This window comes from Clostridium aciditolerans, assembly GCF_016316925.1.
Classification (GTDB): Bacteria; Bacillota; Clostridia; order Clostridiales; family Clostridiaceae; genus Clostridium_AM; species Clostridium_AM aciditolerans.
This window is the reverse complement of the sequence record NZ_JAEEGB010000049.1, coordinates 1-57,671: the sequence shown is the minus strand read 5'-3', so window position 1 is coordinate 57,671 and position 57,671 is coordinate 1. Positions and strand designations below refer to the sequence as shown.

Here is a 57,671-nt window from a genome sequence, read left to right as displayed (position 1 = left end):
GGAAAGTGCAAGTTAAATGGAATTAGGTATAAGTTGAACCTTAAGTATGAGGTAAAAGATGAAATCAGAAGTTGGCAAAAAGTTGATGTCCTGTATGTAGAAGAAGGGGAACGATTAAATAGAAATAAAGTAATTGTAGATAACGAAGATTTGCCAGTATTTTTAACCTCGTAGTTATGTGATTAATTATGTGTGCAGTAGTTGCTGCACACATAATTAAATTTAAAACATTTATGTATAATGTGGCAATAAGAAAGTTATAGTTTTAAAGCATATTTACTTAGGAATTGTAGAATTTTTATAATTTAGGGGAGCGATTTAGATGGAAGACATTAATTCAATAATATATGCCAAATCTAAGCCAGAAGAAACCTTAAAACAACATACAAACAGCTTAATAGGTAGCTATAATCAGCTTAGAGAGGTATATGAGAGTAAAATAAACAAAATAATTGGCAAAGATAAAGAAAGTTTTTGGAAATTGTTGGATGTAGCTATTAAGTATCATGATTTTGGAAAAGTATTCACTCCTTTTCAAAATGTTATAAGAAACAAGCTAGAGAAAGAAGAATTAGAAACATCATTTCAAAACGACATACCACATAATTATTTATCTCCAACTTTTATTCCTTATAAAAAACTAGATATATATGATAATGAAGAATTGATGAATATACTTATTCAGACTATTGGATATCATCATGAGAGAGATAAACAAGTAGATAAGTATTTAATAGAGTATATAGAAAAAGTTATTGAAGAAGATTTAGAAGATAAAATAGAAATACTTAAGGAGCATATGGGCTTTGAAGTTCGCAAAAGCTGTGATTATAGATATTTAGATTACCTAAAAAGCGGTCAAAGAATAAAAGAAGGAGATAAAAACTATAATTTTTATATAATGTCAAAAGGGCTGTTACATAGAATAGATCATTCAGCTTCAGCTCATGTGGATATTGAAGATAAAGCAGAAGTAAATTTAGCAGAAAAAACAAAAGAATACATAAAAACTGAATTTAATTCTGAACCAAGAAACGCCCAAAAATTCGCCTATGATAATCGTGACAAAAATGTGATTTTGGTGGCATCAACTGGTAGAGGAAAAACTGAAGCAGCATTATTTTGGATAAATGACGATAAAGGTTTTATAACTTTGCCTCTTAGAGTTAGTATAAATGCTCTTTATTCAAGAGTAAGTAGTGAAATAGGTTTTGAAGAATATACTGGTCTTATTCATTCAAGCAGCTTGGATTATTTAGAAGAACAAGGTATAGAAAATGCGTCTCAGGTATATGAACAATCAAAACTTCTATCTAAAAAATTAAGTTTTTCAACTATAGATCAATTATTTAAGTTTCCTTTCAAACATAAGGGGTATGAAAAAATATATGCAACTCTTGCTTATTCAAAGGTAGTGATAGATGAAATACAGGCATACACACCAGAGATTGCTGCAGCTATATTAAAGGGCATAGTAATGCTTTATAATATTGGTGGCAAATTTATGATAATGACAGCTACCCTTCCACGAATATACAAAGATTATCTTCAAGAAAATGGTATTAATGATTTTGAGTATTGTGAGGATTTATCAGAGGATAAAAGGCACAGAGTAAGTATAATAGATGAGAATATAGATGAAGCCATAGATGAGATTATTGAAAAAGGCTCTAAAAGCAAAGTGTTAGTTATAGTTAATACGGTAAAAAAGGCATTGAAATTCTATGAAGAGTTAAAGAATAGAGAGGTTAAAAACTGTAATCTTCTTCATTCTATGTTCATTCAACAAGATAGAGCTTTGCTAGAAGAAAGAATTAAAGATTTTGCAGGTTCTAACAAAGAAAATAAAGAACCAGGTATTTGGGTAACCACTCAAATTGTGGAGGCTTCATTAGATGTAGACTTTGATTATCTATATACGGAAATTTCAACTTTAGATAGTTCATTTCAGCGTTTTGGGAGATGTAATAGGAAGGGGAAAAAAGAGGTTAAAGATCCTAATGTCTATATATTTACGAAGGATGCTACAGGAGTAGGAAGTATTTATGATAAGGAAATAGTAGAAAAGGGTATAAGCTTTCTAGAAAAATTTGTTAATGAATCAAGTGACGGATTTATGACTGAAAAAGATAAAGTGAAGATGGTAGATAAGCTGTATTCTAAGGAAGAGTTAAAAGGTACTCGGTTCTACGAGGAGTTTAAGAAAGCTATTAATTGCTTGAATAATACTATTGATTATGAAGTAGAACAGAAGAAAGCACAAAAACTTTTAAGAGATATAGATTCAATAACTGTAATTCCTAAAGAGATTTATGACAAAAATATTTATTTATTTGAATGCTATGAAGATGCTGAAGTTGAAGATAAAGGAGAATTGCTGAGGAAAATAAATAAGTTAACACTAAATATACCTAAGAGTAAAATAAGAACTAAAAAACTGATGCCCACAAGTATTAAGTATATAGAAGTATTAAATGTTAAATATAGTGGGTTGGATGATGAGGGGAAAGGTATAATGTTGGACGAAGAGCTAGATAATATTTGGTAAACATAGGAGGATTAAATGGAATTCGATTTAGAAATCTTTAAAACACAAGGTGTAAAACTTAATTATTATTATGTGTGTAAAAGAAAACTTTGGCTCTTCGATAAAGGAATAAGCATGGAGCATAACAGCGATAGAGTACTTCAGGGAAAAGTTGTGCATGAGAATTCCTACACGAGGGCTAATACGAAAGAAGTTCTAATTGATAATATGATAAAAATAGATATACTAGACAAAGACTACGTTAAAGAAGTTAAAATATCTAGCAAGATGGAGGAAAGCGATAGAAAACAACTTCTTTACTATCTTTATTATTTGAAAGCTTTAGGAATAAATAAAAAAGGAACAATCAACTATGTTAAGGAGAAAAAAGTAGAAGAAATAGAGTTAACACCGCAAGATGAAATGGAAATAGAAGCAGCATTGATAGATATAAAAAGTATATTGAAAAAGGACAAACCTCCTGGAGCAATAAAAGCACCATATTGTAAAAAATGTGCATATTATGAGTTTTGCTATGTTAAGGAGGAAGAATAATGAGTAAGGACTATTATATTTTTAGTGAAGGAAGAATTAAAAGAAAAGATAATACTGTATACTTTATAGATAGCCAGGAAAACAAAAGAGCTTTACCTATAGAAGAAGCAGAAAGAATTCACCTTTTCGGAGAAATAGATTTGAATACTAAGCTATTAAATTACATTTCCCAATATGGAGTTGTTCTGAACTTTTATAATTATTATGGTTTTTACACTGGTAGTTTTTATCCTAGAAAGAAGAGAGTATCTGGTCTTCTACTTGTTAAGCAAGGAGAACATTATAGTAACTACGATAAAAGGCTATATATGGCAAAGTCTTTTATAGATGGAGCGGCACATCATATATTAAAAAACTTAAGAAGGTATAAGGAAACTACTCAAGAACAAATTGAGAAAATAGAAAATGAAAGAGAAAATATAGATAAGGCTAAAGCAATAGATGAATTAATGGGTGCAGAAGGAAGGATGAGAATGTGCTATTATGGAGCATTTAACGGTATATTATCCAATGGATTCACAATGGATAAGAGAGAAAAAAGACCACCTACTGACCCAGTTAACGCATTAATATCCTTTGGAAATAGTCTTATGTATACAACAGTTCTTGGAGAAATGTATCATACTCAGCTTGATCCTACCATAAGTTATCTTCATGAGCCTTCTAGCAGAAGATTTTCTTTAACATTAGATGTCGCTGAAATTTTTAAGCCTCTTATAATAGATCCTTTAATATTTTATATGGTTAATAACCGCATGCTTAAACAAGAAGATTTTGATAACTATGAAGGTGTATGTTTTTTAAGCGAAAATGGAAAGAAAAAATTTATTAGAGAATATGAAAAGAAGCTAGAAACTACAATTAAACATAGAAGCTTAAATAGAAAAGTATCGTACAGAACATTTATTAAGCTTGAATGTTATAAAATAATAAAACATTTAATTGGAGAAGAGAATTATAAGCCTTTAAAGGCCTGGTGGTAAAAAAATCATTTTTAAAAATAGATTATAAGGGTTTATAGTAAATCTATGAAAAGTGTGGTGTTAACTATATTTGTTATTTTAACCTATGATGTCGGAGAGAAAAGGGTAAATAGAATTAGAAAAATATTGAAAAAGTATTTAGTGTGGACTCAGAATTCAGTTTTTGAGGGAGTTATAACAGAAGCTAAATTACATAAATGCTTAGCGGAAGTAGGGAAAAGTTTAAATAAGCAGGAGGATTCCTTATATGTTTATAGAATTAGTAATCCGAAGAATATAGCAAAGGATGTGGTTGGTAAAGAAAAAGGTTACGATGAATTATTTTTATAAATTTGCAGTAAACCTACTTTTTTCGCAAGTGAATGAGAAGGCTTGATTTTTCTAGCTTAAGAGGGTTAAAACTTAATTTGAGAAATTCACTACTGGAGCCTTACTGCAGAAGTGACGATTTTGTAATCTTTTTATGTGAAGAAAAGCTAGTATTTTCAATGGGTCTATTATTTTTATTTGTTGGGTTTTATATTAACTATGAGGTATGTAAATATGTATGATGCTGTTGATCCACTAATCATTTTTCTAGTTTTATATTAACTATGAGGTATGTAAATAAGGATTAAAGTTCTTCCATAACATAAAATTTTCTGGGTTTTATATTAACTATGAGGTATGTAAATAAGTTACTAGAACTTGCAAGAACTATAAGCAAAAATGGTTTTATATTAACTATGAGGTATGTAAATCTCTATGAAGCTAAATTTTGCTTCTTCATCATTTGAAGTTTTATATTAACTATGAGGTATGTAAATTAATTCTTTCTTTGCCTGTAGCCTTCATAGCACTGTCGTTTTATATTAACTATGAGGTATGTAAATGCAGGAGAACAGATAGATGATAAGTTAGTAAACGCGCGTTTTATATTAACTATGAGGTATGTAAATTTATTTCAGTATAATCATGTTCATATATCATTCTACGTTTTATATTAACTATGAGGTATGTAAATGTTGAAAATAGTACTGAAGCTGTAATTAGTGGGCATGCTGGTTTTATATTAACTATGAGGTATGTAAATGGGTTTCGACCGTTTGAAAAGGCATTAAAGGATTTTCAGTTTTATATTAACTATGAGGTATGTAAATGTTTTTGCGGAAGCTCTTACAAGGGCAAATCTTCCAGAGTTTTATATTAACTATGAGGTATGTAAATCAAATAAAGCATTTGGTAATAATTCAATAAAAATAGGTTTTATATTAACTATGAGGTATGTAAATAGATAATCTTAAAAACATAAAGAGTAAATATACAGGTGTTTTATATTAACTATGAGGTATGTAAATTTTATTATTATTCTTTGCATTTTGTATTCGCCAGTGGTTTTATATTAACTATGAGGTATGTAAATGATATTGAGGCTTTGAAAAATCAACTTTCAGCCCAGGTTTTATATTAACTATGAGGTATGTAAATGGGTATGCATTAAATGTATCTGGGTTAACTTTTAAAGTTTTATATTAACTATGAGGTATGTAAATACTGAAAATTGTGAAATGAATATAATTATATTCTTGAGTTTTATATTAACTATGAGGTATGTAAATACATGGAAATTAAATATTTTTGTTAATGCTATTAACGGTTTTATATTAACTATGAGGTATGTAAATAAAAATTCATATGTGAAACGTGTGGAAAAGAGTTTAGGTTTTATATTAACTATGAGGTATGTAAATTGGTGTCATTTTGTACTTTGCAAATGCTATATCTGGTTTTATATTAACTATGAGGTATGTAAATACAGTTACACGGTTTGAACTCATTACTGATAAAGGTGTTTTATATTAACTATGAGGTATGTAAATTAGCACTTATATAACTAGCATTTACACCACTTAATCTGTTTTATATTAACTATGAGGTATGTAAATATAAGCATGGAGAAATTATAGAATATGCAAAGAAATGTTTTATATTAACTATGAGGTATGTAAATACATATGGTTGGGCTGGAGTTTATAATAGTAAAAAGTTTTATATTAACTATGAGGTATGTAAATCAGTAACAACCATGGATTTAAGGATGTACTTGGCTGGTTTTATATTAACTATGAGGTATGTAAATTGCAATTGTAAATATGAGATATAAAGAAGAACAAATATGTTTTATATTAACTATGAGGTATGTAAATCAATGTCGTTTTTAAGTAATATTTCTTTTACTTTTGAGTTTTATATTAACTATGAGGTATGTAAATGTAGATAATAAGGAATTGATAGAACAACTTAACAACGTTTTATATTAACTATGAGGTATGTAAATTGTAGTGATCTATAGAATTGCTATATTTAAAGTCAAAGTTTTATATTAACTATGAGGTATGTAAATGGTAAATCTTTTGACAATCTTTCAACTTCTCTTTTGGTTTTATATTAACTATGAGGTATGTAAATGTATATAAAGTAATCATTTTAACCTCCGAACATTAAGTTTTATATTAACTATGAGGTATGTAAATATTAAGTGTTGTTGCAGCTGTGCTATCAGCGTTTATTGTTTTATATTAACTATGAGGTATGTAAATTCTTTATCGTTGTAGTTTCTTACTTGAAGTCTTCCGCGTTTTATATTAACTATGAGGTATGTAAATTACTATTCTTCCAGGACCTAAATGGAAATTATAATAGTTTTATATTAACTATGAGGTATGTAAATATGAATGCTGCAGACGCTGAACGATTAACCCTACATGGTTTTATATTAACTATGAGGTATGTAAATAAAGAGATTAAATATCTTTCAGGTATAGTTGATAGGGTTTTATATTAACTATGAGGTATGTAAATTTCTTAAAGATTTCCCAAGTGTAAATTTTGCATTTGTTTTATATTAACTATGAGGTATGTAAATTTTTAATCCAGGGATTTATTTCAATTAAGAATTTTTGTTTTATATTAACTATGAGGTATGTAAATAAGTAACAAGGCTTAATTGCCTTAACAAGAACCTAGTGTTTTATATTAACTATGAGGTATGTAAATAAAGGATATCTTTGTATACCGGAAGGAAGAACTTCAAGTTTTATATTAACTATGAGGTATGTAAATTTCTTTAACTCTTGTAAGCAGCTCTTACAAATATTCGTTTTATATTAACTATGAGGTATGTAAATAAATTTGGGAATAATTCATCTAGCTCCACAACTATCTGTTTTATATTAACTATGAGGTATGTAAATTCATTTACTAAATTTATAAGTTCTTTTAACTTAGCAGGTTTTATATTAACTATGAGGTATGTAAATTCAATCTACTTGGAAGCATGTCCAACAAAATATTAAGGTTTTATATTAACTATGAGGTATGTAAATTAAGACCTTTGATAAAAAATATAGAGGGAAAGCACAAGTTTTATATTAACTATGAGGTATGTAAATACGACCGTGCATAGCTTTTTGGAGATTAAGAGAGTAGTTTTATATTAACTATGAGGTATGTAAATGGAAAAGTGTTATACCTGGTAGACGAGAGCGGCTTCGAGCGTTTTATATTAACTATGAGGTATGTAAATCCAGTAATTTATTTATAAGCCGCCTAGCGTTCCCTTTCGTTTTATATTAACTATGAGGTATGTAAATACAGGCGAAGAAACTGTGTTATTACCTACACCGCATGTTTTATATTAACTATGAGGTATGTAAATATAAGAAACTAATAATAAAATATGAAAATACCATAAGTTTTATATTAACTATGAGGTATGTAAATTACGTAAGTGGTGATACGAGCGTGGGAGATACTCCAGGTTTTATATTAACTATGAGGTATGTAAATATGCAATCTGTTCAATTTATTTCAAAAGAACCAGAAAGTTTTATATTAACTATGAGGTATGTAAATTTTTAATAAGTATGAAGTTAGTATGATACAAAAAGGTTTTATATTAACTATGAGGTATGTAAATATAAAAATCCTTTCTTTACTTCTAGCATGGGATAAGTTTTATATTAACTATGAGGTATGTAAATCTCTTTCATTTGAATTAAAATGATAATCCAGTTTCATTGTTTTATATTAACTATGAGGTATGTAAATCAGGTCCTATTTTATTATATAAGTCCACATCTCTTTGGTTTTATATTAACTATGAGGTATGTAAATTAATTAATTTCAAATCCTGTTCTGTAAAGAATAATAGTTTTATATTAACTATGAGGTATGTAAATGTTTACAGTTGTACCAATAGAACTTGCAACACCTAAGGTTTTATATTAACTATGAGGTATGTAAATTAAATATTTTTAAATGATATACTTGTAAATTTATTAGTTTTATATTAACTATGAGGTATGTAAATATATATTTTCAAATTACAATATCAAATTAGATGGTATGTTTTATATTAACTATGAGGTATGTAAGTGTGTCTATTACCTCTATTTCTTCTGGAAACTTAGCTATTTTATATTAACTATATGGAATGAAAGATACAAAGGGAGACCTTTATGAATACTTACTTTCAAAAGTTACTACAGCAGGTACAAATGGACAGTTTAGAACACCAAGACATATAATTGATATGATGATTAAATCAATGAAACCAACACCAGAAGATATTATAGTAGATACAGCAGCGGATATAAAAGAAGGAATAAATGCTGGAGTATGGTCTGTAGGAGTAGTGATTGGAAGTTCACAAATGGGACTGAGTTATGAGGATTTTGCTAATCTTTCAGAGATAGAAAAAAATGAAGCTATTGAAAACACTCAGAAAAGTTTTTTAGACATTGGTGCGGATTTCACTATAAAGACAATGAAAGGACTTCCTAAGTTAATTGAAAGAATTAATGCTTTGATTTCAGAGGGTAAAAGACCAAATGCTAAATAGAATTGAGTTAAATCGTGAAGATGACACCCTAAAAATGAAAATTGCACAGATGAAAATCCAAAGGCATCAGGATGAATAAGTCCTGATACCTTTACTTTTATAAAAAACAATTGTAGATAAGAAGTTTATGAAAATTTAATATGTTTTGCTATTTTTACTATTGACCTTCAGTTAGGTGTAGGGTCTAAACTTAGTGTATAACAAAATAATTAATGGCTGCAAACTCCATTAAGGCAATTGAATCTCCTTTACGGAGCAAAAGCCATAAAGTTTGTACTTTTATGACTATATAGCAGCGTATTATCAATTATGAGGAGAGATGAAAATGAAATATACTAACCCTGTTTATCGTCCACCATTTGAAGCAAATTCATTATTATTACAAGTTACAGTAGGATGTAGCCATAATCAATGTAGCTTTTGTACAATGTATAAGGATGTTCCTTTTCAGACTGAATCAATGGAACAAATCGAAAAAGATCTGTTAGAAGCAAGAAAAGCTTATCGTAAAGTGAGTCGTATATTTTTAGTTAATGCTGATCCTTTCGTCCTGAGTGCAAATAAATTAAAATTAATAGCAATTAAAATCAATGAAATCTTACCTGAAGTTGAAACTATAGCTATGTATGCCTCAATAAAAAACATAATCAATAAAACCGATGAAGAACTAAAGGAATTAAGAGCCTTAAAGATTAATGAGCTTAATATCGGTCTAGAATCTGCTATGCCAGAAGTAGTTGAGCATTTCAATAAGGGCTTTACCATTGATGAAGCAAAAGTACAATTAAATCGCTACCGGATTGATATCCTGGCCATAATATGCAGTCATATCTGTTAAAGTTAAACCTAAAATTCTGAATCATTATCCGTATATTCGCAACAGGTTGGAATTGGTGAGTCCGTATCATAGGCCTGGCAGGCATCATGGTAATAATCGAGCTTTCGGTCAATCAAACGAAGATGTTTTTTTAAATCTTCGATTTGCTTTAAAACATCTTCTTTATGTTTTACTAACATATCGTTACGGGAATGAAGAGTATTATTACCTTCATTTTGCCAGTCTGTGAATTGCTTTATTTTCTTAATAGGCATTCCAGTATTCTTAAGACAGCATATAAGTGAAAGCATTTCCATATCATCCCTTGTAAAAATACGGTTGCCTGATTTATCCCTTTTAACATTAGAGAGCAGCCCCTCACGGTCATAGTATCTTAATGTATATATTGTTAAACTCATTTTTTTAGCGGCTTGTGCTATGGTATAGTTCACGTTTATCACCTCGAATAGTTTTTTATATATTATATAACTTACACTTAACTCTAAGTCAAGGATGATTATGAATATTGTTAAGTGTAAGGTTATACTTGCTGTATCGGAGGGAAAGGAGTATGAATTTAAGAATATGAATTTTTTTTGCAGATACTATTGACTTACAGTTAAGTGTAGGGTCTATACTTGCCGTATAGGAGAAAAGGATAATACAAGTCAGGCACTCAAGGTTATGGCAGATGAGCTGGAAAAGAAAAAATACCTGCTCCTGTAGAAGAAGACCATGTTATGACAAATTTTATATGATAATAAATCAGAAAGGAAAATAATTATGAAAGAAAATTTTTACACATTAAACAACAACTATAAGATTCCGAATATAGGATTCGGTACATTCCGCACACCTAGTGGAGAGGAAACAGAGCAGTCTGTATTAAACGCAATCAAGGCGGGATATCGACATATCGACTGCGCTGCCGCTTATGGAAATGAAAAAAGTGTTGGGGAAGCTATACGTAAATCCGGTGTGGCACGTGAGGAATTATTTGTAACAAGTAAGCTGTGGAATGATGAGAAAGGATATGAAAAGACATTAGCTGCTTTTAATCGAACTTTAGAGGATTTACAGCTTGATTATCTGGATTTATACCTTATCCACTGGCCTATTGCAAAAGCATCCAAGAATAACTGGCAGGAAGCAAACAGCGAGAGCTGGCGAGCATTTGAGGAACTTTATAAACAGGGTAAAATCAAAGCAATCGGAGTTAGTAATTTTCTTCCGCACCATTTAGAGCCGTTGTTGGCAACCGCTAAGATTCAACCGATGGTGAATCAAATCGAATTCCATCCTGGCATGTTGCAGGAGGAAACCGTAGCGTTTTGTAAGCAACGCAATATTTTGGTGGAGGCATGGGCTCCATTTTCAAACGGACAGATTTTGAAGCATCCGGTATTAAAGGAAATTGCGGATCAATACAAAAAATCCGTAGCTCAGCTTAGTCTGCGCTGGATTATTCAAAAGGGAATTGTTCCATTGCCAAAGTCTGTTACACCGGAGAGAATTAAAAATAATCTTGAGGTATTTGACTTTGAAATCGGTATACAAGATGTTGAGAAGATTGACAGACTAACCGATTGTGGAAGTTCAGGGCTTCATCCGGATAAAGTAGATTTCTAAGGTTATCTGATATCTATCACTGTTGAGAAAATTATTCCTTATATCGTTGAATAAATGAATATGAAGAACATGAATAGAGTACATTTCTTGAACAAGGGATTGCACTCTATTCATATCTATATGAAATAAAATTTAATTAGTTTTTGAATAAACAAGTTATGAAAACTTTCTATTAACATTCCATTTGACATAATTAATTTTAGCTACTAGAGTATATATTAGAGAAACATATAAAAAATTGAATTTTACCGAAATGTCAGAGGAATAAAATTTGTTATCTCAGTCAGATGAAATTGCTGACTGAAGATCACAGAATAGTTGCATTGGAAGAAAAGCAGGAGAGGAGGGCGTCCCATGGCAAAAAATGATAATATGCTGGCAATTCTTTGGATGTTGAATTCAGGAGCAAAAATAACTGCCAAGCAAATTGCGGAAAAATTAGAGATAAATATACGAACCGCTTACCGTTATATTGATTCGCTCTGTGCAAGCGGAGTACCGATTTTATCAGATGCAGGACAGAACGGTGGGTATAGATTGCTGAACAATTTTATTCAAGCACCTTTGTTTTTTGATGTTGAAGAACAAAAAGCGCTTCTTCATGCCGCTGTATTTGCCAAAGAAGCAGGATACCCTTTCAGCGAGTCATTAAGTAATGCAACTCAAAAATTAAAAATGTATTCAAACCGGGAACAAGAAAGTACTCTCAATCGCCATCTAGCTGGTTTTGAAGTTATAAACCGTAATATTGCCCCTTCTGTTAAGACGACATTGGAAGAACTGGAGCGGGCTGTAGCAAACGAATATTCTGTAGAAATTGAATACCGCACAAGCCATGAAGAACAACCCCGGTCAAGAGTGATTGATCCTTATGGAATACTTTATTGGAACAATAAATGGTATACGATAGGATTTTGCCATCTTAGGAATCAAATCAGAAGCTTTCGGGCTGAACGGATTTTACAGATAAAAGGGACACAAATGATATTTAAAAGGCCTGAAGCCTTTTCTGCTAGGGAATTTTTTTTGCAGAATCTTTTGCCTGATCCAACCAGTAAGGATGGAGTGATTTCATTAATTATCAGTGGTAGATCAGAAGCTTTGGACGATTTGTGCATTCATTGGTTTTTAGGTCATCATCTGAAAGAGAGGACATCAAATCAAGCAGTCTTTTTACTTGACGAAAGAGCAATTCATGCATATGTACCTTATTTTCTTCTATCTTATGGAAAGGCCATTCAAGTAATCGAACCGCAGAGTTTGAAGAAAAAGCTTGTTGCTGTTGCATCGGAGCTAATGGAATATTATCAGATTTAACAGCTTTACTGACAGCAGTTGTCAGTGAAGCTGTTTTATAATAATGAAAAGCATTGATCCAAATAAATGATTGATTACGCTTGATGAATTCGATCCAATAAACACATGCTTAATAATATTTTGGCATAATTTAAAGGAGGTACCAAAATGGCTGATTGCAAAAAATATATAGGAGTAACAGGTAAATATACAAAGGATGGAATACCCAACGGCTTTACAGCTATAACACCATTTATAGTAGTGAAGAATCCTTCTGAAGCAATAGAGTTCTATAAGACAGTTTTTAATGCAAGGGTTAAGGATATTACTGAATTTTTCGATGGAAATGGTAATAAGATAGTTGTTCATGCGGAATTAGATTTTGGCAATGGCTTTTTGCAGCTGGGAGCAGAGAATCCGTCATACAAATTGGTCTTGCCGCCAACTGAGGATAATGCATGTTATTCTTTGGCAATTTACGTTGCAGATGTTGATCAGGTGTTTGAAAATGCAGTGGCAAGGGGAGCAAAAGTCAGGGAAAAGATTGTTAACTTTGTTTCAGGTGATCGATTCGGGAGCATTTTGGATCCTTTTGGGGTAAGATGGTCCATTATGACCAGGATTGAGGATTTATCAGAAGAAGAAAGCACCTGTAGAGTAAGAGAATGGGCGGATAGCTTTAAAAGCAGATAAAAACAAAAGGATAGATTTGATTGAAGGGAGCAAAAAGTATGAGTGAATTTAAAATGGAGCATAAAAACCCGGAAGGGTTATTCGTGTCAAAAGCATTTAGTCAAGCGATTACCGTAAGCGGAAAAGCAAAAACAATTTATATAGGCGGACAAAATGCTACTAATTCAAAAGGTGAGCTGATTGGAGCCGGTGATTTGGAATTGCAGACAAAGCAAGCGCTTAATAATATCGCGACTATTTTAGCTTCTGAAAATGCAAGTTTTGCCAATCTGGTTAAACTTAATATCTATTTACTCAGTGGATGCGATCCGCGAATTGGTTACAAAGCATTCCAAGAAGTGGCCGGTTTATTAGAGAATCCACCTTTGGTCACCGTTCTATTTGTCTCGGAATTTGCGCGTCCAGCTTGCCTTCTTGAAATAGACGGAATTGCTGTCATTGAAGATAAGGACTAAATATCTTTTGTATTCACAAGGAATTGTGAAGCAGTCGCGCCGTTGATCAAATTAAGAAATGGCAAAGGGGGAAAAAGATTTTGGAACGAATTAACAATCAAAGTGTTCAGATTAATCCTTGGGAAGATAAGGATCTTGATTTGCTCTTTGGCATTAACGAACCAGAAATGATGGAACATCTGGGAGGCCCAGAGAGCAAAGAACAGATTTTAAAGCGTCACAAACGATATCTTGAGCTATGTGGTAAGGGATGTATGTATAGCATTACATTATATCCAGATTTGGAGGCAGTTGGCTCTGTAGGTTATTGGCAAAAAGTTTGGAATGGTGAAAGCATATACGAAATGGGATGGAGTGTACTACCTTCATCTCAGGGGAAAGGGATAGCAACAGTTGCTGTGAAGTTAGCAATAGACGCAGCATCTGCCGAGAACAAGTATAGCTACATTCACGCTTTCCCTTCAATCAATAATCCTGCTTCTAACGCAATTTGTCGAAAGTTAGGCTTTGAATTTATCTCGGAATGCGAATTTGAATACCCGCCAGGGAGTTTTATGCGATGTAATAATTGGCGTTTGAAGCTTAATAATTAATACACAGATAGATTCAGGTAATGATTCTTCCAGTGGTTTTTATGACGCATTTTCTAAGATTATGGGGAGGTTACCTATTAAATCCAAAAGAGGGGCTGTGCTAAAGTGTTTAAAATAGGGGAGTTTTCAAAACTAACGCAGGTTTCTATACGAATGTTGAGATACTATGATGAGACAGGTCTTTTAAAACCTGCCCAAATTGGTCAATTCACCGGCTATCGATTATACTCTGTTGAACAAATACATACTTTACATAAGATAATTTTTTTACGGGATACGGGCTTTAATGTTTCAGAAATTGCGGTAGCCTTAAGTAATTGGGACAATACTTTTATAACAAAGCAGCTTAAAAACAAACGTCAGGAAATAGAATCAATAATAAATAGGGAACAACAAAGACTTGCTAAAATTGATATTGCAATCAATGACATTATGGAAGAAAAAATATCAATGAATTACAACGTTTCGCTTAAAAGCATACCTAGTTATCAAGTGCTTTCACTGCGAAAAATTATTCCTAACTACTTTAGTGAAGGTATGCTGTGGGAGGAATTGTTCAATTTTATAAAGGAAGAAAATATTGATATACCGAAAAACAGCAGCGATTTCGCCATTTATCATGATGTAGAATACAAGGATGCTGATGTAGATGTTGAAGTATGTGTTGTTGTGAATCGTATGGGTGAAAGTAAAAAAGGCTTTACCTTTCGCGAGACAGAGAAAGTGGAGACAATGGCTTGTGCTATGGTATACGGACCCTTTGAAAATATTGGACCTGCATATGAGACTTTTGCACATTGGCTTATGCAGCATAATCAATACAAAATGACAGGTCAAAATAGACAAATATGCCATAGAGGCCCCTGGAATGAGAAAGAACCGGACAAGTATCTAACGGAAATTCAAATTCCTGTGGAAAAATAAGTATATAGAATTGTTTGATACAACCAGCAGAAATTTTTCTGTTGGTTATATTTCTATATATTGACTCTCACATGGTGATAGGGTTTACAGTAAGGTTGAAGAATAAAAAAATGGAGGTTTTAGTATGGAAAAATTATCAGTAAACCCAATAGGAAAAATCAAAATATGTGAGGAGGGAATGTTCATAGAACTGAATAAAAGTTATATTCCTGCATTAAAAGGATTAGATGGATTTAGCCATGTAGATGTTATTTGGTGGTTTGATGACTGCGACAATAAGGAGTCTAGAAGCGTATTAGAAGCTTCTTCGCCCTATAAGAAAGGACCGTCAACCTTGGGGATATTTGCTACTCGATCACCCTTTAGACCGAACCCAATAGCCCTGACTGCTGCACAAATCATCTACATTGATCACGAAAATGGTAGGATTCAACTTGCCTATATTGATGCTAATGATGGTACTCCAGTCATTGATTTAAAACCATATACACCAAGTCTTGACAGAGTGGAAAGTCCTCAGCTCCCAGAATGGTGCAGTCATTGGCCTGAGAGCTTAGAAAAATCTGGGGAATTTAATTGGGAAGAGGAGTTTAATTTTTAATCAGTTGGCGCAAAAAAGCTTTACTTTTCTTAATTTAAAAATACAGGGATTGATGATAAGATTACTATCTTTCTCATGATTTACAAATTTATTTTAAAGTGGTATTATTGTCGTAAAAAATTACTTAAGACACTTAGGGAGATAGTATAAATGCAGAATTTTAAATTAAGACTTAGTAAGAAGTCTTTGATAATGTTAGCTTTTATTATAATCATTTTTTCAGTAAGCTATCTTTTTTTATCAAAGAATGAGAGCTTTTATGACAAAACCATAGCAAAAATAATATCTGTTGATGAAAAGTATTCTACTGCACATGGTATAAATGGTGAAACTGAACAGATAAAAAATCAGAAAATCAAAGCAGTTATTATGAATGGTCATCATAAAGGTCAAGAAATAGAATTGCAAAATAAAGCTTCATTTTCACAAATAAATGATTTAGATTTGAAGGTAAATGATGAGGTTTTCGTAACAGTTAAAGAAGATGCTAATAAGAATATTGTATCCTCCCAAATAATTGATTTTAAAAGAGATAATTATATGGGGTATACTATAATGCTATTTGTAGTATTAATACTATTAATTGGTGGATATAAGGGATTTAGGTCTCTATGTAGTGTAATCATTAATATATGTATTTTTTTAATATTGGTTCAGTTGTTTTTATATGGATTTAATTTCACAATAGGGTCAATAGTTGCAAGTATTTTATTCATTATTTTATCTATTACAATAGTTTCTGGAAGAAATAAAAAAGCTTTTTCTGCAATTGTTAGTACAATGATAGCCACTTTAATTGCTATGCTCATATCCTTATTAGTAATTAAGTTAAATAATTGGAATGGCATTCATTTTGAAGAGATGGAGTTTTTAACACACGCTCCAGAGAATATATTTCTTACGGAAATACTTATAGGTACTCTAGGAGGTATAATGGATATCGCAATATCTATATCTTCATTTGTAAAAGAGAGGTATGATATAAATCCAAACATTGAAACAAAGGGACTTATTAAATCAGGCTTTGAACTAGGAAAGGATATTATGGGTACCATGACAAATACGTTATTATTTGCTTATATTAGCGGTAGTATGCCTATTATTTTGCTGCTCTTTAGAAATAATTATCCTATTTCTTATATCATTAATATTAATATGTCACTGGAACTTATAAGAGCTATCACCGGAAGCATAGGAGTAGTTTTAAGCATTCCTATTTCTATTTATACTTCAGTGTTCCTCATAAAAAAGAATAAGATTGGAGAAGTTTAAGAAATGAATACATCTTTAATTTTGCTAATTATTCTCTTTGTTTTAATGATGGTTATCGGTGGCAGACGAGGAGTAAAGTCCTTTTTTACATTAGTTTTTAACTTTTTAATTTTATTTATAATGCTAATCGTAATAAGTTCAGGCTTTGAACCAATAAAAGTTACTATAATTTTTTCTGTATTAATTACTATAATTACTTTATTTTATGTAAATGGGGTAAATGCAAAAACTGTTTCATCGTTATTATCCGTAACTATAGTAATATTATTAACTTTACTTATGACCTATAAAATAGGAACTAATGCAAAAATTCAGGGATTTGGTAAGGAACAAGCGGAGACCATTGCATTTGTTTCAGTTTATGTGCAGCTTAATTTTACTAAAGTATTATTGTGCGAAGTTTTAATTGGACTATTAGGAGCTATAATTGATGTTTCTATATCTATATCCTCTTCCCTGTATGAAATACATAAAAGTGATCCTGCTATAACAAAACAAAACTTATTCCACTATGGTATGAATATAGGAAAAGATATCTTGGGAACTATGACAAACACTTTACTATTCGCATATATAGGTGGATTTATGACATTAATAATTTATTTTAACGAACTACATTATTCTATTTTAAACATAGTAAATGCAAAGGTATTTTGTTCAGAGGTTTTCCAATCCCTATGCGGTGGAATAGGAATAATATTAATAATTCCAGTAACTTCATTTATAACATCTGAAATACTATTCTCAAAACATTTACTAAAGCTAAACTATATCAAGAAAAGTTATTAGATTATTCTTGCTATCCAGCACTAGGGGAAGTGCATAGGATTAGGTTTTGATAAGCATTCATTTGATATTCAAGCTAAATCTCAGTTGGTTTTAATTAATGGTGAAATAGCATATAAGAGATAAAAAATAGATTAATGGGGGTGTAGCAAACTACTTTAAAAAGTAGTTTGCTACAGTTTAATTCATCCAATATATTTGTAAATTTTGGGATTTATTATAATTCGTATCCAATTGTCTTAAGCCAATTTGTGACCTCTTCCGATGCAACAGTACCGTTTACAGCAATACCAGGCAGAATTATGGATTTTGGGCACTCTTTTGCTATATCATTTTCAATTTGGCAAAATCCACCGCCTCCATGAGTGCAAAAGGGAATTACTGTTTTGTCTGTAAAATTGTGTTGTTTAAGAAAGCTCATAACTGGCGGGGCTAATGTTTTAAACCAGTTAGGTGTACCTATAAATATTGTTTGATACTCATCTATTGATTCATTTCCAGATATTAGCTTAGGGCAAAATCCTCGAGAAATTTCATTCCTTACTTCTTTAGCGGCCGTATTATAATCAAAGGAATAATTCTTATCAGGAATTAATTCTCTTATAGTACCACCAGTCTGTTTTGCTATTTCTAATGCTAAATTCTTTGTGTTTTTGAAAAGCGAATAATAAACTATCAGTGTATTGTTCATATATGTTATTTCCTTTCGTAAAAGTTCGATTTATTCGTTAGTTTATAAATAATTCATATGTCACATTAAATTACCACTTTGAACTAAATGCTTTGCAAAATTACTATCTACAAACAGTACATCTATTTTTGACAATAGCACATAATTGCTTGATAAAGGAAGTCACTCAAATCTTCATCACTGAATTGGTTGATGTAATTTTTAAATCTACTATCAGAATTATAGGTGTTAGCAATACATTTCAGAATTTCTGTATCACAAGTCATATATTGTTCTAGGTAACTTTTCCATTCTACAATTAGTTTCTGAACATCGTCAGAAGAAGGTGAGTTATTAAAGATATTCAAATTAAATATATCTTTTCCTGATACATAATCCTCTAGCGCATTAATAATTGTAGCTAATCGTCGTTGTTTTGATAGTAAAGTTTGATAATGCATTTCTAACATTTGTAGTTGTTCTTGTTTTGATAGTTGCATAATATCTGATATTTCTTTTAAAGATAAATCCATTTCCTTAAAAAATAGAGTAGTTTGAAGCTTTTCTAAATCTTCTCTGCTATAAGCTCGATAATCATTATCCGATAAACGAGTTGGTTTTAATAAATTTATTTTATCGTAGTAGTGTAATGTTCTAGCAGTAACACCTGTTATTCGTACGATATCTTTGACTGTAAAAAATTGTGTCTTCATTTCAAAAATCCTTTACTTCTTCGAGAATAATATCTTTTAACATAATAACATCAAATCCCTTTGGTTCATTTTGTATTATATTTGCATAATACACTATAACCTTACGTCATAGTCAAGCATAAATGTTTTAGGAAAATAAAAAAAGGTAGCGCCAACTACCTTTCAAGAGAAAACACCGATAGGTTTTCTCACGCTATATTTAATAAAAAACCAACACGATTATATCATAAATATAGCGATGCTTCAATTTTCTATCAGAGATTGATTAAAGTGTATATAAGAAAGTATACGAATTTTGTTGTATAATAATGGTTAGATATCCTTATTAATCAAGGTTAATCTAGCTTTAGAGAATTAGTAAAAGAATAATTCATATATATTTTTTAATAATAGGAAGGAGTGAAATATATGAAAAGAAATATAAAAATATTAGTAGTAGAAGATGATAATGATATAAATAAGTTGTTGAGTGATATGCTTAATATGAGTGAGTATATTACTAAGTCCGCTTATTCTGGAACGGAAGCATTAATATATTTAGAACAGGAAAATTGGGATATGGTTTTACTAGATTTAATGTTACCAGGTATGGATGGGGAAGAGCTTCTAGTTAAAATAAGAGAGCTTAGTCATATGCCTGTAGTAATAATTTCAGCTAAGGAAGAAACAAATACTAAAGTGAAAACCTTGAGAATAGGAGCAGATGATTTTATTACTAAACCTTTTGATATAGAAGAGGTATCAGCTAGAATAGACTCACATTTAAGAAGATATAAAGAGTTTTCAGAGGATATACATGAAAATATATTAAGCTTCGGGGAAATTTCTCTTAATAAAGATACTAGAGAAGTATTTGTAAATAATACTAATGTTATTTTAACTACCAGGGAATTTGATATTTTACAGCTCTTAATGAGTTACCCTAAAAAGGTTTTCTCAAAGTCCAATGTATTTGAAAGTGTATGGGGAAACGAGTATATATGCGATGATAATACAATTACTGTTCATATAAGCAACTTAAGAAATAAGTTATCAAAAGCAGGTTCTGGGGATTATATACAAACTGTTTGGGGTATAGGGTACAAGTTAGATAGTTAAAATTAAGACTTTCTTAATATTTATTTTATATTTGCTTATTAATTAAACTATATAATTGTTAAAGTTTATTGATTATAAATAGGGGAGAATTAATGTGGAGTATGTTTTAAGAACTATAAATTTGATCAAAAAATATAGAAATAATTTAGTTGTTGATGGTGTGAATATTAACATAAAGCAGGGAGAAATCTATGGCTTTATTGGAGAAAACGGAGCTGGGAAAACTACAATCTTTCGTATGATAACAGGACTTGCATCACCTACAGATGGTTCAATTGAATTATTTGGTGAACATAGGGAAAAGAAAATGGCAATACTTAGAAAAAGAATAGGGGCTTTAGTAGAAAGACCTGCTTTATATATAGGCATGACAGCTTATGAAAATTTAGAAGCTTGTAGATTGCAAAAGGGAATTCCAGGAAGAGAAAGTGTAGAAAAAGTTTTAGAACTTTTAAAAATTTATGATATAAAAGATAAAAAAGTAAAGGATTTTTCACTTGGAATGAAACAAAAGTTAGGAATTGCCTTAGCTCTCTTAGGTGATCCAGAATTTTTAATATTAGATGAACCTATAAATGGTCTAGATCCAATAGGAATTATGGAAGTAAGGGAAGCCCTGAAAAAATTAAATAAAGAAAGAAATACAACAATTCTTATTTCAAGTCACATTTTGAGGGAATTATATGAGATTGCAACTTCTTATGGAATACTTCACAAGGGAAAGATTTTAGAAGAACTTACATCAAAACAATTAAATGAAAAATGCAGAAGAAGCTTAAGTATAAAAGTTGACAATTTAAACAAAGCTTTGCTTGTTTTAGAAAGAAAATTAAATATAAATAATTTTAAGGTTTTGCCAGATGGAACTATAAGAGTTTATCAATATGTTGATAATCCTGGAATAATTTCAACTGCAATTTTTAAGGAAGACATTGTAATTGAGCAGATAATGCCAAGTGAAGAAAATTTGGAAGATTATTTCAAAAGTTTAATAGGAGGTACGTATAATAATGTATAACTTATTAAAATTTGAAATCTTTAAACTAAAATACAACAAAACCTTCAGAAGGTCAGCTGTAATTACAGTATTTTTAATTATTTTGTGCGTTTACTTATCTTTTCATGATAAGAACACAGTTAGGATATTAAGTGACTCTTTTCAAGGAAGAGAATTTGGAATTTTAATGAACAATTTTGAGGACAGAATTCACCCTAAGTTTATAGAATATTTTTATTCAGCCTTTGGATTTTGTCCTGTCATATCAATAATAGCTATGTTTTTAGTAGGAAGTATCGTTATTGATGAATATACTGAAGGTACAATTAAAAACATAGCTGCATATGGCCACAAAAGAGTAAAAATATATATATCAAAATTAATAGTAATATGCTTAAGTATATTTATCTTATTAACTTTTTTATTATTTGGTGCAGCAATTGCAGGGGGGGCAATAAGTGGATGGAATGGAGCTTTTAGTTTTCAAGTTTTTACACAAATGATTAAATTTATAATTTTAGCAGCATTAATATATTCTAGTTTAATAAGTACTTACATGTGTTTAGCTATACTCATAAGAAATAAATCCATATTCGTAGCATTATGTATAATAGCTATCTTTTTAATAGGTAGTAATTTGTACTATTTTGCTGACTTTTTAAGGCATATGCCTACATTTATGCTTATAGAAATAAGTATGTCACAAGTAAATTTGTATAATATTATATCAAATTGCAGTATTCTAATCATGATTTCAACATTAATAGGTTTATTAAAATTTAAAAACTTAGAACTAAAATAAAGAGGATGTTTCAAAAAACTCCTCTATTTCTTTTTGTCTCGTATCAGTTAAGCTGTAATACTTTCTATCTGGTCCAAAGGGAGATTGTTTTTTTCTGATTTTATTAATTTATTTTCACTAGCATGGATTTCAAGCTATGTATATAGTAGTACAGACTACCATGCAATACATGGATGGTTGGAAAATATTTTGAATTTTTAGTCGTTGGCTGGAGGATAAATCTTAAGAATTTGAACTTAAGACTTTCTTAATATTTTCTTTATAACTACTTAGAAGTTAACTATTAAAATCAAATTGAAATCTAAAGTAATAGGAGAGGATAAACATGGAATATTTATTGCAATGTGAAAATTTAGTTAAAAAATATGGAAGAAAAAGAGCTTTAAACAATTTAAATTTAGAAATAAAAAAAGGAAAGATAGTTGGGCTATTAGGGCCAAATGGAGCTGGTAAGACTACGCTCATAAAAACAGCTGCTTCACTCTTAAGCTATGATAGGGGCAACATACTAATTGATGGTAGGTCACCTAGTGAAAAAACGAAAAAAATAGTTGCATATTTGCCAGATAAAGATTTTTTATATGAGTGGATGACTATAAAAGAAGCTTTAAAATTTTTTAAAAACTTCTTTGAGGATTTTGATTATGAAAAATCTCTTAAGATGGTGGAGGAGTTAGAACTTGATTTAAATTCAAAGATAAATTCACTATCAAAAGGAATGCAAGAAAAATTAAATATATCTTTAATCTTTTCAAGAAAAGCAAAACTTTTTCTATTTGATGAACCTCTTGCAGCAGTTGATCCATCTATGAGAGAGAAGATAATTAAAATTATACTTAACAATTTTGACAAGGATAGTTCCATTCTCATAAGTACTCATCTTATAAATGATGTGGAAGGACTCTTTGATGAAGTCGTATTTATAAATGAAGGTAAAGTTTTACTTCATGATAATGTGGAAGCTATTAAGCAAAAGCATAAAAAATCTATTGAAGATTTGTTTAAGGAGATGATTTAAATGATTTTAAACTTGTTTAAACTTGAAATGAAAAAGCACTTTCTCATATTTGGTATTTTTACATTAATAGAATTGATTTTGAGTACAGCTGTATTAATAAATTATGACTATAGGGGTACAACTTTTGCAGTAAGTAGTATTACATGGATTATAATTCCAGTATATGTTTTTATTGATTTATATAATGAATTTTATAAGGGGAAAGAAGTTATAACACATATGATACCAATAAAAACTTCCACTAAATTTTTAGTAAAATCATTAACCTTTTCTTTAGGATTAATGATTATATGGTCAACTTGTTTGATATATGAACTATTTAGTTTAAATGGAATTTACTATTTAAAAATAATGGACTCAAGTAATCCAAAGGCAGGTGTTGTTTATTTTATATTAGCAAGACTTATTGGCTTTATTGCTGGTCCAATTATAATAGGAATGGCTTTAGCTTTAAGTAAGCTTGTAAAAAATAAAATTCTAAGTGCAGCTATAATTATTAGTACTATTACCGTTACTACTATAGGGTTATATTTAATAATGAAATCAAATTTGTCTGGTCAGGAACATATAGGCTGGGCAATAGGAACCACATCACAGGAAAGGTTTAAACAATATGCAGGAATGGTTTCTATATTAGTATCATCAGATAAAGGTATAACGGATATTGCTAAAACTATATATTGGAATAACGTTGTTTTTAATATTTTAGTGACTTTATTAGGCTGGGGAATTGTATCTTTAATATTCAATTCTAGAAAATATGAGGTATATGGAAAATAGTTTTTGGAAAGAGGAATTGAAATGAAATTTATAAAAAACAGCATAAAATTTTATATTTCCATTGTTTTGATAGTTATCACGTGTGTTTTCAGTGGTTGTGCTTCCAAGTATATAGGTAAGGATAGAAATTCTAAATGGACAAAGGATATAGAATATTTAGCTAAAGTTCTTCCTGAAAAGCATAAAAACCTATTTTCTAAAATAACAAAAGATGAATTTGATAGTGAGATCAATAATTTAAAAAAAGAACTACCAAACATGAATGATGATGAAGTTAAAATTGGTATACAGAAGATAGTGGCATCTGTAGGTGATGCTCATACACAGTGTACCTTTGATTCAACAAAAAAAATATATCCAATAAGCCTATATTGGTTTAAGGATGGTATTTATGTTTGCAATACTATAGATAAATATAAAAATATACAGTATTGTAAATTAGTAAAAGTAAATGGTAAAGATATAAAAGAAGTGGAAGCTTCTATTGCAAAAATAATATCCCATGAAAATGACAGTCAGGTAAAAAATATGCTTCCACAATATTTAGCTCTTCCAGAAATACTTCATGGGTTAAAAATAGTTTCTAATGGAGACAAGGCTAATTTCACTTTTGAAGATAAAGAAAAACATTTATATGATGTTGAAATAGAGGCTATTACTTTAGATGAAAATTCTAAAGATTTATTTAAAAAGTCACTTGTAGATAAGCTGGATGATAATACTAGACCCTTGTATAGAAGAAATTCAAATATAGATTATTGGTATAAATATTTAGAGGATGAAAAAGTTTTGTATTTTAAGTATAATAGCTGTAAGGAAGATACGAAAAAGCCTTTCAATGCTTTTAGTCAAGAAATGTTAAATATTATGGATACACATACTGTAAATAAATTAGTTATTGATTTAAGGAATAATGGAGGGGGAAATTCTTCTATATTGGAGCCTTTTGTTAATAAAATAAAGAAAAAGAGTATAAACAGTAAAGATAAGCTTTTTGTAATAGTTGGAAGGGAAACTTTTTCTTCAGCAGTTCTAAATTCAATATATTTAAGGAATGAAACAAATGCAACTTTTGTTGGTGAAGAAACTGGAGGAAAGCCTAATTCTTTGGGAGAAGTAAGAAGTTTTAAGCTGCCAAATTCTAAAATAGAAGTTTATTATTCTACTAAGGAATTTAAAGAATCCAAGGTAGATACACCATCTTTTATTCCTGATAAAGTAATAGAATCATCAATAGATGATTATGAGTCAAAGAAAGATCCTGTTCTAAATTTCATACTCAATAAATAAAATTTTAAAGTGGAAAGGGTGAGTAAAATGAATTGGATTATAATAAGTTTAGCAGCTTCTTCTATCCTTTTGCTCACCTATTTAATTTTTGTTAAGAAGGAAATCAAAAATATTACAAATCAATTAAATAATTATAATAGTTTAAAGTCGGGTAAGAAATTGGATGTTAAACTCTTTGATAAGGATATTGAAAAACTAGCTAGCAGCATAAATAAACATATTGATATAAATATTGAAAATGTGGCAAAGCAAAAGCAGGCAGAAGACGAAATTAAAAGATCCATAGCAAATATATCCCATGATTTACGTACGCCACTAACTTCAGTGGTGGGATATATACAAATGATAAAATCAAAAAAATTATCAGAAGAAAAGGAAAGTGAATACATAGATATAGCACTTAACAGAGCTAAATCACTGAAAACTTTGATAAGTGATTTTTTTCAATTGTCTGTTATAGAATCTCCAGAGTATGAACTTAAAATTGAACCTGTAAATTTAAATAACATATTATGTGAAGTTATCACTTCTTTTTATGAGGATTTTGTGCATAGAAATATAACACCAGAAATAAATTTGCCTGAGAAAAGTTTAATCGCGATAGGAAATGAATCAGCTGTAAAACGTGTAATAGAAAATTTAATTATAAATATAATAAAACATACTGAAGGGGAAGTTTCAATTACTCTAAAAGAAGAGAAAAGTGAAGCAGTTATAATTACTAAAAACACAGTTGAAAATCTTACAAGTAATGATGTGGATTTAATATTTAATAGATTTCACAAAGTGGATAACTCTAGAACTAATAGCAATAATACGGGATTGGGGTTATCTATTGCTAAAAGTCTTATGGAAAAGATGAATGCAGTAATTTATGCCAAGCTTCATGAAAATACATTACATATATTTTGTAAATGGAAAATTAAGTAATTAACATAACTATTATAGCATTAAAGATATTGCAATATTATCTAAAAGCTATTTGAAGGATTATCCTGTTTTTCTATGGGAAAGCAAAGAAAACAGGTTTAAAGGAAAAGGGTATATACAAAGGTTTAGCTAAAAGTATAAATGAAACATCTGAGCTCATTATAGATAAAAATAATAAAATTAAGCTTCGTAATAATGCTATTGAAAATTCTCTAAGACTAAGGGAGTAACTGTAACTTTAAGAATTCCGGTAAAAGTCAGTGTTGTTGAAAAAATATAAATATTTATTTACAAGTCAATAAAAAAAAGAACCAACGAGATGCTTCCGTTGTTCTCCTTTTCATCTTAAATGAGCTTATATCTTTCCAAAAGTTCTTCAATAATAGTTCCGGAAATCTTTTTAAGTGCTCTCTTTTCCACCAAATTCGCAATAAAAGGAAGTTTGATATCTGTCAGCTTTTTACCATCCAGCATCTTTGAGGTAGCGTCAAACAATGCTCTTACATCATAACAGGAGGCGAATACTTCTGGAACCCCACGGTCAACATCAAGTAGTGTGTAAACTGCTTCCATTGCTGTCCTAACCGAATATTCAGTTGTAAATACTGTATCACGAACAGTATCAGCAAACTGTCCGATAAATGCAAAGTTAACGCAGCCATCTGGAATAACCTTCGGGCGGTCTCCTTTGCTTCTAGGCATAAAAAAGGCGGTGATGTAGGGCATCATGCACGGAATACAGTGAGCACCGGTTTTCGCCATCTCAGGAATTTCGGCTTCGGGTACACCCATATGGTAGAGCCATTCCTCTACGATTTCCGTCCCAGTGCATTCCTTCATCGGTTTCTTGATAAAATCTCCAGGGACATCTGTATAAAGCCCGTAAATCCAACCTACAAGCTGATTCTTGGGCTGCTCTTTAAAGTGAGGCTGACGGTTAAATGTATAACTCATGAGCCAACTGGAATCCTTCACGGTAATGATCCCACCCGTGACAACCTTGCTAGAAAATGGGTCACGCTTACACATTTTCTCAATATATTTCGGAATTCTGCTGTCTAATGTGGTGACGGTAGCGGATTCCCAATTGGTTGCCTTTATATTGGTACAAAATTTTTCTGGATGCCCAAACGCTGAGTCCTGTTTTGCGATGTTTTTCCAAAGATGCCAGCAGCCGCCCTCGCCTGGGTTAGTATCTATCACTGGCGCGTGATCATCGTCGCCGAACGTGGAATTTTCCGTACAACTTCCATTTGTGACAAATACCAGATCATCTTCAGTCAAATCAATAGCTTTTTCCTTGCCGTCATGTGTGCAGATAATCTCTTCTGCCACTTTTTTGCTACCCTTAATGTCAAAGATAACGTTGGTGACCTGTGTGTTATACTGGAAGTTTACATTGTGTGCTTCTAGATATTTCATCATCGGCAGGATCAGCGATTCATATTGATTATATTTGGTGAATTTAAGTGCCGAGAAATCAGGTAATCCACCGATGTGATGAATAAATCGCTGAATATACAGCTTCATCTCAAGGGCACTGTGCCATTTTTCAAAGGCGAACATCGTCTGCCAGTAAAGCCAAAAATTCGAAGAATAGAATTCATTATCAAAAACATCATCAATTGTCTTGTCGTATAAATCTTCATCCTTTGTCATAAACAGTTTTATGATTTCTAGCGAAGCTTTTTCCGAAAGTGTGAATTTTTTGTCGGTATGCGCATCCTCTCCCCGGTTCACTGAAGCACGCATAAGTGAGTAGTTAGGATCATGCTTATTAAGCCAATAGAATTCATCAAGCACCGATACACCCTCAGTTTCAATAGAAGGAATTGAACGGAATAAATCCCATAAGCATTCAAAGTGATTCTCCATCTCTCGTCCGCCGCGGATAATAAACCCTTTTTGTGTATCTTTGATACCATCACAGGCTCCACCAGAAATACCCGTTTCCTCAAGGATGTGAATATGATCCCCCTTCATCTGTCCGTCCCTGATGAGAAAACAAGCTGCTGCCAACGAAGCAAGTCCGCTTCCGACAAGATAAGCCGATTTCTTATCAACATCCTTTGGCTTTTCTGGACGAGCAAATGCTTCATAGTTACCGTTTGAATAGTACATAGATGAAACCTCCAAAAATTATTTTACGGTTATAGTATAAACAACTTTTAAACCAATAATTCTCACCACTCCTACAACATCTTTTTTATCAATTGACCAGAATGTTGAAGTTATAACATCTTCTTTCTGAATAAGTATTCAATTTTTTAGTGGCAGTATAGATGCCGAAAATTATATTTTAAAATTGCTATCTACACTTAATGAAGAATATAAAAGAAATCTCTTAATATCAATGATTATGATATAATGGAAGAAAAATTAATGGAGAAATCTAAAATCAAAGTATACCAGGTAAAATCGTGGATATTATAAAGAAAGCAAAAGATGTTATGAAGCAATTTTTAAATTTATGAAACAAGTTTTTTACAATGGAATAATAAAAAGGATGGGATAAAGATGAATCATCATTTGCTGCGATTTATGGAAAAAAAGACTTCTCTCAGTAGAGATAAAGTTTTGGAAATTATGAAGGATATGGTTGTTGAGACTTATAGTAAGGGGACTATACTTCTCCGACAAGGAGAAGTTTCAGATTTTAATTTCATTATGCTTAGGATTATGAAAGGAGAACTAAATCCGGAGGGAGGAGGTTCTCTTTTTTATGTAAAGTGTTGACCCTAACACCACGTCATAGTGTAATATAAAAATATAGCTTGAATATATTAAAAAAACTCATAGCCGGCTGAGTATTATATAATATTGATAGCTGTAAAATCAAACTTTGAGGTGTAGCAATGAGAACAGTAAAACAAGTTTCCGATTTGACAGGAATAAGTGTGCGCGCACTACATTACTATGATGAAATAGGATTATTAAAACCAAGTGAAATTACAGAGGCAGGATATAGACTTTATGATGATGAAGCCCTTAAAACTCTGCAGCAAATTTTATTTTTCAAAGAGCTTGATATACCTTTAAAAGATGTTAAAGAGATAATGCTTAGTCCATATTTTGATAAAATGCAAGCACTAAAAAATCAGAAAAAGCTGCTTATTTTAAAAAGAAAAAGATTGAATGGTTTAATAGAGCTTATAAATAAAACATTAAAAGGAGAAAGCACCATGAATTTTAAAGAATTTGATATGAGTGAATATTATAATGTATTGGAAGAGGTTAAAAAAGAGCATGAGGATCTTATAATTAAAAGTTGGGGTAGTATAGATAAATATAATGAATTTATTGAAAAATGTAAATCTAAGAAAGATGAAATTGCTAAAAGCGCTATAAAGCAGTATGGAAGTATTGAGAAATATGCTAAAGCTATAAAGAAAAATTTTAATAGTGATATATTTACTAGAGAAGAAAAATTTGATGAGTTTAAAAAAGATTGCTTGGAAGATAAGCATCCTAAATTAAAAGAACTATATGAAAAGCTTGTATCTGACTTAAGTAAAGATCCTTCTTCAGAGGAGATTCAACAAATTGCTGAAGAAATAACAAATACAGCTAAAAAAGATTATGAAATTTTTAAAATTGATAATGGAGATGATTATTGGTACTCTATGGTACAAATTTATTTACTTTGGCCTGAATGGATAAAAGCAGTTGATAATAAATATGGAAATGGTGCGTCTAAATTTATCGGAAAAGCTTTAAAAAATTATTTGAGAGATAAGCAGCCTAAAATAAATACATTATATGAAAAGCTTACATCTGACTTAAGTAAGGATCCTTCTTCAAAAGAGATTCAACAAATTGTTGAGGAAATTGCAGATATAACTAAAAAGAGTCATGAATCTTTAAAAGTGGATGTGGGAGATAACTGTTGGGGATATATGGCTAATTCTTATTTATCAAACTCTGCGTATATAAAAGTAATGAATAAGCAATATGGAAATGGTGCATCTAAATTTATCGGAGAAGCCCTAAAATTTTATTCTGAAAATAGTAAGTCGTGAATTAAAAACTATGAAGGATTTGACATACAGAACCAAAGTTACAAGTATTAACTTAGATATTCAATTTAGAATACTTGCTTATGTTTAGAAAACAAGCGAATGGATTATGACCTTCCAAGAGATCCAATCTCTCTGTCACCACCAATAAAAAAGGTATCAGTGCTTTTGCTGAAACCTTTTTTATGAGAAAAAATGAACTAAAACCAACTTTTATTTACTTACACAGTTTCGACCTTTTTTCTTAGCTCTATACAGGGCTTTGTCAGCTCCTTTCATTACATCGTTATGATACTTATATTTACTGTTTTTCTCACATACTCCCATGCTTATAGTAACAAATAATTGGCTTGAATTTCCACCTTTTGATTTTGATCTTTGAGCTTTTGATGATTTTCTGGTGTATCCTGATTTTGATACTTGGTCACGTAAGTTTTCCAAATGTGGTATTACGTCATTTATAGATTTACCTGGAAACAGAATTGTAAATTCTTCCCCACCATAACGAAAGGCTTTCCCACCACCTGTGACCTGCACTAAATTAGAAGCTACCAATTTTAAAACATCATCTCCAATATCATGTCCGTACTTATCATTGAATTTTTTGAAAAAATCAATATCTACCATCGCAATAACATATTTATTTCCTAGTTTCATCAAGTCCTCCCTAAGGGCGCGGCGGGAGGGGATTCCCGTAAGTTCATCAAGATATGCCATGGAGTAGGAGTCCTCAATGATGATGATAATTAACATTAAACCGGAGGCACTTAGAAATATAGAAAAAGATATTTTATCATTAATGAAAAAGAGTGCTGTGAAAACAGAAATAATAACACCAACTAATCGTACTTCAAAGACACTATTCTTCACATAGGCTTTTATCATAAAAAATATCAGCGTTAAAAAGAATATTAGCAAAGCTGTTTGATTCATAATAGTTTTCTCTAAAGGGAGGTTTATGAATTTATAATTCAATACCTTTTGTATTGACGAATTATTGGATATAGCAATTTTATATATAACAAACAGCTCGATTAGTATGAGGGAAATACGTATTTTTCCCCATAAAGAGAATATGCCTCTTTCCTTTAAGTGCGAGAAAGTAACGATATTAAGAGGTATAAGCAAGCACATCACTGGATAAAGGACCTGAGAATAAGTTATGATGTTTATTGACAATTTTGAATAATAGTTTAAAAACAATTGAAATAGGATAAGCAGTAGAATTATCAGGAAAACCCTCCCTCGATTAAATCGAATGCTTAAGGTGATGCCTAACCCAAATATAACATATGAAGAATACTTAATAACAAGTACAGCAGGAGGTGTGAATGAAGGGATTTTTTTGATCAAAAAATAACACCCCAAAAGAATAAAAATATAAGTAATATGTGAGAAGACTGTTTTAAAAGTAATTTTCACTTAAGTTGGACCTCCTTTAATTATGCGCATATATTATACTTATGTGTAGTTTAAGAAGCTAATTTGTCGATAAAGGCTATATAATAAATTTCGGCTATTCAAATAGAATCTTTAACTTTGGAAATTATAGAAGAGTGATGTTAATTAAATAAAATTTATATTTGTAATAAGATATAAAAAAGTCTACGGTATACTCGTTACAGTGAACCTTATCACAAATAACATAGACTTATAAGATATTAATAGTTTTAAGCATAGATAAAAAAGAATGTGGCAGAGTTTTAAGTATTTCCACATTGTTTTTTTATTACAAATATTGTATAATTATTTTAATATGACTGGTCAAAATAAAATAATTACTAAGGTAAATTAGGAGAGAACGCATGCCTAAAGTAGGAATGGAACCAATAAGAAGAAGTCAAATTATTAACTCAACATTAGAGTGTATCTGTATTGAGGGTATTGAAAAAATGTCATTAGATATGGTGGCAAAGGAGGCTAAATGTTCTAAAGGAGTTATAAGCTATTATTATAAAAGTAAGGATAATCTAATTCTAGAATCCTTTAGGGCATTTTTAAACTACTATAAGATAAAGATTGACAGTGAAATAAGGAAGAATATGACACCTTATGAAATGCTGAGGGTAGTACAAGAAAATGCGCTTCCGAAATATTATAATATGAATAATGAACCTGAGCCCAAATTAAATGTTTCAGAACTTGATGGAGTGAAATTAATGAATATCCCACCGGCAAAGAAGGCTAAGTTGTTTGTAAATTTCTTTTCAAGAGCAATGATAGATACAAATTTGCAAGAGGCTTTACAGGAAGTGTATAAGGAAGATTACAGTGGCATTTCATCAATTATTTCCCATGGAACTAAGGCTGAAATTTTTAAAGAAACAGATATAAATAAATCTGCTTATGCAATAATGGCATTGTATATAGGTATAAGCATGTTGAGGGTAGTTGGTTTTAAACCGGAGCAGATTAATGATGATATCGATGTGTTTTGGAATGTAATGAATAGTATGTTTGTTAAATAATGCAAGGGGGATTAATGATGTGTAAATATCTCATTCATTATTTTTCAGGTACGGGAAATACCTATCATATGGTTAAAACAATAGAAAGGGAATTAAGTAATAGAGGAAATGAAGTGGATTTATTAAATATTGAGAAATACAAAGATATAAAATTAGTTAACTATAACTTGCACATATTCTGCTTCCCGGTTTATGGCTTTGGGACTCCTTCAATTATGCTAAGATATATTTCAAGTCTTAAAGCTGAAGTGGGATGTAATGCAGCTATTGTGTGCACTTCTGCAGGAGCCGAAGGACAATCCTTAAATCATTGCAAGTACTTGTTGAATAAGAAGGGGTTTAAGGTGTTTCTTACAGATATGGTGGTTTATACTTACAATTGGACTCAAATCTTAAATCCGCAAAGTAAGGAAATAGAGGAACGGGTATTTAAAGATGCAGAGGCTAATGTAATAGAGATAACAAAAAAAATAATTAATAATGAAACTTACATTAAGAAAACAAATATTATAATTCTAATATTGTCATGGCCTATTTTTATTATATTTCATAATTTAGCACGAAGAATTTTAGGTAAAACATTTATAACAGATGATACTTGCATTAGCTGTGACAAGTGCAAAGATATCTGTCCTGCAAAAGTAATATATATGTATAACGGAAAACCAAGGTGGAAGAGTAACTGTGAAAGCTGTCAAAGATGTATTAATATATGTCCAAAAGCATCGATTCAATTGTCAATAATAAAGTTGGCTATTTTTGTAACTTTAGAATTAGTACCAATTTTAATAATAATGGATATAAATAATTATATATATCACTTACCAATAATAGTAAATATGATTCTATATTGTATAATGTTTGTGGCAAATACTATTATAGCAAATATCTTAATTTCTATAATGGAAAAGGTAGGTTTATTTAAAAAAATATTTAATATTAGCTACACTAAAAAATATAGAAGGAATATAGCAAAAGGTTTTAATATTAAATGAAAAAATTAATCTAACGTAAATATATTTTTTATTAAGAACTCATTATGAAGCTGCAGTATGAGTTAATGACATTTGAACATAAAACTTGTATATTACAGACAAAGAATATTTATTTTATTGTAAATGCATGTAATAATGATGTATAAATAATAAATATTATCAAGTAAAAGGAGGGCTTATGAATATCGAAAAACTTATCGAAGCAATGGGAGAAGGAGTTGGAAAACTTGTTTTTCATAAAAAAGATGGGTGTAGCAAGAAGATTAGTATTGAACAAATGAGTCCTACAGATATATTCAAAGTAGTTTTCAATAGATTATTTAATGAAAAAAAGTACAATGAAGCAGAAAATTTAATTTTTGATGAATTAAAAGAGAATTATTCACCTGAAATATATGAGGTTGCACTTGAATTTTATAATTCATTACTTGATAAGAGTGATGAAGAGCTAAATAAAAGCAATTTTCCAAGAGAAGAAATTTATCAAGGATTAAATTCTATACAAAAGTTTAAAGATAAAGAATAGTTTAACTGAATTATTTTCATATAAAGTGTTTAAATTAGTTTAATGTGGCTATAATCTAATATGTGAGTATATTTTGATTCCCCCAAAATATAGAGGCTGGTAGCATGGCTATCAGTCTTTTTGTTATGTAATACTTTATGTAGAATTAACTGCGGTGAACCGAACTATAAAGGATGTAGACTCTTTACCACATGTATTGTAAAATACAAAACTTAGGGAAGAAATATAAACCAATTGCCATAGTAAAGATTAAAAAATAGGACTTACCGTAACTAAAGTAAGTCCCTGTTATATCTTTCAATAATAATGCAAGTGAATATAATAAAAAAATAATTAATGCTGATATTGAACAAACTCCCATAAGCTAATTATTTCTTATTCATTAAGATTAAACCTATAATACTTACGCAAATTCCTAGGCCATTTGTAAAAGTTATTTTAGTATTATAAACAAAAATGCCAAATACAATTAACAAGATTGTCGAAATTATGCTAACATAAATAGGAGCAATGGCTATATTCCATCCACTTCTATAGACATATAAATATCCTATTTCTAATCCAAATGCAGATAACCCTAATACATAACTTGCCCAATTTAGATGTTTTAAAGAATTTGAAATGCCTAAATTTGTTGGAAATGAAATTAATGCCAATACAGAGAATATTATTGCGGTAATATATGTGATTATCATGGATATAAACGGATTTATTGATTGATTAATAGATTTTTGGCTGATATTATATACTGCAGTTGCTAAAATTGTGATTATCATGGATATATAGTACATATAATACATCCTTTCTTATATATTTTGACATAGTAATCATTAGAATAAAAGCCCCTGATTCTTTTACTCTAATGATTATAGATATTACAGTTATTTTACAATAGTGTTTTTTACTTGTAGAATAACTAATTTTTTATCTCCATTGTTTGTAAATCCGTGGCTTTCCTCATTTGGAGATAGGATTACATCATTCTCTTTAATTGAAATATCTTTGCCATCTATAGTTATTATTCCGTCACCACTAACTACATAGAATATTTCATCTAAATTTGAATGTTTATGAGGAGTCATTGTTTCGCCTGGTTCATAGAATAAAATACCTGAGTCCATTGTACCTTCTGTAAACAGTGCTTTCCTTTTGGTCTTTTCTGTAATAGTGTTAACATTTAATATTTCCATGATTATGCATCTCCTTAATTTATAATACTTATTCAAATTAATTGTTAAAGTTATTATTTATGGTAAGACTACATTTTATTTTTTTATAAAAAATTTCCTCCTATGTTTTTCTGATTTACAATATTATAATATAATCGTTATTAACTTTTTACAAGAAGGCACTATTTCGTAATGCCCTAACTAAACAGTTAGTATCAATTTATATATGATGGGAGAGAATGCAGATGACATGTAGTAAGTTATGTCCAATTGAAGAGACTGTTAAACTTATTGGTCACAAGTGGAAAGTTCTTATTTTAAGAAATTTACATGACAATGGAACACAAAGATTTAGTGAACTTGAGAATGGAATTAATGGGATAAGTCAAAAAATGTTAACACAGCAGCTTCGACAAATGGAAGCTGATGGATTGATTATTAGAAAAGTATATCCTGAAGTTCCGCCTAAGGTTGAATATTCTCTTTCAGAACTAGGAAGGAGTTTAAAACCAGTATTAGATTCCATGAATATTTGGGGGGAAAATTATATTAAAGCTAATAAACACCTTTATAAGGATTAATGGAGAAATATTATCGTAACTCTTACCCTAATAATACAGGTAAGAGTATTTTATTTTTTGGTAGGTAATGAAATGATAGAAATAGCATTTAAAAAAGAATTGGATAAGGCAAAATCAATCTTGTGAATTATAGGTTACAATTCTGGCGAATATCATATAATGTTAGTAATCTCAAAAAATTCATGTGGAGGGAGAAATTAATTGAACAGATCGTTACTGGATTTACTTAGAAAGGGCGGGTATATACTATATGCTAGGCATGGAGAAGCAACAGTAGGAATAGATCAACCTAATTTAAATTTTTGGAACTGTTTTACCCAAAGAAATCTTTCTGAATTGGGTAGAAGACAAGCGGTTTACTATGGACAAATTCTTCGTAATTTACGAATTCCTATTAGTTATCCCATTATAGCTAGCCCTTTTTGTAGAACTATAGAAACGGCACAATTGGCTTTTGGAAGTGCAAATGTTCAAATTGATCCATTTTTGTTTGAAATTTATAGGTTGGATGAGAACTTGTCAAGTGCAGAACAAAAAAGAATATTAGACTCTCTTGATTCAAGGCTAGAAATCAAACCGCCTCAAGGAAGTAATAAGATTATCATTGCTCACAGTTTTCCAAAAGGGATTAGTTTGGGTCAAATCCCTAACATGGGAACAGTTATTGTTAAGCCGCTGGGAGAGGGACATGGTTATGAAATCATTGATAAGTTATCTTTATCAGATCTAGCGAAGTTGTAAGAAAATGAATTGTAAGCCATTTAAGTTTTTATATTAATTGACAAATGAGCCATGAGATACTTAAAAAAATATCTTATGGCTATACTTATTTTACATAAATAATATTTCCCTTTGTTATTTATGAACTATTCTTTAGACTAGATGGCATAAACAGAGTTCTTGGCATCAGATGGAGTTTGTCTGCGACCACTGGGCAATTCTGCCCGTTAAATGCCATTTAGGCATTTAACCTCCAACTGATGCTTATTAACAGGCTTCTTAGTGTCTTTAGCACTTAGAAGGCGTTATCCTTTAGGGGAAATCGTTATCCAGGGGCGTAGCCGCTCTTTACTCCCACTTTGAGAAAAGCAGAGAGCCCAAATCTCCGATTTGGTGCGAATCGCTTTCACAGAGTGCAAGCAGAGAACCAAAATCTATGATTTTGTGTAAATCGCTTTCACAGAGTGCGGGGGAATATTAGATCGGGTAGTCATCGGATAAATGAAGTTTATAAACATAGAAAATTGGAAGAGAAAAGACCACTACAATTATTTTAAGCAACTTGATTACCCGCATTTTAATATTTGTGGAAATCTTGATATTACAAATTTTTATAAGCATATCAAAGAAAATGAACTGCCATTTTTTATATCTGTTTTATATGCTTCTACAAAGACAGCAAATAGCATAAAAGAATTTAGATTTAGGATAAGAGAAGATAATGTAATTGAGCATGAAACTGTAAATCCATCTTTTACTGTAATAACTGAAGGGGAGGTATTTAGTTTTTGTACATCAAACTTTATGGAGAAATTTAAGGATTTTAAAAATAATACGTTAAAGGAAATTGAAATGGTAAAAAACAACATAAGCATAGAGGATGAACCAGGGCGTGACTACTTGTTGTATATTACCAGCATTCCTTGGGTTTCATTTACTAACATCATTTACCCAATCCAGATGAATCCTGTTGATAGCATACCAAGAATATCATGGGGTAAATACTTTGAAGAAGGTGATAAAATTAAGTTACCAATATCTGTACAGGCACATCATGCTTTGGTTGACGGAATACATGTTGGACAGTTCTTTAATGGCTTCCAAGAAATTTTAGATAATCCTTTGAAGTATCTATAAACTCAATGCTAATTTTTATATATTACGAATATATAGTGACCGTATTAGAGAAATCTAATACGGTTTCTTAGTTTAAAACAGTTCTAGACGAAATTTGTTACACTGATTTTTTTATTTCCATATATTGAACAAATATTAATTGAATGCTACAATAGAGACAGACTGGTCGGTCTGTTGAGTGGTTGTTCTAATTTATAAAATTCTAAGGAGGGACATTAATGACTTATAAGAAGGTATGTTCAATTGTATTACTAACAGTTATGCTTACAACGCTAACTGCCTGTGGTAAATCAACAAATACTTCATCTGAATTAAAAGAAGTAAAAGTACAAAAAGTTAAGAAGGAAAATGTAAGTAACCTATCTCAACTATCGGGAACATTGCAGCCCTTGCAGGAAGCAACTGTTTCTTTTGAGGTATCAGGTAGAATAAATTCTTTAAATGTACAAGAAGGTACTACTGTAAATGTAGATGATATTTTAGCATCAGTAGACAGTAAGGATTATGAATTACAGGTACAACAAGCTCAAGCAAATGTAGATAAAGCACAAGCAGTGCTTAGTCAAACTGTTAAAGGGGCTAGAGCTCAACAATTAGCAGAAGCTAACTTAAAGTTACAACAATCAGAAACAGATTATAATCAAGCTGTAACTGATTTTAAAAGAAGTGAAAGTTTATATAAATCAGGATATATATCACAGAGTGATTATGAAAAGTCTCAAAATAGCTTAAGCTCTGCTGAGAGAAATAGAGATACTGTTAAGCAGGCATATTCTCTTACTGCTGAAGGTGCCACAGAAGAGGAAAAGCAGCAGGCAAATTCTGCTTATGCACAGACTCTTTCTATAAAAGGACAGGCTGAATTAGCACTTTCAAAAACTTCTCTTAAGTCACCGATAAAAGGGGTTATTATATCAAAATATATATATCAAGGACAATTAGTATCTGCAGGAACTGCAGCATATAAAATAGGAGACATAGATAAACTTAAAGTTACACTGCCTGTACCAGATTATGAGATTTCATCATGGAAGACAGGGGATAAAGTATCCTTAAATTTATATAACGAATCAATGGATGGACAGGTAACAAATATATTTTCAGCTACCAATGAAAGTACAGGCAGCATAAATGTAGAGGTTACAATAGATAATGCAAAACACAACTGGCGTCCTGGGCAAGTAGTTACCTGTGACCATAAGACTGACAATGGGGATGCTATTTTTGTTCCCAAAGAAGCAGTCATAAGCAGTGGAAGTTCAACTCCTTATGTTTTTCTTTTAAAAGATAATAAAGCAGTAAAAACTGATGTTAAAATTGGTGAATTAAAAAATAATAAGTTAGAAATTACATCAGGTATAAATGAAGCTGAAAGCATAATTATTGAAGGAGCAGACAGGTTATCTAATGGTGACAAAGTAAAGGCGCTGGAGAGTGATAACAAGTGATTGAATTTATAGTAAGAAAAAAGAAAATAACCATACTATTTTTTATAATAGCTGTCATTGGTGGAATATATGGTTTTATTACCTTACCTAGACAAGAAAATCCGGATACTACTAGCTATACTGCAGTGGTAACAACAGTACTGCCAGGAGGAACTCCGGAAAAAGTAGAACAAACTGTAACGAAAAAGATAGAAGAAAGAATAAAGGAAATACAGGGATTAAAGTCAATTACCTCGGAGTCTAGAGATAGTGTATCTATTATTACTGTAGAAGTAAATAAAAAACAAAAGCCTAAGGAAAAATGGGATGAGCTTAGAAAAAAAGTACAGGATGCAGAGCCGGATTTACCAGACAATGCAAAAAAGCCACAGGTAAATGATGATTTATTAAAGACTTTTATACAAACTTTAAACATTACAGCAAACTCTTTAGAGGATTTATATAATATAAGAACAGATATTAACAACTGGAAGGATCAGCTTAGAACAATTCCAGGAGTGTCTGATGTTACAGTAGTAGGATTGCCTGAAAAGCAGGTAAAAGTGGATTTGGATACGCAAAAGTTATACAACTATGGCTTAACCTGGAAACAAGTAACGGCAGCAATTAAGGGAGATAGGGATAAAACACCATTAGGTAATTTAGATAACGAAAATCATAGATATCAATTGATATTAAGTGAATCCTATAATTCTGAAAACTTAAACAATATAATTGTTTCAACCACCAAAGAAGGAAACCCTATTTATTTGAAGGATATAGGAAAAGCCTATATGTCTAATGAAAAAGTCGATCATTATGTATATCATAATGGTAAGCCTGCTGTAAATATATCTATTAATGCTGAAGTTGGAACAGATGTACCTTCAGCACAAAAAAGAGTTACCGAAAAGATAGAAACTTTTAAAAAATCTCTACCAAAAGGGATTAAATTTGAGAATATATATTCTACTGATGAAAGGTTAGATGATATGTTCACAAGTTTACTTCATGAAACAATTACGGCTATTGCTTCAGTTTTAATTGTATGTTCTTTAGGATTAAGTTTTAATACTTCACTTATGATTGCGCTGGCAATACCTATATCCATGTCAGTAAGTTTAATGTTAGCTCCAATCTTTGGTGTTACCTTTAATCAAATTACTGTATATGCATTAATTGTAGTACTCGGAATTCTAGTGGATGATGCTGTAGTTGTAAATGATAATATAGATAGACATATTACTGTTTTAGGAGAATCTGTGGATGAAGCATCAATAAATGGACCAAAAGAAGTTTTTATATCTATTTTAACGGCAACGCTAGCAACCATTGCTTCATTTCTGCCTATAGCTTTTTTGCCCGGTAATACAGGAGAATTTGCTCGTCCACTACCAGTTATTGTTTGTATAGCTATGATAGCGTCAATGGTTATGGCTCTTACTATTATACCTGTTTTTCGTATATGGCAGGGTAAAAGAGTAGGAAAAAAAGAAAGTCTTAGTAAGCCAGCGGGACTTTTAGGGAAACAAATTAATAAAATTACAAATTGGTATACTAATAAGTTTATGGCTAGAATACTGGATAATCCTTTAAAAGCGGTTGCAGTATCAACCTTAATTACACTGTGTGCTTATATTCTAGCAGCATTCATACCAATACAGCTTTTTCCAAAAGCAGATAGAGCAGAAATGCTTATAAATATAAATAATCAGCCTGGAAGTAGTATACAAGATACAAAAGCTATTGTGGGAGGTGTATCTAAATGGGTGAGCTCACAACCCAATGTAAAATTGGTATCAGCTTATGCAGGAGGACCAGCCACATCCATGTTTTTAACAAATGAAAATATTAAGGATAGTGAGCAATCTGGACAAGTTTTTGTGAAAATTGATGAAACAAAAATGAAAACTTCTGATATCATCGATAAGTGGAATAGTGACTTAAAAAAACTCTATCCTCAAGCAGAGGTTGTACCAAGAGAAGTACTAATGGGATTTCCAGTAGGTAAGCCAGTAGTAATAAGGGTTTATGGACAAGACATAAATAAGCTTCGTAGTCTATCGGGGCAAGTAAAAAGTAAAGTTAAAAACATTGGGGGAACTTCTAATGTAAAAGATAATATCGGTATTGATAATTACAGCTATAAAATAGAAATAAATAAACCTTTAATGGATAAAGTGCAGGTTAACTATTCAGATATTACAAGTACTATTCGTTTGGTAAATGACGGCATAACTATAGATAAATTTGATGACAAAAATGATGTATCAGACATAGTATTATATGCAAATAAATCAAAGGAAGACCCTATGGTTAGTTTTGAACGTTTAAGTGTTCCAAATGCACAAGGTCAACAGATACCTTTAAAGCAACTGGCTAAAATTACGCCTTCTTTCTCAATTAATTCCGTACCTCGTCGTAACTTAACTCGATACGTTGAAATATCTGCTGATGTGGATGGTAGAACAGCAGCTGCTGTTATGAAAGATGTTAAAAAAGCAGTTGGCACTATTAATTTCCCAGAAGGTTTCAGCTGGGAGCCAGGTGGAGAAACTGTTGAGTCTGTAGATATTTTTATGGATTTAATAAAACTTTTGGTAATAGCAGCAGTGTTAATTTTAACGGTTATAATACTACAATTTTACTCATTTACTGCTCCGATAATAGTTACCAGTACCTTCTTTTTAGCTTTTGGAGGTAGCATAATTGGATTATTTGTTACAGGAAAGCAGCTCGGGTTTATGGCTATTTTAGGTGCCATTGCACTAATAGGGATTGTTGCAAGAAATGGAATAGTACTTATAGAATTTATTGAAGATGAACGAAAAAAAGGTGTTGAGCTTAAACAGGCAGTTATTAATGCTGGAGGAGCGAGATTTAGGCCCGTTGTTTTAACTGCACTAACAGCAATTGCAGGGCTTATACCAATGTCCATAGCTGGAGAAGTACTTTTCAAGCCTATGGGAATAGTTATTATTTTTGGTTTGATGTATTCTACAATACTAACTTTAGTTGTAGTTCCATCTTTCTATACTATTGTTGCTGAACTTAAGATGAAATTTAAAAAGTCAAAATTTAAAGCAGACAACCTAGAGCAAAATGGTTAGGTAAAGTAAGTATCATTAATTTGCCTTTTACGTCTTATAATTGTATTATTATATTAGTAATTTAGCATAGTGAGGGAAAAATTATGGATACTAAGGATAGAATTTTAAGAACAGCTCTTAAGCTATTTATTGAGAGAGGTTTTGTAGAAGTTTCTGTAAATGACTTGATAAAAGAAGTAGGGATAGCCAAAGGTGGCTTTTATCATCATTTTAAAAGTAAGGATGAACTTATAGGTGAAATAATAGAAAAGTTTATAATTCCGTACCTTGATGAATTAATAAGGAGTGTTGATAAGAGTGTAGGGTCTCCAACAAAAAGGCTACAAAATCTTTTTAAGGTACCTACTGATATAGAAAAAAATCTAAGAACAGATTTGGATGTGAATAAGTTTAATAATAGAGCTTTAATTATTCTAATTGTAGAAGCCATAAAAAAGTACGAAGTTATGACAAACTATGTGATTCAATTTTCAAATGAATTGCTGATGAAAGTAGAAGCTGTTATCGAAGAAGGAAAAAGCCTTGGAGAATTTTCAAGTAACAGTGATTCTAAATCCACAGCTTGGTATGTTATCTCAGTAATACAGGGGGCTATAGCACTTTGGATTATGAATCCTGAAATTGATATCCAAATGTTATTTGAAAATAATTATAAATGTGTGTGGCAAAGTATTAGTAAAAGTGGTAAATATAATAAATAGTAAGTAAATGCAAAGAAATAAATCTTTGCATTTTTCTTTAATATGGTGTTTTATATGGAAGGAATAATATTGATATAGTTAAAAAAAATATATATTCAAGAAGGCACTTAGGCTATTTTACACTATGTTTATTTCTATATTCAGAAGGTGTACAATTTATATATTTTTTAAATACTTTTCTAAAATAACTTATTCCATTAAATATTCAAAAGGTATTACTCTTAAAATCCTCTTAAAACTACGACAGCATTCACTTTTACTTATATTTGTCCCCATTGCAATAAAGTAATAAGTATTGGTTATAATATTTAATGTCATAAATAGAAAAGTGAATAATTTACTTTAACACTGCATTATTCAAATCTGAATTCTGCGGTGTTTTTGTGTCGCATTTCAAAAATATAATGTATTTATCATAAGTTTATAATAGATATACTTTCTAAATATAAAGCGACGTAACTATTGAATTTGAAAATGCGAACGATGTTCCTTGAAAATTGAATAATGTGGTGTTAAATAATGAAATCCTATCTTTTTACTATGAGGAATGTAATGAATTTAATTGAATTATATGCTATAATTACCAACAGTTAATTCATAATCATAGAATTATGTGAAATTGAAAGGAGTTAAATTATGAATTATATAATATATTGATTAGTAGAGATGAGGATACAATATAAGGTATTTTAAGCAATAGAATGTCAATCTGCAAAAGGAGTACGCTGAAGAATGAACGTTTTTAAGAAATTAAGAGACTGTTATGTAATTAGTCATGCAAACAATATTAAGTTTCCTAAATTTAATTCAAGCAGTATAATCAGAAAGAGAGTTACTTTTTCTGGAAGAGTACAAAAAGTAGGATTTCGCTTGGAAATATATTGTATTGCTGAAAGAATGAAATTAACGGGATGGGTGAAAAACTTAGAAGATGGAAGTGTGGAAGCAGAATTACAAGGAGAAGAATTGCAAATTTATTTTCTAGTCAATTGCATGCAAGCATTGAAACGGGCATCTGTAAAGAAAATGGCTATGATTGATGTGCCTATTAGTGAGGGTGAGGAAAGGTTTAAGATAGTAAGATAAAGTTCATATAGTCTCTAGTGTTCAAATTTGATAACGCAATATTAAGTAGTAAACTTAACTAAATTCTTGAGTATCTAATCTACTAGCTTACTTAACAAGCCTTACTTTCAGCGTTGGTAGTTTACAGTATTCATCTTTAACATAAAAACTAAAAAATGAACGATTTGTAAGAACATCATATTACTCAGAATGAATTTTCGGTGTTTTTTACCTCTTAAAACCATCTAAATATGCCACTAAAAAAATAAAGTAAAAGAGATTGTATCCTAAAAAGATATAGGCCCTTTTACTATAATAAAATCCCTAGAAGTTTTAGAAAGCCCACTACAACGGGCTTTCTTTTATTGTAAAGCTAACAAGTCCTACACTCTCGTTTAAAAGAATGTAGGACTATTTATTGCTATAATAAAATCCCAATGTGGAATAGAGGATATTTATGTAGATATAGTTTATACAGTTATAGAATAATTATTACAGAACTTATATAAATTAAATATGTTATGAGAAATAAAGACAGTGCCTATATTATTCAAGAAACCATGCTAACTCTCCTATCTAGCATGGTTTTTTACATTTGGCTACTCGCTCTAATACTTCACGTACTCTGTGAAAGCCACTTGGAATATCTGTCTATCTGTAAGTATGCTTTTTATATTATTAGTGGATTTATACTTTTTTCATCATTTGATTCAGATAAGATATTTTTTAATATACATAATCCTTTTTCCAATTCACTAGAATCAGCAGAAGACGAGAGCGATACACGTAAAAATTGTTGTCCCTCATAATTCCCAACTAAAAAGCGATCGGAATGATAAATATGAATTCCCTGTACTAAAGCGTTTTTCTCAAATTGATTTGCATTAAACTTTTGCTTCAATGGAAGCCAATGAAAAAAGCTTACAGGATTTTCATTTGGATTTTCTATTTTAAAATACTTTTTATAAATTTGATTCCGTTCCTTTGCAATTGATATTTTATCTTCAACTATTTTGTCTGCCATTCCAGTATTGATCATTTCAGTGATAACCTCTGCGTTTAGTGCAGAAGTTTTTATATTTATGCTATATATTCCTCGGGTTATATTTGCGGAATATTTTTCAGGATATACTATAAAGGCTACTCGTATTCCTGAACATAAAGATTTTGAAATGCTGTGGATATAAATGGATTGCTCAGGTACAAAAGAAGTAATAGGAAGATAACTTTGTGGGGCAAGAAAATAATAAATGTCATCTTCTATTAAGATAAGATTATTCTTTTTTATAACTTCTGCAAGTTCCTGTCTGCGCTCCATATTCATCAAAATCCCTGTAGGGTTATCACAAGAAGGCATAAGATATACACCTTGTATGTTATTTAGTTTGCATTGAGCATCCAATTCCTCCGGTTTCATTCCTAAAAGGTCTCCCTTTACTGGAACTAATTGAATGTTTAGCATATTTGCCAGTCCAATAAAATTAGGATAGGTGTACATATCAACTGCAATTTTATCTCCTGAGTGAAAAAGAGAAATTAAGGTGACTGCAAGGGAGTTTTGAGCACCAGACGTAATCGCAATATTTTCAATATTTGCGTCTATATTATATTTTTGCAACCACTTTTTAGCAGAGAGCTTATGATATGGAGTACCTAACGGGTGACCATAGTCTAATAACTTTTCTATATATCCTTTTGATAAGATATTTTTTACTGTCTCTGCTACAATAGAGTTGGTTTGGTCAAAAGGTTTTATAATGCCCATTTCTATGTAGCTATTCTCTGTTCTGCTATCTGTTATTGAGATTGCTGCACCTGCATTTGGTGAAACAAAAGTTCCTTTTCCTGTTGTAGCATAAATTAATCCTTTTAATTCACATATTTTAAATGCCCTTGTTATAGTACTAAGATTAATATCTAAATAATCCGCCAGCTCTCGTTGAGGTGGCAATTTTGTGTTTGGGGCAAGATAGCCATTTATAATATCGTATTCTAATAAATTTGCAATTGAAAGATATAGTGGTGTTGTAAGTTGGGTTTTATCAGGTTGCCATGTCATTGGATAACCATCAAAAGAATTTACTGGCATATGGACCTCCTAATGTTTCTCTAGAGTCCGTAAAGATTATTAATCTTTACGTTTCCTAAAATTGTATTACGTACAATTATAACATTGAAGTCATACAGCTACAATAATATAATTTGATTAATATATGTATTATATGCAAATATTTCAAATACTATGTACCCTCAAATATCTATATAGAGAAACAAACTAGAAAATTGACTTATACAGAGGGATATGTTTCCAAAGCTGAAGTAGATTTAAAAACTTTGTGCCAGTCTTAGTGAAGGGTTTTAAGAGAACCTTAGAACTTTAGAGCTGTTTGAGCATAGCGAGTTCTCGAAAGTTCTTAGGTTGTCTTAAAACACAAGCTTTAGACTGACTAAAAGTTTTTAACGTGCTGATGCTTGGAAACATATACCGGCGTATAAGTCAATTTTCGGCCTGGTAACTCTATATTATAGATAAAGTGATTAAGCCATCCTTTGCCGATACTTTCGCTAAAAAATGCAAAAATGTCAGCAAAGAATGGTTTAAATATAAAACGAGAATTGTCATTAATGAATTTTATAAACTGTTATTTAACCTCAACTATCCATCCTTCTGGAGCCTGTACATCTCCAAATTGAATTCCATAAAGGGTATCATATAGTTTTTTAGTTATAGGTCCTACTTCTGTTTCACTATGGAATACATGTAAGGTTCCTTTATACTCTATTCCGCCGATTGGAGTTATTACTGCAGCAGTTCCGCAAGCACCAGCTTCCTTAAATTCATCTAGGTTATCAACTAAAACATCTCTTTCTTCAACTTCCATATTTAAATATTCTTTTGCAATATATAACAAAGAGTATTTAGTTATACTTGGAAGAATTGATGGAGATTTTGGAGTAACAAATTTGTTATCCTTTGTTATTCCAAAGAAGTTAGCTGCTCCAACTTCTTCTATCTTAGTATGAGTAGCAGGATCAAGGTATATACAGTCAGCAAATCCTTTTTTCACTGCTAATTCATGTGGATAAAGACTTCCAGCATAGTTACCTCCAACTTTTGCTGCACCTGTTCCATATGGAGCGGCTCTGTCATATTCAGCTATAGTGAAGTTTACAGGATTCATACCGCCTTTAAAATAAGGACCTACAGGTATACAGAATACGCAGAATATATATTCTGGAGCAGGTTTAACACCAACGTTATCTCCAACGCCGATTACAAAAGGTCTAAGATAAAGAGTTGCTCCAGTGCCATAAGGTGGAACATAATGTTCATTTGCCTTAACAACTTTAATACAAGCATCTACAAACTTTTCTACTGGAACTTCTGGCATTAAGATACGTCTACAGCTGTCCTGTATACGTTTTCCATTGCTATCTGGTCTAAAAAGCTGAATTTTACCGTCTTTTGTACGATAAGCCTTTAAGCCTTCAAAACATTGTTGTCCATAATGAAGAGCGGTTGAAGCTTCACTTATACTAAGCATGTTATCTTCAACTAATTGTCCGTCGTCCCATTGTCCGTCTTTCCATTTTGAAATATAACGGAAATCTGTCTTGATATAATTAAATCCTAAGTTGTTCCAATCGATATTTACTTCTTTAGCCATTAAAAGCACCTCCAAATAAAATTTGTTTTATTATAATGACAAGTTTACCTCTTATTGTATGGAATATAGTATAGTAATTATATTATATCATACATAAATGTATGGCTTCAATTATATAATTGTATTACATACAATTATGATATTGAAAGCATATAATCGCGATGATATAATTTGCTTAACATACATATTGTGTGTGGAATATTACTCTACAGAATTTAATTTGGTATATGTAAAGTATTTTTTTAGAACCTAGCCAGGACTTGTATTGCAGTAAAAAGAACTTTCCATTGGCATCCTGTGTGAGGTTGAAACAGTTGTTTATTTAGGAAGATAAAGGAGAAAATTAAAATGAGACAATATGTAGTAGATGCTTTTTCAGACAAAGTATTTGGGGGAAACCCTGCAGCAGTATGTGTCATGGATGAGTGGCTTTCTGATGAGATTATGATGAAGATAACAATGGAAAACAATCTGTCAGAGACAGCTTTTGCCGTAAAGGAAGGATCAGATTATAAATTAAGGTGGTTCACTCCTGGTGGTGAGATTAATTTATGTGGACATGCAACTCTCGCAACGGCATATATTATCACTAAGTTTATTGAACCTGAAGCAACAGAAGTTCGTTTCCAGACACTCAGCGGGTTGTTAACAGTTATAAAAAAAGGTGAACTTTTTGAAATGGACTTTCCAGCTTACGAATTAAAAAAAGTAGAGGTAACGGAGGCAATGGTGGAAGCCATAGGAGTAAGACCACTAGAAGCATATATGGGAAGGGACTTACTCTGTATTCTTGGATCTGAAGAAGAAGTTAGAAATTTAAATCCAAATCAAGAAAAGATAAATGCACTAGATGGACTGCTTTTACAGGTCACAGCTCAGGGTAGAGAGTTTGACTGTGTATCCAGATCATTTGCACCTAAATGTAATGTACCAGAAGATCCCGTATGTGGTTCAGGACATTGCCACATCATTCCGTTCTGGGCTAACAGGTTAGGAAAGGATGAGTTGATTGCCTATCAGGCTTCGTCAAGAGGAGGCACATTATATTGTGAGTATCAGGGGGAGAGAGTAAAACTCAGTGGTAATGCAGCTTTATACTCCACTGCAGACATTAATTTATAGCTTACTTTCCATTTGCAGATGATGATTATTGGATATTTATTAAAATAAAGCTCTCAACTAGAATCTATATAATTACTATAGGGAATAATATATTTTTACTATATAAAGGCTTTAGAATGATATAATATATTAATAAATTATAGTTATATAGGAGGGATTTATAATGAAAAAAATAGTTTTAGCAGGTGGATGCTTTTGGGGTGTAGAGGAATATCATCAAAAATATCTTAAGAAAAATCCAGGTGGATATTGTCATATAAAATTAGATTGATAAAAACCCTATGTTTTAAAAAGCATAGGGTTTTTATTAAGTGCATTGTAGCGGATAACAGCCTAAAACATAATATAAGATGTTTTAGGCTGAAAATCTTAACCATAATTTATTTCTTGATTTTTTACTTGTGGAGATGGGCTGGATATGCGTGTAATTATCACTTTATATTGTTAACATCCTTTAAAATTTTCTCAAGCTTTTCGATTGATACAATTCGTTTATTACAATTCTCGCTATCTAAACATATATCAAAGCCTATTGATCTATAAGCACCTTCCGCAGAATTAGCTGTTTTACAGATAGGTGAAACAAAAGCTACTTCATTTTCCCCGCCTACATGATTGCAAAGCACACATCTACGAGCGTTATTGGAAACATGATTTGTAATTCTACACGCCATACCTACAAGTTTATCATCCATATTGTAAGCTACAAATAATTTTCCAGTGGATTTATCAATCCAACCTAAATATACATTCTTTAAATCCTGTGCATTTAGGTTTGGTAATTTAAGTTTCTTTTCCTTTTTAAATAGTCTACTAATTTGTGTATTTGTAATGTTTGGCATTCCATACACATATTCATTTAACTCAGCTAAATACTTATCAATGTGGGATGAATCAGTTATTTTACTAATATCAAGTAGCTCTTTTTCTTCCTCTGATAAACTTGTAAAAAGATATAATATTTTCTCTTGTATATATGCTTTAGCAGATTGAATAATATTAATATCTACACAACCTCTGAAAGCATTATTTAAATCATTTAAACACTTTCTTATATAATTATATTCATGCTTTTTTATAAAAGCCTTCATAAAATCAAGCACCTCTTTTCTAACACGTACTATTTTTCATTATTCATGTAAATAAATATGACATTACTTCTAGTTTCATTTTACCATCAGCCCAATAACAAAAAGATGATTATTATTACTCCAATTGAAGGTAACAATAATCATCCTAATTTAAAACGTAATACATATTCACAATCATTTTACTTTTGAACCTTGTTTTAAATTAGATATGATAACTTTCATTGGAGTTCCACAATGAAATCATAACATGGTTTAAAATAAGCATTCAATCTAATAAACAATTCTGTAATGATTGTGAGAATATACGTTTCTGTTGACCTAGTATTCTTCTTATACTTTTTTCTGACAGGTAATATTCCTGAGTTAGTTCATTAATAGTAGCTCCATCAATGTACTTTTTATAAATCTCATTATTTCTCACCTTAAGACTATTCTTTATACCACTCTTTTCTCCCCAGGCCTTATGATTTTCATTTTTTCTGGGTACATAAAGATATTTTCCATCTACATATTCTTGAATTATTTTAACAATTTCCTCTGGTAACACATCTTGTGCCTTTGCATATTTCATTTCCTTACTCCTCCACTCTTATGAAAGTATCAAAGCAAAGAATACAAAAAGGCTATGTGTTGCAGGGCCTAAAACATGTACGCATTCCAGCTAACCTAACAGCTTAGGCTCCAAACAAAGCATAGCTGACTTTGTTGTAGTCTTTGCACGGAGCAAGCTGATTTATAGCTGAATGTATCACAGACCTTCATAAAAACACCCCCAATACGTTACACCTATTATATCATAATTAATGTAAAATTAAATATATATTGAAGGTATGACTATTCTTTTTACCATTCTTTTTATAGTTTATTATGTTATGAAACACCATAGAGATTTGATAAGAATAAAAACTATTAAATAAAGTAATTTTTATTTTTTTCTATATACTGTATAATATTAAGGTAATATATCTCAAGGAGGTTTATTCTTATATGAATAATATACTAACAGAAGAAAATATGAATAAATTAAAAGAGGAATTAGAATATAGAATGACCGTAAAAAGAGCTGAAATAGCAAAGGAAAAATTAGTAGCTGCTGCACATGGCGATAGATCGGAAAATGCAGAATATAAAGAAGCCTGCGCAAACTATAGAGAAAATGATAATAGAATTCAATATTTACTAAGTATGATTTCAACTGCAACTGTAATAGATGATAAAAGCCTAGATAAATCAGTACTTGGGGTTAATAGCAAGTTTAGAATTAAATTTATAGAGGATGAATATGAAGAAACTATGTCATTAGTAACTACTATAGATGCAGATCCAGAAAATATGCTTATAAGTGTAGAATCAGATTTAGGGAAAGCATTAATGGGCAAAAAAGTTGGAGATATAGTTGAAGTTAATGCTCCAAGTGAAAAATATACTGTAGAAATACTAGAAATATTATAAGTTTTAATGTAATCTAACAAAATGTAATAGTTAAGTAAAAAGTAAAATCGGAGATTCCTCACTTAAAGAGGTACTCCGATTTTTTATGTCTATATATTATTAATAGAATTAAAAATTCTTTGAATCTTCTTGTAGTTATTTTCAGTTATTACTATATCTTGACGATCTCTCGAAATAATATCATCATCTGTTAACCTATTTAAATATCTATAAAGTGTTCTTTTATTTATATGTAAGGAATCTGCAATAAAGGTTTTATTGTCCTTAATTTTACAAGGAAGATTTTTTTTCAAGGTTTTATTATACAAATAGATAATCAAATTTTCGTATGGCGATATTGACGTTTTATATTCTGAAGCTTTTATAGAATGAGTAGAGAAGGCCGCCAAGTATTTTATTATGTATGAGGCTATGTGAATGTCATTATATATTGCTTCTAAAAAATACTCTTTTTTAACCTTAACCAGCAGGGACTTAGAAAGAGTTATTACAGTGCCACTATAACAACTAGTATTATTAACAGCTTCAATTAGGCCAAATATCTGCACTCCATTTAGTGTATCTGCTATTATACGTCTTCCATCAACAGTATAATATGCTATATAGGCCATACCATTGACTAATATATAGATATAATCTAACTTATTATTACTTTCAATGAATATTTTGTTTTCTTCCAAATCAAATATTTGAATTTTATCAGAAGAAAACTCTTTTAAAAATTCTTTGGAAGCATTGTGGGAACTAGATTTATTTGAAAAAGAAAATTCTATTACTTTTTTTAAAGAATCATTGAAGTTATTCATAATGTCTCCTTTTTTAAAAATGTGACAGTTGTCATTTATTAAAGTATATCATTATTGCTAAAATAGAATCAATGAAAAGCGAAATTATTAAATGATAGAGGAGGATTTATTGTGAAAATTTATAAAAATATCGACGAAACAAAAGAAGCTGTTTTAGAGATAATTAAAAATAAAAGTCTCACATATGAACAGCAAACTCATGGACTTGCAAAGCTGGCTGAAAATCAACTGCCTTATCCTGATGGCGCAGATGAAAAATTTTTTGAACTTGTTCATAAGGGTATTATATGTGACCTTGATGAAGGCCATGCACCTTATGCACCAAGATACATTTTACCTGATTATGAAAAGTTATTGAAAAAAGGATGTGAGTTTTTAAGGCTAAAACCTGCAAAAACTTTAACTGACGCAATTAATATGCTTTTGATATTCTATCATCATGTCCCTTCAGTAACAAGATTTCCTGTTTATTTAGGAAGCATTGATAAATTATTAGACCCTTTTATTGTAGATGAAAAAGAGGCAAGAGAACAGATAAAGTGGTTCTTAATAAATTTAGACAGAACAATAGATGATAGCTTTTCTCATGCAAATGTAGGTCCAGAAGAGACTTTGGCAGGAAATATAATTATAGATTTAGAAAAAGAACTTCAAAATGTAACTCCAAATTTAACAATTCTTTATGATGAGGATAAAACAAGTAATAAATTTGCACTTAAGTGTGTTGAATCCTCATTAATTTGTGCTAATCCAGCATTTGCTAATGATAAAATATTCAGAGAAGATTTTAAAGGCGATTATGGTATAGCAAGCTGTTATAATGGACTTCCAATTGGAGGTGGAGCATTTACACTTTCAAGGTTAAGACTTAATAAAATTGCAGAAGATTCAAAATCAACAGAGGAATTCTTTAACGTGAAGCTTTTAGAAGCTATAGACGCAATGACTAAGTTTATGGAAAGCAAAATTAGATTTATTGTTGAAGAAACTGCATTTTTTAAATCAAACTTTTTAGTAACTGAAGGCTTTGTTGAGCTTGACAGATTTGTTGGCTTATTTGGAATGGTTGGAATGCATGAATGTGTAAATAAGCTTATGAAGCTCGATAACAAGAATCTATCTTTTGGGAAAGATCAAGAAGCAAATGAGCTAGGAGTAAAAATCTTAGATATTATAAAAGAAAGAGTAGATAGATTTGAAAGCAAGTATGGAAGGATATGGGGCAATAGATTTATTCTTCATTCACAAGTAGGGGCAGCTGGAGATGAAGGTACCACAGCTGGAATGAGGATAGCAATTGGTGAAGAAATTCCTTTATATGATCATCTAAGACAGGCTGGAATGTTCCATAAATATTTTCCATCAGGTATAGGAGATCATTTTCCATTTGATCACACTGCAAATGAAAATCCGCAAGCAGTTCTTGATATTTTTAATGGTGGATTTGCATCAGGCATGAGATATATTTCAGCTTATGCAGAAGATGGTGACCTTATAAGAGTTACTGGATATCTTGTTAAAAAATCAGACCTTGAAAAATTCAACAAAGGAGAACAGGTAAGCTATGACACTATACAATATGCTCAGGAACCTTTAAATAATTATGGAATTCTTAATAGGAAAGTTAGAGGTACAAATGATTAGAGCAAAGGTTAATAAGATTATTGACAGCAGTGTTGTTGACGGTCCAGGAAATAGGACAGCAATTTTCTTTCAAGGTTGTAATTTCAATTGCAAGTATTGTCATAATCCAGAAACAATTAACCACTGTGTAAACTGTCTAAAATGTGTAGATAAGTGCCCTTCTAAAGCACTTACTGTAGTGGATGGCAAGGTACTTTGGAACAAAGATAACTGTATTAATTGTGATAATTGTATAAAGGTGTGTACATTTAACGCTTCTCCTAAAATACAAAACCTAAGTGTAGATGAACTGCTTTCCCATATTAAAAGGAATATTCCATTTATAAAGGGAATAACAACTTCTGGTGGGGAGTGTACACTACAAAAGGATTTTTTGATAGAGTTATTTAAAGAAACTAGGAAACTAGGATTAAGTAATTTTCTAGATTCTAATGGGTCAATAAGGTTTTCTGATTATCCGGAATTGATGGAATATACTGATGCCGTAATGTTAGATATAAAATCAATTGATAAGGATGAGCATATTGAACTAACTTCAAAAAGCAATGAAATAGTATTAGAAAATGCAAAGTATTTAGCAAGTATAGGAAAATTATTTGAAATTAGAACAGTTGTTATAGATGATTATTTAGATAATAGAAAAACTGTCTATGAAATAACTAATATGCTTAGGGAATATCAAAAAATCAAGGAAATAAGGTATAAGATTATAAGGTACAGACATTTTGGTGTTAGAGAAGAATTTAGCCATATGAAGGCACCATCAGAAGAAGAAATGAATAATTTAAAGGACATAGCTAATAAAAATGGTTTTGCAAATGTCTTATTAGTTTAGTATTCTTGAAAAGATGACGAGATTTAAAGGGGAAGTTATTTTGTATAAGTACAATATATGTACGACAAAGTAACCTCCCCATTTTCTTTTATGTATTTTTGTAATAAAAATTATAACATTACTAGCATTAGAATGCTTAATTATATTTGATAAAGCTTCTTTTGTTATAGTAATAAAACATTAATAACATTACAAATAAAATTTTTAGATAAGTGAAGTTTAATCTATTCATATAAGTTATTAGACAAAAATATTAAATATTATTATGATATTAGTATAGAAGTTACATAAATGTGCTAACTATAGTTCTAAGGCTCCTTGGTCAAGAGGTTAAGACGCCACCCTCTCACGGTGGAATCAGGGGTTCGATTCCCCTAGGAGTCACCAAAATGCTGTAACCTAGTAATATAAAGGGTTATAGCTTTTTTATTCCTATAAATATTATACGCCATTTTAAAATTTACACCATTTTTACACCGTATTTAATAAACTTAAAGTATCAATAGCCTTCTCCTTTTCTTTCTTCATTACATGTGTGTAAGTATCAGCAGTAATATCAATACTAGCATGACCTAATAATTTAGATATTGTTAATAATGGTCTATCGTTTTCAAATTGTAAGGTAGCATAGGTATGTCTTAAGGCGTGAAATTTTTTGTGAGCAACGCCACATCTTTTAAGAAAATATATCCATGATTTATTTAAATTACTTGCTTCAATATATTCTCCATTTGCAGATAAAAAAATTAAGTCTTTATTTTCTTCATTGAAACTATTTGCAGCTTTCAGCATAATCGATGTCGAATTCCTTCAAGCCTAAAATCTCACCTCGTCTCATGCCAGTAGCGTAAGAAATTAAGGCTATATATCTTATTTTTGTATCCTATCTCTGATTTAGTATTTTTTCCATGCTACTTTTACCTAAGAACTGCTTTCTAATTCTTTTGCCATTTGCATCTATTCCAACATCGTAAGTAATTCTATAGTATTCTTAATTAAAAAACTTCATCATCTTTTGTGTAATTATCCATTGCTGTGGTAAGTAATGTCATAGATCTTTCAAGCTGTTCATCTGTAATTTTCTTTTTCATGGCTAATAGTCTCTTTTCAATATTATTAAAATATTTTAAAACCCCAAAATGAGGTTCAAAATATACTAAATAGTTATCAATTTCGCAATAAATGCCATACTTTTCTCTATAGTGATTTATTGCTTCATTCAAAAAATCTTCAGTAATATTTAAGTATTCAGCTAATTCATATTTATTTCGAATACTCCTTTCAAATGCATTTACTTATGATGAATCAGACATTCCTATTGCACCTGAATTAGAAAAGCAGATAGAAGAAATTTCACAGGAATCAAAATTTATTATTAATCCTATAGATACAAGAGAAGAAATAGCAAAAATAGCTGGGGTGTCACATGGCACTATACAGAAAGTAGAAGTTATAGAAAAGGAAGCACCTACAGTAATAAAAGATGCAACAAAAAAACAATGATATAAGCATAAATTTATATTAAATACAGTGTTATAATAGTATCATAGAAAATTTAATATAACGGTTAAGTTGCCAACAGGGATTACATAAAAATTGTGCGGCAACAGTAAAGGCACCTATTTATAGAGTGCCTTTTTCTTATAATAAATGGCTTATAATATTACAAAAAAGATCCAAGTAATAATCCAGCTAAAAAAGGAGCTGAAAACCCATAGTTAAAATAAGGATCATAATATGGGTAGAAAGGATAAAAAGGATAAAAGAAAGGGCGATGATATCTACGTCTTCTACGACGTCTTTGTCTGTATCCTGGATCATCATATTCATCTGAATTGTAGTATTCATCCCTCATAGACATTGGATAGTTGCATGGGGGGCAAGAATACATAGGATAAGTAGGAGAATTCATATTTCTAGGCTGATAGTAGTTTTCAATTATGTCTTCATTATTGTCATTGTAGTAGTTCATGTTATTCATTAGATACCTCCATAAATTTTACTACAATATTATATTATGAATAAATATATAAATTGTTACTAAAAGTCAAATATATATATATACATAGGGGGAAATGAGAATATGCTAAATATCTATACAAGCTATAAATGTAAAACATGTAAATTAGAATTTGTATTACTATCAGAAGATGTAGACAAGATGGCTAAGGATAGGTATTTAACATGTTCTTATTGAAACAGTAAAAGAGTAGATAAAGAAAAGATAGAGACAGTTATATGTTATAAATGCAGATAGTATAGTTTTATATAATACTACAGTAAGAACTATAAAAGGAGATGAGAGTATGAGAATAGATACACCATATAGGCAACCAGACCCACCAGGTTGGGATAAAAAGATTGATCCACCAGGAGTTTAATAGATATGATATAATAAATAGCGTGTTAAGTACAAACATATATTAACTGGCGTTTAGGTCTTAGGACTTAGGCGCTTTTATTATTTTGGAGCTATCAGAACATGTATATAGAAAAAGATATAATTTTTATTCTTGAAATGATGTTATGAAACAGGTTTGATAGATGTCTTAGCAGTGCTCTAAACTTGAAATCATTAAGTGAAGTAAGTCTATGTTTTTATTTGTTTTACAACATAATGGAAAATTAATGCATATAAATATAAAAAATATGGCAATAATTTAGTTATAAACATTTGGGGGTTTATAATGATATATTTAATTATTGGGATAATATTTTTAATAATAGTAATTACATATGCATTATTAAAAGCAGCAAAGAATGCTGATAAAAGAATTGAGGAAATAAGAAAAAGAGATAAATAAGAGTTTGATATGCTCCCCTTGTG

Annotated in this window: 56 protein-coding genes, 1 tRNA gene, 2 pseudogenes and 1 CRISPR repeat array (1 of these 60 running past the window's edge); of the genes and pseudogenes, 42 read left to right on the top strand and 17 right to left on the bottom strand. The window is 30.6% G+C overall.

Annotated elements, in window-relative coordinates:
* From cas5b to I6U51_RS23640, 7 genes and pseudogenes are all read left to right on the top strand, one after another.
* Window positions 1-174, top strand: partial view of a type I-B CRISPR-associated protein Cas5b gene (gene cas5b / locus I6U51_RS23670; protein WP_211145017.1) — the 3' portion only. 516 nt of this gene lie to the left of the window's left edge; the window shows 174 of its 690 coding nt (coding positions 517-690); its start codon lies off the left edge, out of view; it ends in the stop codon at window positions 172-174.
* 148 nt (window positions 175-322) lie between these two features.
* On the top strand, window positions 323-2,548 hold the full coding sequence (cas3, locus tag I6U51_RS23665) for a CRISPR-associated helicase Cas3' (RefSeq protein ID WP_211145016.1): 2,226 nt from the start codon (window positions 323-325) through the stop codon (window positions 2,546-2,548).
* A gap of 15 nt (window positions 2,549-2,563) precedes the next feature.
* Window positions 2,564-3,082, top strand: a complete 519-nt coding sequence (cas4, locus tag I6U51_RS23660; protein ID WP_211145015.1) for a CRISPR-associated protein Cas4 — start codon at window positions 2,564-2,566, stop codon at window positions 3,080-3,082.
* Window positions 3,082-4,065 carry a type I-B CRISPR-associated endonuclease Cas1b gene (gene cas1b / locus I6U51_RS23655; RefSeq protein WP_211145014.1) on the top strand — a complete coding sequence of 328 codons (984 nt, stop codon included), beginning with the start codon at window positions 3,082-3,084 and terminating at the stop codon, window positions 4,063-4,065. The genes cas4 and cas1b overlap by 1 nt, the downstream gene beginning before the upstream one ends.
* Before the next feature lie 66 nt (window positions 4,066-4,131).
* Window positions 4,132-4,395 carry a CRISPR-associated endonuclease Cas2 gene (cas2, locus tag I6U51_RS23650; protein ID WP_211145021.1) on the top strand — a complete coding sequence of 88 codons (264 nt, stop codon included), beginning with the start codon at window positions 4,132-4,134 and terminating at the stop codon, window positions 4,393-4,395.
* A gap of 184 nt (window positions 4,396-4,579) precedes the next feature.
* A CRISPR array of direct repeats spans window positions 4,580-8,482; the repeat unit is 29 nt; unit sequence GTTTTATATTAACTATGAGGTATGTAAAT.
* A gap of 60 nt (window positions 8,483-8,542) precedes the next feature.
* Window positions 8,543-8,695, top strand: a pseudogene (locus I6U51_RS25450) (N-6 DNA methylase); the annotation flags it as partial.
* 577 nt (window positions 8,696-9,272) lie between these two features.
* Entirely contained in the window at window positions 9,273-9,785 is a 513-nt protein-coding gene (locus I6U51_RS23640) for a radical SAM protein (protein ID WP_246517663.1), read from the top strand.
* Between the two features lie 8 nt (window positions 9,786-9,793).
* Here I6U51_RS23640 and I6U51_RS23635 read toward each other — a convergent pair whose 3' ends face one another.
* Window positions 9,794-10,216, bottom strand: a complete 423-nt coding sequence (locus I6U51_RS23635; RefSeq protein ID WP_211145012.1) for a MerR family transcriptional regulator — start codon at window positions 10,214-10,216, stop codon at window positions 9,794-9,796.
* A gap of 331 nt (window positions 10,217-10,547) precedes the next feature.
* Between I6U51_RS23635 and I6U51_RS23630 the strand changes: the two genes are divergently transcribed.
* From I6U51_RS23630 to I6U51_RS23590, 9 genes are all read left to right on the top strand, one after another.
* Window positions 10,548-11,393 (top strand): aldo/keto reductase, encoded by an 846-nt coding sequence (locus tag I6U51_RS23630; RefSeq protein ID WP_211145011.1) that lies wholly within the window; start codon window positions 10,548-10,550, stop codon window positions 11,391-11,393.
* 354 nt (window positions 11,394-11,747) lie between these two features.
* Window positions 11,748-12,710, top strand: coding sequence for a helix-turn-helix transcriptional regulator (locus I6U51_RS23625; RefSeq protein WP_211145010.1), 963 nt, complete (start codon window positions 11,748-11,750; stop codon window positions 12,708-12,710).
* Between the two features lie 147 nt (window positions 12,711-12,857).
* The gene (locus I6U51_RS23620; protein WP_211145009.1) at window positions 12,858-13,382 is read left to right on the top strand and encodes a VOC family protein; all 525 of its coding nucleotides are present in this window, start codon (window positions 12,858-12,860) and stop codon (window positions 13,380-13,382) included.
* Window positions 13,383-13,420: 38 nt separating this feature from the next.
* Window positions 13,421-13,837, top strand: a complete 417-nt coding sequence (locus I6U51_RS23615) for a RidA family protein (RefSeq protein ID WP_211145008.1) — start codon at window positions 13,421-13,423, stop codon at window positions 13,835-13,837.
* 80 nt (window positions 13,838-13,917) lie between these two features.
* Window positions 13,918-14,430: a GNAT family N-acetyltransferase gene (locus tag I6U51_RS23610; RefSeq protein ID WP_211145007.1), complete on the top strand. Its 513-nt coding sequence runs from the start codon at window positions 13,918-13,920 to the stop codon at window positions 14,428-14,430.
* Between the two features lie 105 nt (window positions 14,431-14,535).
* Window positions 14,536-15,354 (top strand): MerR family transcriptional regulator, encoded by an 819-nt coding sequence (locus tag I6U51_RS23605; protein ID WP_211145006.1) that lies wholly within the window; start codon window positions 14,536-14,538, stop codon window positions 15,352-15,354.
* 124 nt (window positions 15,355-15,478) lie between these two features.
* Complete coding sequence (locus tag I6U51_RS23600) at window positions 15,479-15,955, top strand: SAM-dependent methyltransferase (protein WP_211145005.1); 477 nt, start codon at window positions 15,479-15,481, stop codon at window positions 15,953-15,955.
* A 150-nt stretch (window positions 15,956-16,105) separates the two neighbouring features.
* Complete coding sequence (locus I6U51_RS23595) at window positions 16,106-17,227, top strand: YibE/F family protein (RefSeq protein ID WP_211145004.1); 1,122 nt, start codon at window positions 16,106-16,108, stop codon at window positions 17,225-17,227.
* 3 nt (window positions 17,228-17,230) lie between these two features.
* Window positions 17,231-18,016, top strand: a complete 786-nt coding sequence (locus tag I6U51_RS23590) for a YibE/F family protein (RefSeq protein WP_211145003.1) — start codon at window positions 17,231-17,233, stop codon at window positions 18,014-18,016.
* A gap of 214 nt (window positions 18,017-18,230) precedes the next feature.
* Here the strand turns inward: I6U51_RS23590 and I6U51_RS23585 are convergent, their stop codons facing one another.
* Both I6U51_RS23585 and I6U51_RS23580 read right to left on the bottom strand, forming a co-directional pair.
* Window positions 18,231-18,704, bottom strand: coding sequence for a flavodoxin (locus I6U51_RS23585; protein WP_211145002.1), 474 nt, complete (start codon window positions 18,702-18,704; stop codon window positions 18,231-18,233).
* A gap of 122 nt (window positions 18,705-18,826) precedes the next feature.
* Window positions 18,827-19,396 (bottom strand): MerR family transcriptional regulator, encoded by a 570-nt coding sequence (locus I6U51_RS23580; RefSeq protein ID WP_211145001.1) that lies wholly within the window; start codon window positions 19,394-19,396, stop codon window positions 18,827-18,829.
* A gap of 408 nt (window positions 19,397-19,804) precedes the next feature.
* Between I6U51_RS23580 and I6U51_RS23575 the strand changes: the two genes are divergently transcribed.
* From I6U51_RS23575 to I6U51_RS23545, 7 genes are all read left to right on the top strand, one after another.
* On the top strand, window positions 19,805-20,494 hold the full coding sequence (locus I6U51_RS23575; RefSeq protein WP_211145000.1) for a response regulator transcription factor: 690 nt from the start codon (window positions 19,805-19,807) through the stop codon (window positions 20,492-20,494).
* 94 nt (window positions 20,495-20,588) lie between these two features.
* Window positions 20,589-21,512 carry an ATP-binding cassette domain-containing protein gene (locus I6U51_RS23570; RefSeq protein WP_211144999.1) on the top strand — a complete coding sequence of 308 codons (924 nt, stop codon included), beginning with the start codon at window positions 20,589-20,591 and terminating at the stop codon, window positions 21,510-21,512.
* On the top strand, window positions 21,505-22,293 hold the full coding sequence (locus tag I6U51_RS23565; RefSeq protein WP_211144998.1) for an ABC transporter permease: 789 nt from the start codon (window positions 21,505-21,507) through the stop codon (window positions 22,291-22,293). Before I6U51_RS23570 ends, I6U51_RS23565 begins: the two co-directional genes overlap by 8 nt.
* A gap of 325 nt (window positions 22,294-22,618) precedes the next feature.
* Window positions 22,619-23,311, top strand: a complete 693-nt coding sequence (locus tag I6U51_RS23560) for an ABC transporter ATP-binding protein (protein WP_211144997.1) — start codon at window positions 22,619-22,621, stop codon at window positions 23,309-23,311.
* The gene (locus tag I6U51_RS23555; protein WP_211144996.1) at window positions 23,312-24,091 is read left to right on the top strand and encodes a hypothetical protein; all 780 of its coding nucleotides are present in this window, start codon (window positions 23,312-23,314) and stop codon (window positions 24,089-24,091) included.
* Window positions 24,092-24,112: 21 nt separating this feature from the next.
* Window positions 24,113-25,381 carry a S41 family peptidase gene (locus I6U51_RS23550; RefSeq protein WP_211144995.1) on the top strand — a complete coding sequence of 423 codons (1,269 nt, stop codon included), beginning with the start codon at window positions 24,113-24,115 and terminating at the stop codon, window positions 25,379-25,381.
* A 27-nt stretch (window positions 25,382-25,408) separates the two neighbouring features.
* Window positions 25,409-26,311 carry a sensor histidine kinase gene (locus I6U51_RS23545; RefSeq protein ID WP_211144994.1) on the top strand — a complete coding sequence of 301 codons (903 nt, stop codon included), beginning with the start codon at window positions 25,409-25,411 and terminating at the stop codon, window positions 26,309-26,311.
* A gap of 345 nt (window positions 26,312-26,656) precedes the next feature.
* Here I6U51_RS23545 and I6U51_RS23540 read toward each other — a convergent pair whose 3' ends face one another.
* On the bottom strand, window positions 26,657-28,432 hold the full coding sequence (locus I6U51_RS23540) for an oleate hydratase (RefSeq protein ID WP_211144993.1): 1,776 nt from the start codon (window positions 28,430-28,432) through the stop codon (window positions 26,657-26,659).
* 420 nt (window positions 28,433-28,852) lie between these two features.
* On the opposite strand from I6U51_RS23540, the gene I6U51_RS23535 reads away from it, so the two are divergent.
* Window positions 28,853-29,047, top strand: a complete 195-nt coding sequence (locus tag I6U51_RS23535) for a cyclic nucleotide-binding domain-containing protein (protein WP_211144992.1) — start codon at window positions 28,853-28,855, stop codon at window positions 29,045-29,047.
* A gap of 119 nt (window positions 29,048-29,166) precedes the next feature.
* On the top strand, window positions 29,167-30,330 hold the full coding sequence (locus tag I6U51_RS23530; RefSeq protein ID WP_211144991.1) for a MerR family transcriptional regulator: 1,164 nt from the start codon (window positions 29,167-29,169) through the stop codon (window positions 30,328-30,330).
* A 210-nt stretch (window positions 30,331-30,540) separates the two neighbouring features.
* Here the strand turns inward: I6U51_RS23530 and I6U51_RS24935 are convergent, their stop codons facing one another.
* The gene (locus tag I6U51_RS24935; RefSeq protein ID WP_281396556.1) at window positions 30,541-31,044 is read right to left on the bottom strand and encodes a GGDEF domain-containing protein; all 504 of its coding nucleotides are present in this window, start codon (window positions 31,042-31,044) and stop codon (window positions 30,541-30,543) included.
* Window positions 31,045-31,060: 16 nt separating this feature from the next.
* Between I6U51_RS24935 and I6U51_RS24930 the strand changes: the two genes are divergently transcribed.
* The 4 genes from I6U51_RS24930 (at window position 31,061) to I6U51_RS23510 (ending at window position 34,316) form a co-directional block, all read left to right on the top strand.
* Window positions 31,061-31,201 carry a hypothetical protein gene (locus I6U51_RS24930; protein WP_246517653.1) on the top strand — a complete coding sequence of 47 codons (141 nt, stop codon included), beginning with the start codon at window positions 31,061-31,063 and terminating at the stop codon, window positions 31,199-31,201.
* 931 nt (window positions 31,202-32,132) lie between these two features.
* On the top strand, window positions 32,133-32,795 hold the full coding sequence (locus I6U51_RS23520) for a TetR/AcrR family transcriptional regulator (RefSeq protein ID WP_211144989.1): 663 nt from the start codon (window positions 32,133-32,135) through the stop codon (window positions 32,793-32,795).
* Between the two features lie 14 nt (window positions 32,796-32,809).
* The gene (locus tag I6U51_RS23515; RefSeq protein ID WP_211144988.1) at window positions 32,810-33,790 is read left to right on the top strand and encodes an EFR1 family ferrodoxin; all 981 of its coding nucleotides are present in this window, start codon (window positions 32,810-32,812) and stop codon (window positions 33,788-33,790) included.
* Window positions 33,791-33,968: 178 nt separating this feature from the next.
* Window positions 33,969-34,316, top strand: coding sequence for a DUF6483 family protein (locus I6U51_RS23510; RefSeq protein WP_211144987.1), 348 nt, complete (start codon window positions 33,969-33,971; stop codon window positions 34,314-34,316).
* A gap of 368 nt (window positions 34,317-34,684) precedes the next feature.
* Here I6U51_RS23510 and I6U51_RS23505 read toward each other — a convergent pair whose 3' ends face one another.
* Both I6U51_RS23505 and I6U51_RS23500 read right to left on the bottom strand, forming a co-directional pair.
* Entirely contained in the window at window positions 34,685-35,107 is a 423-nt protein-coding gene (locus tag I6U51_RS23505; RefSeq protein WP_211144986.1) for a hypothetical protein, read from the bottom strand.
* Between the two features lie 90 nt (window positions 35,108-35,197).
* Window positions 35,198-35,506 (bottom strand): cupin domain-containing protein, encoded by a 309-nt coding sequence (locus I6U51_RS23500; RefSeq protein WP_211144985.1) that lies wholly within the window; start codon window positions 35,504-35,506, stop codon window positions 35,198-35,200.
* A gap of 224 nt (window positions 35,507-35,730) precedes the next feature.
* On the opposite strand from I6U51_RS23500, the gene I6U51_RS23495 reads away from it, so the two are divergent.
* The 6 genes from I6U51_RS23495 (at window position 35,731) to I6U51_RS23470 (ending at window position 43,161) form a co-directional block, all read left to right on the top strand.
* A complete protein-coding gene (locus I6U51_RS23495; protein ID WP_178910614.1) occupies window positions 35,731-36,066 on the top strand; it encodes a winged helix-turn-helix transcriptional regulator in 336 nt (111 codons plus the stop codon).
* Window positions 36,067-36,267: 201 nt separating this feature from the next.
* Entirely contained in the window at window positions 36,268-36,807 is a 540-nt protein-coding gene (locus I6U51_RS23490; RefSeq protein ID WP_211144984.1) for a histidine phosphatase family protein, read from the top strand.
* Between the two features lie 480 nt (window positions 36,808-37,287).
* Window positions 37,288-37,923 (top strand): chloramphenicol acetyltransferase, encoded by a 636-nt coding sequence (locus tag I6U51_RS23485; RefSeq protein ID WP_211144983.1) that lies wholly within the window; start codon window positions 37,288-37,290, stop codon window positions 37,921-37,923.
* A gap of 218 nt (window positions 37,924-38,141) precedes the next feature.
* Window positions 38,142-39,371: an efflux RND transporter periplasmic adaptor subunit gene (locus I6U51_RS23480; RefSeq protein ID WP_211144982.1), complete on the top strand. Its 1,230-nt coding sequence runs from the start codon at window positions 38,142-38,144 to the stop codon at window positions 39,369-39,371.
* Complete coding sequence (locus I6U51_RS23475) at window positions 39,368-42,460, top strand: efflux RND transporter permease subunit (protein WP_211144981.1); 3,093 nt, start codon at window positions 39,368-39,370, stop codon at window positions 42,458-42,460. Before I6U51_RS23480 ends, I6U51_RS23475 begins: the two co-directional genes overlap by 4 nt.
* Before the next feature lie 83 nt (window positions 42,461-42,543).
* Window positions 42,544-43,161: a TetR/AcrR family transcriptional regulator gene (locus tag I6U51_RS23470; RefSeq protein ID WP_211144980.1), complete on the top strand. Its 618-nt coding sequence runs from the start codon at window positions 42,544-42,546 to the stop codon at window positions 43,159-43,161.
* 112 nt (window positions 43,162-43,273) lie between these two features.
* On the opposite strand, the gene I6U51_RS25385 is transcribed toward I6U51_RS23470, so the two are convergent.
* The gene (locus I6U51_RS25385; protein WP_343069863.1) at window positions 43,274-43,354 is read right to left on the bottom strand and encodes an AraC family transcriptional regulator; all 81 of its coding nucleotides are present in this window, start codon (window positions 43,352-43,354) and stop codon (window positions 43,274-43,276) included.
* A 539-nt stretch (window positions 43,355-43,893) separates the two neighbouring features.
* On the opposite strand from I6U51_RS25385, the gene I6U51_RS23460 reads away from it, so the two are divergent.
* Window positions 43,894-44,247, top strand: a complete 354-nt coding sequence (locus I6U51_RS23460) for an acylphosphatase (protein WP_211144979.1) — start codon at window positions 43,894-43,896, stop codon at window positions 44,245-44,247.
* A gap of 649 nt (window positions 44,248-44,896) precedes the next feature.
* On the opposite strand, the gene I6U51_RS23455 is transcribed toward I6U51_RS23460, so the two are convergent.
* Together I6U51_RS23455 and I6U51_RS23450 are read right to left on the bottom strand one after the other, a co-directional pair.
* A complete protein-coding gene (locus I6U51_RS23455; protein WP_211144978.1) occupies window positions 44,897-46,315 on the bottom strand; it encodes an aminotransferase-like domain-containing protein in 1,419 nt (472 codons plus the stop codon).
* A 553-nt stretch (window positions 46,316-46,868) separates the two neighbouring features.
* Window positions 46,869-47,894, bottom strand: a complete 1,026-nt coding sequence (locus tag I6U51_RS23450) for a branched-chain amino acid aminotransferase (protein WP_211144977.1) — start codon at window positions 47,892-47,894, stop codon at window positions 46,869-46,871.
* 348 nt (window positions 47,895-48,242) lie between these two features.
* Here I6U51_RS23450 and I6U51_RS23445 point away from each other — a divergent pair, with 348 nt between their 5' ends.
* On the top strand, window positions 48,243-49,016 hold the full coding sequence (locus tag I6U51_RS23445) for a PhzF family phenazine biosynthesis protein (RefSeq protein WP_211144976.1): 774 nt from the start codon (window positions 48,243-48,245) through the stop codon (window positions 49,014-49,016).
* Window positions 49,017-49,206: 190 nt separating this feature from the next.
* Window positions 49,207-49,287: pseudogene (locus I6U51_RS23440) on the top strand (peptide-methionine (S)-S-oxide reductase); the annotation flags it as partial.
* A 160-nt stretch (window positions 49,288-49,447) separates the two neighbouring features.
* Here I6U51_RS23440 and I6U51_RS23435 read toward each other — a convergent pair.
* A complete protein-coding gene (locus I6U51_RS23435; protein ID WP_211144975.1) occupies window positions 49,448-50,107 on the bottom strand; it encodes a FusB/FusC family EF-G-binding protein in 660 nt (219 codons plus the stop codon).
* Between the two features lie 265 nt (window positions 50,108-50,372).
* Complete coding sequence (locus tag I6U51_RS23430; RefSeq protein ID WP_211144974.1) at window positions 50,373-50,678, bottom strand: CD3324 family protein; 306 nt, start codon at window positions 50,676-50,678, stop codon at window positions 50,373-50,375.
* Window positions 50,679-51,094: 416 nt separating this feature from the next.
* Between I6U51_RS23430 and I6U51_RS23425 the strand changes: the two genes are divergently transcribed.
* Window positions 51,095-51,559: a GreA/GreB family elongation factor gene (locus tag I6U51_RS23425; RefSeq protein WP_211144973.1), complete on the top strand. Its 465-nt coding sequence runs from the start codon at window positions 51,095-51,097 to the stop codon at window positions 51,557-51,559.
* 89 nt (window positions 51,560-51,648) lie between these two features.
* Here the strand turns inward: I6U51_RS23425 and I6U51_RS23420 are convergent, their stop codons facing one another.
* A complete protein-coding gene (locus tag I6U51_RS23420; RefSeq protein ID WP_211144972.1) occupies window positions 51,649-52,365 on the bottom strand; it encodes a Crp/Fnr family transcriptional regulator in 717 nt (238 codons plus the stop codon).
* Window positions 52,366-52,476: 111 nt separating this feature from the next.
* On the opposite strand from I6U51_RS23420, the gene I6U51_RS23415 reads away from it, so the two are divergent.
* The 3 genes from I6U51_RS23415 (at window position 52,477) to I6U51_RS23405 (ending at window position 55,231) form a co-directional block, all read left to right on the top strand.
* Window positions 52,477-54,009 (top strand): YjjI family glycine radical enzyme, encoded by a 1,533-nt coding sequence (locus tag I6U51_RS23415; RefSeq protein ID WP_211144971.1) that lies wholly within the window; start codon window positions 52,477-52,479, stop codon window positions 54,007-54,009.
* The gene (locus I6U51_RS23410) at window positions 54,002-54,844 is read left to right on the top strand and encodes a YjjW family glycine radical enzyme activase (RefSeq protein ID WP_211144970.1); all 843 of its coding nucleotides are present in this window, start codon (window positions 54,002-54,004) and stop codon (window positions 54,842-54,844) included. Before I6U51_RS23415 ends, I6U51_RS23410 begins: the two co-directional genes overlap by 8 nt.
* Window positions 54,845-55,156: 312 nt before the next feature.
* A tRNA-Glu gene (locus tag I6U51_RS23405) sits at window positions 55,157-55,231 on the top strand.
* 84 nt (window positions 55,232-55,315) lie between these two features.
* Here the strand turns inward: I6U51_RS23405 and I6U51_RS23400 are convergent.
* The 4 genes from I6U51_RS23400 to I6U51_RS23385 all read right to left on the bottom strand — a co-directional run bounded on the left by I6U51_RS23400 (window position 55,316) and on the right by I6U51_RS23385 (window position 56,825).
* Complete coding sequence (locus I6U51_RS23400) at window positions 55,316-55,636, bottom strand: tyrosine-type recombinase/integrase (protein WP_246517652.1); 321 nt, start codon at window positions 55,634-55,636, stop codon at window positions 55,316-55,318.
* Between the two features lie 203 nt (window positions 55,637-55,839).
* Entirely contained in the window at window positions 55,840-56,067 is a 228-nt protein-coding gene (locus I6U51_RS23395) for a hypothetical protein (protein WP_246517643.1), read from the bottom strand.
* A gap of 72 nt (window positions 56,068-56,139) precedes the next feature.
* On the bottom strand, window positions 56,140-56,277 hold the full coding sequence (locus tag I6U51_RS23390; protein ID WP_211144969.1) for a hypothetical protein: 138 nt from the start codon (window positions 56,275-56,277) through the stop codon (window positions 56,140-56,142).
* 230 nt (window positions 56,278-56,507) lie between these two features.
* Entirely contained in the window at window positions 56,508-56,825 is a 318-nt protein-coding gene (locus I6U51_RS23385) for a hypothetical protein (RefSeq protein WP_246517641.1), read from the bottom strand.
* Window positions 56,826-57,671 lie beyond the last annotated feature (846 nt).

What these genes read in the sequence shown, in the direction of transcription:
- I6U51_RS24930 (WP_246517653.1), top strand. Translation starts at nt 31,061, where the DNA reads ATGATGATGATAATTAACATTAAACCGGAGGCACTTAGAAATATAGAA.
- I6U51_RS23615 (WP_211145008.1), top strand. Translation starts at nt 13,421, where the DNA reads ATGAGTGAATTTAAAATGGAGCATAAAAACCCGGAAGGGTTATTCGTG.
- I6U51_RS23555 (WP_211144996.1), top strand. Translation starts at nt 23,312, where the DNA reads ATGATTTTAAACTTGTTTAAACTTGAAATGAAAAAGCACTTTCTCATA.
- I6U51_RS23430 (WP_211144974.1), bottom strand. Translation starts at nt 50,678, where the DNA reads ATGAAATATGCAAAGGCACAAGATGTGTTACCAGAGGAAATTGTTAAA.
- I6U51_RS23420 (WP_211144972.1), bottom strand. Translation starts at nt 52,365, where the DNA reads ATGAATAACTTCAATGATTCTTTAAAAAAAGTAATAGAATTTTCTTTT.
- I6U51_RS23580 (WP_211145001.1), bottom strand. Translation starts at nt 19,396, where the DNA reads ATGAAGACACAATTTTTTACAGTCAAAGATATCGTACGAATAACAGGT.
- I6U51_RS23565 (WP_211144998.1), top strand. Translation starts at nt 21,505, where the DNA reads ATGTATAACTTATTAAAATTTGAAATCTTTAAACTAAAATACAACAAA.
- I6U51_RS23590 (WP_211145003.1), top strand. Translation starts at nt 17,231, where the DNA reads ATGAATACATCTTTAATTTTGCTAATTATTCTCTTTGTTTTAATGATG.
- I6U51_RS23625 (WP_211145010.1), top strand. Translation starts at nt 11,748, where the DNA reads ATGGCAAAAAATGATAATATGCTGGCAATTCTTTGGATGTTGAATTCA.
- cas3 (WP_211145016.1), top strand. Translation starts at nt 323, where the DNA reads ATGGAAGACATTAATTCAATAATATATGCCAAATCTAAGCCAGAAGAA.
- I6U51_RS23425 (WP_211144973.1), top strand. Translation starts at nt 51,095, where the DNA reads ATGAATAATATACTAACAGAAGAAAATATGAATAAATTAAAAGAGGAA.
- I6U51_RS23500 (WP_211144985.1), bottom strand. Translation starts at nt 35,506, where the DNA reads ATGGAAATATTAAATGTTAACACTATTACAGAAAAGACCAAAAGGAAA.
- I6U51_RS23630 (WP_211145011.1), top strand. Translation starts at nt 10,548, where the DNA reads ATGAAAGAAAATTTTTACACATTAAACAACAACTATAAGATTCCGAAT.
- I6U51_RS23640 (WP_246517663.1), top strand. Translation starts at nt 9,273, where the DNA reads ATGAAATATACTAACCCTGTTTATCGTCCACCATTTGAAGCAAATTCA.
- I6U51_RS23530 (WP_211144991.1), top strand. Translation starts at nt 29,167, where the DNA reads ATGAGAACAGTAAAACAAGTTTCCGATTTGACAGGAATAAGTGTGCGC.
- I6U51_RS23585 (WP_211145002.1), bottom strand. Translation starts at nt 18,704, where the DNA reads ATGAACAATACACTGATAGTTTATTATTCGCTTTTCAAAAACACAAAG.
- I6U51_RS23545 (WP_211144994.1), top strand. Translation starts at nt 25,409, where the DNA reads ATGAATTGGATTATAATAAGTTTAGCAGCTTCTTCTATCCTTTTGCTC.
- I6U51_RS23540 (WP_211144993.1), bottom strand. Translation starts at nt 28,432, where the DNA reads ATGTACTATTCAAACGGTAACTATGAAGCATTTGCTCGTCCAGAAAAG.
- I6U51_RS23535 (WP_211144992.1), top strand. Translation starts at nt 28,853, where the DNA reads ATGGAAAAAAAGACTTCTCTCAGTAGAGATAAAGTTTTGGAAATTATG.
- I6U51_RS23575 (WP_211145000.1), top strand. Translation starts at nt 19,805, where the DNA reads ATGAAAAGAAATATAAAAATATTAGTAGTAGAAGATGATAATGATATA.
- I6U51_RS23450 (WP_211144977.1), bottom strand. Translation starts at nt 47,894, where the DNA reads ATGGCTAAAGAAGTAAATATCGATTGGAACAACTTAGGATTTAATTAT.
- I6U51_RS23400 (WP_246517652.1), bottom strand. Translation starts at nt 55,636, where the DNA reads ATGCTGAAAGCTGCAAATAGTTTCAATGAAGAAAATAAAGACTTAATT.
- I6U51_RS23595 (WP_211145004.1), top strand. Translation starts at nt 16,106, where the DNA reads ATGCAGAATTTTAAATTAAGACTTAGTAAGAAGTCTTTGATAATGTTA.
- I6U51_RS23470 (WP_211144980.1), top strand. Translation starts at nt 42,544, where the DNA reads ATGGATACTAAGGATAGAATTTTAAGAACAGCTCTTAAGCTATTTATT.
- I6U51_RS23495 (WP_178910614.1), top strand. Translation starts at nt 35,731, where the DNA reads ATGACATGTAGTAAGTTATGTCCAATTGAAGAGACTGTTAAACTTATT.
- I6U51_RS23435 (WP_211144975.1), bottom strand. Translation starts at nt 50,107, where the DNA reads ATGAAGGCTTTTATAAAAAAGCATGAATATAATTATATAAGAAAGTGT.
- I6U51_RS23385 (WP_246517641.1), bottom strand. Translation starts at nt 56,825, where the DNA reads ATGAATAACATGAACTACTACAATGACAATAATGAAGACATAATTGAA.
- I6U51_RS23505 (WP_211144986.1), bottom strand. Translation starts at nt 35,107, where the DNA reads ATGTACTATATATCCATGATAATCACAATTTTAGCAACTGCAGTATAT.
- I6U51_RS23485 (WP_211144983.1), top strand. Translation starts at nt 37,288, where the DNA reads ATGAAGTTTATAAACATAGAAAATTGGAAGAGAAAAGACCACTACAAT.
- I6U51_RS23620 (WP_211145009.1), top strand. Translation starts at nt 12,858, where the DNA reads ATGGCTGATTGCAAAAAATATATAGGAGTAACAGGTAAATATACAAAG.
- cas4 (WP_211145015.1), top strand. Translation starts at nt 2,564, where the DNA reads ATGGAATTCGATTTAGAAATCTTTAAAACACAAGGTGTAAAACTTAAT.
- I6U51_RS23560 (WP_211144997.1), top strand. Translation starts at nt 22,619, where the DNA reads ATGGAATATTTATTGCAATGTGAAAATTTAGTTAAAAAATATGGAAGA.
- I6U51_RS23600 (WP_211145005.1), top strand. Translation starts at nt 15,479, where the DNA reads ATGGAAAAATTATCAGTAAACCCAATAGGAAAAATCAAAATATGTGAG.
- I6U51_RS23520 (WP_211144989.1), top strand. Translation starts at nt 32,133, where the DNA reads ATGCCTAAAGTAGGAATGGAACCAATAAGAAGAAGTCAAATTATTAAC.
- I6U51_RS23515 (WP_211144988.1), top strand. Translation starts at nt 32,810, where the DNA reads ATGATGTGTAAATATCTCATTCATTATTTTTCAGGTACGGGAAATACC.
- I6U51_RS23510 (WP_211144987.1), top strand. Translation starts at nt 33,969, where the DNA reads ATGAATATCGAAAAACTTATCGAAGCAATGGGAGAAGGAGTTGGAAAA.
- I6U51_RS23445 (WP_211144976.1), top strand. Translation starts at nt 48,243, where the DNA reads ATGAGACAATATGTAGTAGATGCTTTTTCAGACAAAGTATTTGGGGGA.
- cas1b (WP_211145014.1), top strand. Translation starts at nt 3,082, where the DNA reads ATGAGTAAGGACTATTATATTTTTAGTGAAGGAAGAATTAAAAGAAAA.
- I6U51_RS23455 (WP_211144978.1), bottom strand. Translation starts at nt 46,315, where the DNA reads ATGCCAGTAAATTCTTTTGATGGTTATCCAATGACATGGCAACCTGAT.
- I6U51_RS23550 (WP_211144995.1), top strand. Translation starts at nt 24,113, where the DNA reads ATGAAATTTATAAAAAACAGCATAAAATTTTATATTTCCATTGTTTTG.
- I6U51_RS23410 (WP_211144970.1), top strand. Translation starts at nt 54,002, where the DNA reads ATGATTAGAGCAAAGGTTAATAAGATTATTGACAGCAGTGTTGTTGAC.
- I6U51_RS23480 (WP_211144982.1), top strand. Translation starts at nt 38,142, where the DNA reads ATGACTTATAAGAAGGTATGTTCAATTGTATTACTAACAGTTATGCTT.
- I6U51_RS23460 (WP_211144979.1), top strand. Translation starts at nt 43,894, where the DNA reads ATGAACGTTTTTAAGAAATTAAGAGACTGTTATGTAATTAGTCATGCA.
- I6U51_RS24935 (WP_281396556.1), bottom strand. Translation starts at nt 31,044, where the DNA reads ATGGCATATCTTGATGAACTTACGGGAATCCCCTCCCGCCGCGCCCTT.